Source organism: Streptomyces sp. NPDC051921, assembly GCF_040680975.1.
Classification (GTDB): Bacteria; Actinomycetota; Actinomycetes; order Streptomycetales; family Streptomycetaceae; genus Streptomyces.
Window position 1 is genome coordinate 1 of record NZ_JBFAXU010000012.1, and the last position, 56,056, is coordinate 56,056.

At 71.9% G+C, this 56,056-nt stretch carries 49 protein-coding genes, 1 tRNA gene, 4 pseudogenes and 2 riboswitches (1 of these 56 cut by a window edge); of the genes and pseudogenes, 28 read left to right on the forward strand and 26 right to left on the reverse strand.

All coding sequences use genetic code 11. The features are described 5' to 3' along the window. Positions 1–1,096: Hsp70 family protein (locus tag AB0M16_RS17350; protein WP_365343643.1), on the reverse strand; the 1,096-nt coding region annotated here is incomplete at its 3' end. A gap of 215 nt (positions 1,097–1,311) precedes the next feature. On the opposite strand from AB0M16_RS17350, the gene AB0M16_RS17355 reads away from it, so the two are divergent. The 3 genes from AB0M16_RS17355 (at position 1,312) to AB0M16_RS17365 (ending at position 5,586) form a co-directional block, all read left to right on the forward strand. Next, positions 1,312–1,833, forward strand: coding sequence for a sugar transferase (locus AB0M16_RS17355; protein WP_365343645.1), 522 nt, complete (start codon positions 1,312–1,314; stop codon positions 1,831–1,833). Between the two features lie 162 nt (positions 1,834–1,995). Further along, complete coding sequence (locus AB0M16_RS17360) at positions 1,996–4,251, forward strand: (Fe-S)-binding protein (protein ID WP_365343647.1); 2,256 nt, start codon at positions 1,996–1,998, stop codon at positions 4,249–4,251. A gap of 465 nt (positions 4,252–4,716) precedes the next feature. Then, entirely contained in the window at positions 4,717–5,586 is an 870-nt protein-coding gene (locus AB0M16_RS17365; RefSeq protein ID WP_365343649.1) for a Yip1 family protein, read from the forward strand. 66 nt (positions 5,587–5,652) lie between these two features. Here AB0M16_RS17365 and AB0M16_RS17370 read toward each other — a convergent pair whose 3' ends face one another. Then, positions 5,653–6,150, reverse strand: a complete 498-nt coding sequence (locus AB0M16_RS17370; protein WP_365343651.1) for a phosphoribosyltransferase — start codon at positions 6,148–6,150, stop codon at positions 5,653–5,655. Positions 6,151–6,163: 13 nt separating this feature from the next. Continuing rightward, a complete protein-coding gene (gene dcd, locus AB0M16_RS17375; protein ID WP_137988410.1) occupies positions 6,164–6,739 on the reverse strand; it encodes a dCTP deaminase in 576 nt (191 codons plus the stop codon). Between the two features lie 405 nt (positions 6,740–7,144). Between dcd and AB0M16_RS17380 the strand changes: the two genes are divergently transcribed. Then, positions 7,145–7,218: transfer RNA gene (locus tag AB0M16_RS17380), tRNA-Gly, on the forward strand. Positions 7,219–7,389: 171 nt separating this feature from the next. Here the strand turns inward: AB0M16_RS17380 and AB0M16_RS17385 are convergent. After that, on the reverse strand, positions 7,390–7,803 hold the full coding sequence (locus AB0M16_RS17385) for a pyridoxamine 5'-phosphate oxidase family protein (protein ID WP_365343653.1): 414 nt from the start codon (positions 7,801–7,803) through the stop codon (positions 7,390–7,392). A 196-nt stretch (positions 7,804–7,999) separates the two neighbouring features. Beyond that, on the reverse strand, positions 8,000–8,458 hold the full coding sequence (locus tag AB0M16_RS17390; RefSeq protein ID WP_365343654.1) for a MarR family transcriptional regulator: 459 nt from the start codon (positions 8,456–8,458) through the stop codon (positions 8,000–8,002). A gap of 63 nt (positions 8,459–8,521) precedes the next feature. Here AB0M16_RS17390 and AB0M16_RS17395 point away from each other — a divergent pair, with 63 nt between their 5' ends. From AB0M16_RS17395 to AB0M16_RS17405, 3 genes are all read left to right on the forward strand, one after another. Continuing rightward, positions 8,522–8,890 carry a VOC family protein gene (locus AB0M16_RS17395; RefSeq protein ID WP_365343656.1) on the forward strand — a complete coding sequence of 123 codons (369 nt, stop codon included), beginning with the start codon at positions 8,522–8,524 and terminating at the stop codon, positions 8,888–8,890. Positions 8,891–9,093: 203 nt separating this feature from the next. Beyond that, positions 9,094–9,411, forward strand: a complete 318-nt coding sequence (locus AB0M16_RS17400) for a hypothetical protein (RefSeq protein WP_365343658.1) — start codon at positions 9,094–9,096, stop codon at positions 9,409–9,411. 692 nt (positions 9,412–10,103) lie between these two features. After that, entirely contained in the window at positions 10,104–10,451 is a 348-nt protein-coding gene (locus AB0M16_RS17405) for a transcriptional regulator (protein ID WP_365343660.1), read from the forward strand. 229 nt (positions 10,452–10,680) lie between these two features. On the opposite strand, the gene AB0M16_RS17410 is transcribed toward AB0M16_RS17405, so the two are convergent. Both AB0M16_RS17410 and AB0M16_RS17415 read right to left on the reverse strand, forming a co-directional pair. Continuing rightward, complete coding sequence (locus AB0M16_RS17410) at positions 10,681–11,115, reverse strand: hypothetical protein (RefSeq protein WP_365343662.1); 435 nt, start codon at positions 11,113–11,115, stop codon at positions 10,681–10,683. Continuing rightward, positions 11,112–13,259, reverse strand: a pseudogene (locus tag AB0M16_RS17415) (RHS repeat-associated core domain-containing protein); the annotation flags it as partial. The pseudogene AB0M16_RS17415 and the gene AB0M16_RS17410, both read right to left, overlap by 4 nt. Before the next feature lies 1 nt (position 13,260). Between AB0M16_RS17415 and AB0M16_RS17420 the strand changes: the two are divergent. After that, a pseudogene (locus AB0M16_RS17420) lies at positions 13,261–13,529 on the forward strand (hypothetical protein); the annotation flags it as partial. A gap of 299 nt (positions 13,530–13,828) precedes the next feature. On the opposite strand, the gene AB0M16_RS17425 reads toward AB0M16_RS17420, so the two are convergent. Beyond that, the gene (locus AB0M16_RS17425) at positions 13,829–14,554 is read right to left on the reverse strand and encodes a TetR/AcrR family transcriptional regulator C-terminal domain-containing protein (RefSeq protein WP_365343664.1); all 726 of its coding nucleotides are present in this window, start codon (positions 14,552–14,554) and stop codon (positions 13,829–13,831) included. 110 nt (positions 14,555–14,664) lie between these two features. Here AB0M16_RS17425 and AB0M16_RS17430 point away from each other — a divergent pair, with 110 nt between their 5' ends. Continuing rightward, positions 14,665–15,765, forward strand: a complete 1,101-nt coding sequence (locus AB0M16_RS17430; RefSeq protein ID WP_365343666.1) for an alpha/beta hydrolase — start codon at positions 14,665–14,667, stop codon at positions 15,763–15,765. 473 nt (positions 15,766–16,238) lie between these two features. Here AB0M16_RS17430 and AB0M16_RS17435 read toward each other — a convergent pair whose 3' ends face one another. Then, entirely contained in the window at positions 16,239–17,744 is a 1,506-nt protein-coding gene (locus tag AB0M16_RS17435; protein WP_365343668.1) for a pyridoxal-dependent decarboxylase, read from the reverse strand. 770 nt (positions 17,745–18,514) lie between these two features. Here AB0M16_RS17435 and AB0M16_RS17440 point away from each other — a divergent pair. The 3 genes from AB0M16_RS17440 to AB0M16_RS17450 all read left to right on the forward strand — a co-directional run bounded on the left by AB0M16_RS17440 (position 18,515) and on the right by AB0M16_RS17450 (position 20,158). Next, positions 18,515–18,718, forward strand: coding sequence for a cold-shock protein (locus AB0M16_RS17440; protein WP_226729086.1), 204 nt, complete (start codon positions 18,515–18,517; stop codon positions 18,716–18,718). A 207-nt stretch (positions 18,719–18,925) separates the two neighbouring features. Continuing rightward, positions 18,926–19,153, forward strand: coding sequence for an SCO5918 family protein (locus AB0M16_RS17445; protein ID WP_365343999.1), 228 nt, complete (start codon positions 18,926–18,928; stop codon positions 19,151–19,153). A gap of 663 nt (positions 19,154–19,816) precedes the next feature. Continuing rightward, the gene (locus AB0M16_RS17450; RefSeq protein ID WP_365343670.1) at positions 19,817–20,158 is read left to right on the forward strand and encodes a MerR family transcriptional regulator; all 342 of its coding nucleotides are present in this window, start codon (positions 19,817–19,819) and stop codon (positions 20,156–20,158) included. Positions 20,159–20,712: 554 nt separating this feature from the next. Here the strand turns inward: AB0M16_RS17450 and AB0M16_RS17455 are convergent. The 5 genes and pseudogenes from AB0M16_RS17455 to AB0M16_RS17475 form a co-directional block, all read right to left on the reverse strand. Beyond that, positions 20,713–21,324: pseudogene (locus tag AB0M16_RS17455) on the reverse strand (histidine phosphatase family protein); the annotation flags it as partial. Positions 21,325–21,335: 11 nt separating this feature from the next. Next, positions 21,336–21,818: an SRPBCC family protein gene (locus tag AB0M16_RS17460; protein WP_365343672.1), complete on the reverse strand. Its 483-nt coding sequence runs from the start codon at positions 21,816–21,818 to the stop codon at positions 21,336–21,338. Positions 21,819–21,880: 62 nt separating this feature from the next. Further along, entirely contained in the window at positions 21,881–23,674 is a 1,794-nt protein-coding gene (locus tag AB0M16_RS17465; RefSeq protein WP_365343674.1) for a carbamoyltransferase C-terminal domain-containing protein, read from the reverse strand. Positions 23,675–23,696: 22 nt separating this feature from the next. Further along, the gene (locus AB0M16_RS17470; protein ID WP_365343676.1) at positions 23,697–24,743 is read right to left on the reverse strand and encodes an FAD-dependent oxidoreductase; all 1,047 of its coding nucleotides are present in this window, start codon (positions 24,741–24,743) and stop codon (positions 23,697–23,699) included. Between the two features lie 171 nt (positions 24,744–24,914). Then, positions 24,915–25,874 carry a hypothetical protein gene (locus AB0M16_RS17475; RefSeq protein WP_365343678.1) on the reverse strand — a complete coding sequence of 320 codons (960 nt, stop codon included), beginning with the start codon at positions 25,872–25,874 and terminating at the stop codon, positions 24,915–24,917. Positions 25,875–26,131: 257 nt separating this feature from the next. Here AB0M16_RS17475 and AB0M16_RS17480 point away from each other — a divergent pair, with 257 nt between their 5' ends. Together AB0M16_RS17480 and AB0M16_RS17485 are read left to right on the forward strand one after the other, a co-directional pair. After that, complete coding sequence (locus tag AB0M16_RS17480) at positions 26,132–27,076, forward strand: RNA polymerase sigma-70 factor (RefSeq protein WP_365343680.1); 945 nt, start codon at positions 26,132–26,134, stop codon at positions 27,074–27,076. 124 nt (positions 27,077–27,200) lie between these two features. Then, positions 27,201–28,400 carry an FAD-dependent oxidoreductase gene (locus AB0M16_RS17485; RefSeq protein ID WP_365343682.1) on the forward strand — a complete coding sequence of 400 codons (1,200 nt, stop codon included), beginning with the start codon at positions 27,201–27,203 and terminating at the stop codon, positions 28,398–28,400. A gap of 368 nt (positions 28,401–28,768) precedes the next feature. On the opposite strand, the gene AB0M16_RS17490 is transcribed toward AB0M16_RS17485, so the two are convergent. Further along, positions 28,769–29,422: a methyltransferase domain-containing protein gene (locus AB0M16_RS17490; protein WP_365343684.1), complete on the reverse strand. Its 654-nt coding sequence runs from the start codon at positions 29,420–29,422 to the stop codon at positions 28,769–28,771. A 116-nt stretch (positions 29,423–29,538) separates the two neighbouring features. Here AB0M16_RS17490 and AB0M16_RS17495 point away from each other — a divergent pair, with 116 nt between their 5' ends. Beyond that, positions 29,539–31,194, forward strand: coding sequence for a glycosyltransferase (locus AB0M16_RS17495; RefSeq protein WP_365343686.1), 1,656 nt, complete (start codon positions 29,539–29,541; stop codon positions 31,192–31,194). 52 nt (positions 31,195–31,246) lie between these two features. Beyond that, a complete protein-coding gene (locus tag AB0M16_RS17500; RefSeq protein ID WP_365343688.1) occupies positions 31,247–32,206 on the forward strand; it encodes a D-2-hydroxyacid dehydrogenase family protein in 960 nt (319 codons plus the stop codon). A gap of 155 nt (positions 32,207–32,361) precedes the next feature. On the opposite strand, the gene AB0M16_RS17505 is transcribed toward AB0M16_RS17500, so the two are convergent. Beyond that, positions 32,362–33,207, reverse strand: a complete 846-nt coding sequence (locus AB0M16_RS17505) for a CbtA family protein (protein ID WP_365343690.1) — start codon at positions 33,205–33,207, stop codon at positions 32,362–32,364. A 15-nt stretch (positions 33,208–33,222) separates the two neighbouring features. After that, complete coding sequence (locus AB0M16_RS17510; RefSeq protein ID WP_365343692.1) at positions 33,223–33,441, reverse strand: CbtB-domain containing protein; 219 nt, start codon at positions 33,439–33,441, stop codon at positions 33,223–33,225. A 35-nt stretch (positions 33,442–33,476) separates the two neighbouring features. Then, positions 33,477–33,617, reverse strand: a riboswitch (cobalamin riboswitch). Between the two features lie 51 nt (positions 33,618–33,668). Between AB0M16_RS17510 and AB0M16_RS17515 the strand changes: the two genes are divergently transcribed. Continuing rightward, positions 33,669–34,262 (forward strand): histidine phosphatase family protein, encoded by a 594-nt coding sequence (locus tag AB0M16_RS17515; RefSeq protein ID WP_365343694.1) that lies wholly within the window; start codon positions 33,669–33,671, stop codon positions 34,260–34,262. Between the two features lie 291 nt (positions 34,263–34,553). Here the strand turns inward: AB0M16_RS17515 and AB0M16_RS17520 are convergent, their stop codons facing one another. After that, entirely contained in the window at positions 34,554–35,420 is an 867-nt protein-coding gene (locus tag AB0M16_RS17520; RefSeq protein ID WP_365343696.1) for an alpha/beta hydrolase, read from the reverse strand. A gap of 121 nt (positions 35,421–35,541) precedes the next feature. Beyond that, a complete protein-coding gene (locus tag AB0M16_RS17525; protein WP_365343698.1) occupies positions 35,542–35,985 on the reverse strand; it encodes a MarR family transcriptional regulator in 444 nt (147 codons plus the stop codon). 92 nt (positions 35,986–36,077) lie between these two features. On the opposite strand from AB0M16_RS17525, the gene AB0M16_RS17530 reads away from it, so the two are divergent. Continuing rightward, the gene (locus AB0M16_RS17530; protein WP_365343700.1) at positions 36,078–36,425 is read left to right on the forward strand and encodes a DoxX family protein; all 348 of its coding nucleotides are present in this window, start codon (positions 36,078–36,080) and stop codon (positions 36,423–36,425) included. Positions 36,426–36,582: 157 nt separating this feature from the next. Then, a complete protein-coding gene (locus AB0M16_RS17535; RefSeq protein WP_365343702.1) occupies positions 36,583–38,187 on the forward strand; it encodes an ABC-F family ATP-binding cassette domain-containing protein in 1,605 nt (534 codons plus the stop codon). Here AB0M16_RS17535 and cobN read toward each other — a convergent pair. Continuing rightward, positions 38,184–41,804 carry a cobaltochelatase subunit CobN gene (gene cobN / locus AB0M16_RS17540; protein ID WP_365343704.1) on the reverse strand — a complete coding sequence of 1,207 codons (3,621 nt, stop codon included), beginning with the start codon at positions 41,802–41,804 and terminating at the stop codon, positions 38,184–38,186. The two genes, AB0M16_RS17535 and cobN, sit on opposite strands and share 4 nt — an antisense overlap. 59 nt (positions 41,805–41,863) lie before the next feature. After that, positions 41,864–41,946, reverse strand: a riboswitch (cobalamin riboswitch). A gap of 139 nt (positions 41,947–42,085) precedes the next feature. Between cobN and AB0M16_RS17545 the strand changes: the two genes are divergently transcribed. Genes AB0M16_RS17545 through AB0M16_RS17555 form a run of 3 tightly spaced genes read left to right on the forward strand, consistent with a single transcriptional unit; the run spans position 42,086 to position 45,653 of the window. Then, positions 42,086–43,516, forward strand: a complete 1,431-nt coding sequence (locus AB0M16_RS17545; protein WP_365343706.1) for a cobalamin biosynthesis protein CobG — start codon at positions 42,086–42,088, stop codon at positions 43,514–43,516. Beyond that, entirely contained in the window at positions 43,513–44,166 is a 654-nt protein-coding gene (locus tag AB0M16_RS17550) for a precorrin-8X methylmutase (protein ID WP_365343708.1), read from the forward strand. Before AB0M16_RS17545 ends, AB0M16_RS17550 begins: the two co-directional genes overlap by 4 nt. Then, positions 44,163–45,653, forward strand: coding sequence for a precorrin-2 C(20)-methyltransferase (locus AB0M16_RS17555; protein ID WP_365343710.1), 1,491 nt, complete (start codon positions 44,163–44,165; stop codon positions 45,651–45,653). The genes AB0M16_RS17550 and AB0M16_RS17555 overlap by 4 nt, the downstream gene beginning before the upstream one ends. 160 nt (positions 45,654–45,813) lie before the next feature. On the opposite strand, the gene AB0M16_RS17560 is transcribed toward AB0M16_RS17555, so the two are convergent. After that, positions 45,814–46,554: a cobalt-precorrin-6A reductase gene (locus AB0M16_RS17560; protein WP_365343712.1), complete on the reverse strand. Its 741-nt coding sequence runs from the start codon at positions 46,552–46,554 to the stop codon at positions 45,814–45,816. Positions 46,555–46,575: 21 nt separating this feature from the next. Here AB0M16_RS17560 and AB0M16_RS17565 point away from each other — a divergent pair, with 21 nt between their 5' ends. Next, a complete protein-coding gene (locus AB0M16_RS17565) occupies positions 46,576–47,718 on the forward strand; it encodes a cobalt-precorrin-5B (C(1))-methyltransferase (protein WP_365343714.1) in 1,143 nt (380 codons plus the stop codon). Positions 47,719–47,843: 125 nt separating this feature from the next. Continuing rightward, positions 47,844–48,296: pseudogene (locus tag AB0M16_RS17570) on the forward strand (GNAT family protein); the annotation flags it as partial. A gap of 440 nt (positions 48,297–48,736) precedes the next feature. Here the strand turns inward: AB0M16_RS17570 and cobM are convergent. From cobM to AB0M16_RS17585, 3 genes are read right to left on the reverse strand one after another with little or no spacing between them, the layout of a single operon-like run. After that, positions 48,737–49,486 carry a precorrin-4 C(11)-methyltransferase gene (gene cobM, locus AB0M16_RS17575; protein WP_365343716.1) on the reverse strand — a complete coding sequence of 250 codons (750 nt, stop codon included), beginning with the start codon at positions 49,484–49,486 and terminating at the stop codon, positions 48,737–48,739. 8 nt (positions 49,487–49,494) lie between these two features. Then, positions 49,495–50,709, reverse strand: a complete 1,215-nt coding sequence (cbiE, locus tag AB0M16_RS17580) for a precorrin-6y C5,15-methyltransferase (decarboxylating) subunit CbiE (protein WP_365343718.1) — start codon at positions 50,707–50,709, stop codon at positions 49,495–49,497. Between the two features lie 54 nt (positions 50,710–50,763). Beyond that, positions 50,764–50,892 (reverse strand): DUF6126 family protein, encoded by a 129-nt coding sequence (locus tag AB0M16_RS17585; protein WP_365343720.1) that lies wholly within the window; start codon positions 50,890–50,892, stop codon positions 50,764–50,766. Positions 50,893–50,988: 96 nt separating this feature from the next. Between AB0M16_RS17585 and AB0M16_RS17590 the strand changes: the two genes are divergently transcribed. From AB0M16_RS17590 to AB0M16_RS17600, 3 genes are all read left to right on the forward strand, one after another. Further along, complete coding sequence (locus AB0M16_RS17590) at positions 50,989–52,068, forward strand: LLM class flavin-dependent oxidoreductase (protein WP_365343722.1); 1,080 nt, start codon at positions 50,989–50,991, stop codon at positions 52,066–52,068. A gap of 5 nt (positions 52,069–52,073) precedes the next feature. Then, entirely contained in the window at positions 52,074–52,703 is a 630-nt protein-coding gene (locus AB0M16_RS17595) for an FMN reductase (protein WP_365343724.1), read from the forward strand. Between the two features lie 104 nt (positions 52,704–52,807). After that, positions 52,808–53,278 (forward strand): universal stress protein, encoded by a 471-nt coding sequence (locus AB0M16_RS17600; protein WP_365344002.1) that lies wholly within the window; start codon positions 52,808–52,810, stop codon positions 53,276–53,278. Between the two features lie 203 nt (positions 53,279–53,481). Here the strand turns inward: AB0M16_RS17600 and AB0M16_RS17605 are convergent, their stop codons facing one another. Further along, a complete protein-coding gene (locus AB0M16_RS17605; RefSeq protein ID WP_365343726.1) occupies positions 53,482–54,564 on the reverse strand; it encodes a MerR family transcriptional regulator in 1,083 nt (360 codons plus the stop codon). 353 nt (positions 54,565–54,917) lie between these two features. On the opposite strand from AB0M16_RS17605, the gene AB0M16_RS17610 reads away from it, so the two are divergent. Beyond that, positions 54,918–55,286 (forward strand): VOC family protein, encoded by a 369-nt coding sequence (locus AB0M16_RS17610; RefSeq protein WP_365343728.1) that lies wholly within the window; start codon positions 54,918–54,920, stop codon positions 55,284–55,286. Here AB0M16_RS17610 and AB0M16_RS17615 read toward each other — a convergent pair whose 3' ends face one another. Further along, a protein-coding gene (locus tag AB0M16_RS17615; protein WP_365343730.1) for an ABC transporter permease crosses the window boundary here: on the reverse strand, positions 55,287–56,056 show its 3' portion. The gene runs 100 nt beyond the window's last position; only the last 770 of its 870 coding nucleotides appear in the window; its start codon lies off the right edge, out of view — the gene reads right to left on this strand; the stop codon is at positions 55,287–55,289.

The window sequence follows — 56,056 nt, forward strand, 5'->3', positions numbered from 1 at the left end:
TCACGTCGAGGAGCAGGACGTCCTTGACCTCACCCTTGAGGACACCGGCCTGGAGCGTGGCGCCGATGGCGACGACCTCGTCCGGGTTCACACCCTTGTTGGCCTCCTTGCCGCCGGTCAGCTCCTTGACGAGCTCGGCGACGGCGGGCATACGGGTGGAGCCGCCGACCAGGACGACGTGGTCGATCTCGCTGAGGGAGATGCCGGCGTCCTTGATGACGTTGTGGAACGGGGTCTTGCAGCGCTCGAGCAGGTCGGCGGTGAGCTGCTGGAACTGGGCGCGGGTGAGCTTCTCGTCCAGGTGCAGCGGGCCCTCGGCGGAGGCCGTGATGTAGGGCAGGTTGATCGTGGTCTCCGTGGAGGAGGACAGCTCGATCTTGGCCTTCTCGGCGGCCTCGCGCAGACGCTGCAGCGCCATCTTGTCCTTGGACAGGTCGACGCCGTGGCCGTTGGCGAACTGCTTCACCAGGTAGTCGACGACGCGCTGGTCCCAGTCGTCACCACCGAGGTGGTTGTCACCGTTGGTGGCCTTCACCTCGACGACGCCGTCGCCGATCTCCAGGAGGGACACGTCGAAGGTGCCGCCACCGAGGTCGAAGACGAGGATGATCTGCTCGTCCTTGTCGAGGCCGTACGCGAGCGCGGCCGCGGTGGGCTCGTTGACGATGCGGAGGACGTTCAGACCGGCGATCTCGCCGGCCTCCTTCGTCGCCTGACGCTCGGAGTCGTTGAAGTAGGCCGGGACGGTGATGACCGCGTCGGTCACCTTCTCGCCCAGGTAGGCCTCGGCGTCGCGCTTCAGCTTCTGAAGGATGAAGGCGGACATCTGCTGCGGGTTGAAGGTCTTGCCGTCGAGCTCGATCTTCCAGTCGGTGCCCATGTGGCGCTTCACGGACCGGATGGTCCGGTCGACGTTGGTGACCGCCTGACGCTTGGCGACCTCGCCGACGAGCACCTCGCCGTTCTTCGCGAAGGCGACGACGGACGGCGTGGTCCTGGCGCCCTCGGCGTTGGTGATGACGGTGGGCTCGCCGCCTTCGAGAACGCTGACGACGGAGTTAGTCGTGCCCAGGTCGATGCCGACCGCACGTGCCATTTCAATTCCTCCAGCTGACTGACTTGAGTGGAACTGACTCAAGGATGCACGACGGCCGAACCAGAGTCAACAGACCTGAGTGGGGTCGACTCAACTCTTCACCGCCCCCGGCGCTCAATGAACGCCTCGACGGCGCGCGTCGTTCCCCGCTCCGGCACCCCCCGCGTGAGAGAGTCCGGACATATCCCATGATTCTCGCCGGAAGGTGTACGCGCATGACGGCGAAGCGCGCGTTCGACATCGCGGGCGGGCTCGCCCTCCTCGCCCTGCTGTCCCCGCTGATCACCGCGGTCGCGCTCTCCGTCGCACTCGGAACCGGCAGCACGCGCGCGGGGACCACGCACGGATTGCTGCGCCGCCGCCCCGTCGCCGGCCGGGACGACCGGACCTTCACGATGCTGACCTTCCGCACGAAGAGCCCGCTGGCGAACCTGCCGCTGCTGCTCCACGTCGTACGCGGCGAGATGTCGCTGGTGGGACCGTGCCCCCTGGCGCCCGGACACCGGGAGAACAGAGGGGACGGGCGGCGCCGGCTCTCCGTACGGCCGGGGATGACGGGCCCGTGGCAGATCAGCGGGCGGTCGGAGCTGCCGTGGGAGGAGCGCGAACTGCTCGATCTCCACTATGTGGACCATCACTGGCTGGGCATGGACCTGGTGATCCTGGCGCGTACCCTGCCTGCAGTCCGTAAACGTCGCCACGCGGCCCACGCACCCCACACGGCAAGGGTTGCCTGAGCGACACAGATCACCGTGAGCTCCGCTACAGTGCGCGGCCGCGACCCGGTAATCTCGGCACGGACTGAATAAGTTACCGCTTAGTAGTGCCACACTCGACAGTGCCGGAAGTGCTCGAGAGTGCCGGTGCTCCGCCTCGCAGGCCCGCCCGAGGAGCCCCTCATGCAACTCGCCGCGATCGTCGTGTCGATCGTCATCACGGTGGTAGCCGTCGCGCTGTTCGGCCGCGCCACCGCGCAGATCTACCGCTTCGTGCGGCTCGGTCAGCCGGTGCCCGCGGGTACGCGCACCGGCGACCCGAAGCAGCGCACCGTCACGCTGGTCAAGGAGTTCCTCGGCCACACCCGGATGAACCGCTGGGGCGTCGTCGGCGTGGCGCACTGGTTCGTCGCGGTGGGCTTCTTCTCCCTGCTGCTGACGATCGTCAACGCGTTCGGCCAGCTCTTCCAGGCGGACTGGCTCATCCCGATCATCGGCGACTGGCTGCCGTACGAGATCTTCACCGAGTTCCTCGGCCTGATGACCGTCCTCGGCATCGTGACGCTCATCGTGATCCGCCAGCTCAGCAAGCCGACCCGGGCGGGCCGCAAGTCCCGCTTCGCGGGCTCCAAGACGGGCCAGGCCTACTTCGTCGAGGCCGTCATCCTCATCGTCGGCGTCTGCATCATGACGCTGCGCGCGCTCGAGGGCGTCCAGCACCACGTGACGAGCTGGGAGCCGGGCTTCTTCGCCTCGTACCCGCTGATCGCGCTGCTCGACGGGCTGGACCTGAGCACGATCCAGAACCTCACCTACTTCTTCGCGGCGCTGAAGATCGTCACGTCCTTCACCTGGATGATCACGGTCTCGCTCAACACCAACATGGGTGTGGCCTGGCACCGCTTCCTCGGCTTCCCGAACATCTGGTTCAAGCGCAACGCCGACGGCTCCACCGCCCTCGGCCCGCTGCAGCCGATGACCTCCGCCGGCAAGCCGATCGACTTCGAGGACCCGGGCGAGGACGACGTCTACGGCGTCTCCCAGGTCGAGCAGTTCTCCTGGAAGGGCATCCTCGACTTCTCCACCTGCACCGAGTGCGGCCGCTGCCAGTCGCAGTGCCCCGCCTGGAACACGGGCAAGCCGCTCTCCCCGAAGCTCCTCATCATGTCGCTGCGCGACCACGCGCACGCCAAGGCGCCGTACCTGCTCGCGGGCGGCGGCAAGACGATGGAGGGCGAGGAGAAGGCGACCGAGGAGCAGCTCAAGGACGTCCCCGCGGCCGCCCTGGCCGAGGCCGAGCGCCCCCTGATCGGCACCGCCGAGGAGAACGGCGTCATCGACCCGGACGTGCTGTGGTCCTGCACCACCTGCGGCGCCTGCGTCGAGCAGTGCCCGGTCGACATCGAGCACATCGACCACATCGTCGACATGCGCCGCTACCAGGTCATGATCGAGTCCGCCTTCCCGTCCGAGGCCGGCACGATGCTGAAGAACCTGGAGAAGAAGGGCAACCCCTGGGGTCTCGCCAAGAAGCAGCGCGTCGAGTGGACCAAGGAGGTCGACTTCGAGGTCCCGATCGTCGGCAAGGACATCGAGGACCTCACCGAGGTCGACTACCTCTACTGGGTCGGCTGCGCCGGCGCCCTGGAGGACCGGGCCAAGAAGACCACGAAGGCCTTCGCCGAGCTGCTGCACATCGCGGGCGTCAAGTTCGCGATCATGGGCGGCGAGGAGAAGTGCACGGGCGACTCCCCGCGCCGCCTCGGCAACGAGCCGCTGTTCCAGCAGCTCGGCCAGGAGAACGTCGCGATGCTGAACATGGCGTTCGGTGAGGACGACGAGGACGAGTCGACGAAGAAGCCGAAGTCGGCGAAGAAGATCGTCTCGACCTGCCCGCACTGCTTCAACACCATCGCCAACGAGTACCCGCAGCTCGGCGGCGACTACGAGGTCATCCACCACACCCAGCTGCTCCAGCACCTGATCGACGAGGGCAAGCTGATCCCGGTGACCCCGGTCGAGGGCCTCATCACCTACCACGACCCGTGCTACCTGGGCCGCCACAACAAGGTCTACACGCCGCCGCGCGAGATCATGTCCGCCGTCCCCGGCCTGCGCCAGCAGGAGATGCACCGCCACAAGGAGCGCGGCTTCTGCTGCGGCGCCGGTGGTGCCCGGATGTGGATGGAGGAGCGCATCGGCAAGCGCATCAACACCGAGCGCGTGGACGAGGCGCTGTCCCTCAACCCGGACATCGTCTCCACCGCCTGCCCGTTCTGCCTCGTCATGCTGACGGACTCCGTCAACGGCAAGAAGAACGACGGCAAGGCCAAGGAGAGCCTCCAGGTCGTCGACGTGGCACAGCTGCTGCTCGACTCGGTGAAGACGCCGGCGGAGTCGGCGCCGGCCGAGGAGCCGGAGCCCGAGCCGGCCGCGTGAGCACCGCTCGTCCGTAGCGAACGTGCCGGAAGGGCCGCCCCGCGTCACGCGGGGCGGCCCTTCCGCGTACTCGCGGGCCTCAGTTCTGACGGTCTGCTCCTCGGGCGTGAGGGAGCCGAAGCGGAGCTCGACGCGGCGCTCCTTCTCGGAGAACCTCGCGACCTCGCCGTTGGGGAGGGTGACGCGCGCGTCGGCCTGGTGCGGCGCGGGCTTGGGCGTCGGGGTGGCGATGGCTGCGGTACGAAGGGTCCGACGGGCGATTCGCGGGGGAAAGTTTCTTTTGCGTGGCTTGTTCGGCGATACATGCGCGGCAGGAGCCCCATATGGGGGCATTCCATCGGATTCGTAACGACCCTCGCAGGGCTGGGACGCGGCTCCGTAACCCCCCGGACCCCCTAGGGGATGTCACAGCTCTGCCGCACTCTCCCGCCGTGGCGCGAGGGCACAGCGGGAGCGGGTACGTTCATGGACGTGGCTGGATTCAGGAACGGACGCGGCCGGGCCGGCGGCCCCCCGCAACAACGACCGCAGCAGGCGCCGTACGGGTACAACGCGCCCCCGCCGCCGTACCCGCAGCAGCACCAGCAGCCCCCTCGGCAGCAGTGGGCGCAGCAGCAGGGGTACGGGGACGGGGAGCCGGAGTACTTCGGCGACCCGCACGCGCCGCAGCAGCAGCACCCGCAGCAGCACTACGCCGCCAACAACCCGGGCCACACCCAGGTCTTCAGCGTCAACGACGACCCGTACGGTCAGGGCGCCGCCTACCAGGCCGGCGCCGCCCCCGTCCCCACGGGCCCGCGGCTGCCCTGGAAGGCCCTCCTGAGCGGCATCGTGCTGCGCCCGGCGGACACCTTCCTCCGGATGCGGGACCACGCGGTGTGGGGCCCGGCGCTGATCGTCACGTTCCTCTACGGACTCCTGGCGATCTTCGGCTTCGACAAGGCCCGCGAAGAGGCGATCAACGCGACCCTGTCGACGGCGATCCCCTACGTCCTGATGACCGCCGTGGGCTTCGTGGTCGGCGGACTGATCCTCGGCGCCGTCACGCACACGCTGGCCCGCCAGCTGGGCGGCGACGGCTCCTGGCAGCCCACGGTCGGGCTGTCCATGCTGATCATGTCCATCACGGACGCCCCGCGCCTGGTCTTCGCGCTCTTCCTCGGCGGCGAGAACGGCCTGGTCCAGGTCATCGGCTGGCTGACCTGGCTGGCGGCGGGCGCGCTGTTCACGGTGATGGTGAGCCGCTCCCACGACATGCCGTGGCCGAAGGCGCTGGGCGCGTCGGCGATCCAGCTGGTGGCCCTGCTGAGCCTGATCAAGCTGGGCACGCTCTAGGAACCCGTACCAACGGGAGAGGGCCCCACCGCGGAAGCGCGGTGGGGCCCTCTCCGTCTGCCTGGGTCAGGCATCGAGGACCTGGCCCTCGCGCTGGACGACGGGCGGCTCGACGGACCAGGGGAAGTTGATCCACTCGTCGGTCTTCTTCCAGACGTACTCGCACTTCACGAGGGAGTGCGACTTCTCGTAGATGACCGCGGAACGCACCTCGGCGACGTGGTCGACGCAGAAGTCGTGGACGAGCTTGAGGGTCTTGCCGGTGTCGGCGACGTCGTCGGCGATCAGGACCTTCTTGTCGGAGAAGTCGATCGCGTTCGGGACGGGCGCGAGCATGACGGGCATCTCCAGCGTCGTGCCGACCCCGGTGTAGAACTCCACGTTCACCAGGTGGATGTTCTTGCAGTCCAGGGCGTAGGCCAGACCGCCGGCGACGAAGACGCCGCCGCGGGCGATGGAGAGCACGATGTCGGGCTCGTAGCCGTCGTCGGCGATGGTCTGCGCGAGCTCGCGGATCGCGCGCCCGAAGCCCTCGTACGTCAGGTTCTCGCGTACTTCACTCATGCCGGCTACCGCCTCACACCTGGGTCCGATGGAAGTTCATGTACGACCGGGAGGCCGTCGGCCCCCGCTGCCCCTGGTACCGCGACCCGTAGCGCTCACTGCCGTACGGGTGCTCGGCGGGCGAGCTCAGCCGGAACATGCACAGCTGGCCGATCTTCATGCCAGGCCAGAGCTTGATCGGCAGGGTGGCGAGGTTCGACAGCTCCAGCGTCACGTGCCCGGAGAAGCCCGGGTCGATGAACCCGGCGGTCGAGTGGGTGACGAGCCCGAGCCGCCCCAGGGAGCTCTTCCCCTCCAGGCGGGAGGCGATGTCGTCCGGCAGGGTGATGACCTCGTAGGTCGAGGCGAGCACGAACTCGCCCGGGTGCAGGATGAACGCCTCGTCACCCTCCGGCTCGACCTCACGGGTGAGGTCCAGCTGCTCGACCGCGGGGTCGATGTGGGGGTAGCGGTGGTTCTCGAACACCCGGAAGAAGCGGTCAAGCCGCACGTCGATGCTCGAGGGCTGCACCATGGATTCGTCGTACGGGTCGATGCGCACCCGTCCGGCGTCGATCTCGGCCCGGATGTCCTTGTCTGAGAGAAGCACGGTCCCACGATACGCAGAGGGCGCTGAGCTCCCCCAATCGGGAGAACCCGCGCCCCTCCGTCGATCTCCGCAGACGATCAGCGCTGCTCGAGCTCCACCGGTACGGCGTGCCGCAACCGCGCGCACCGTGGGCACCGAACGAGCCGCCCGGGCCCGATCCGCCCGACCCCGAGCTGCTGCAACGGGAACGAAGCGGTGCTGAAAACGTGCCCCTCGGCACAGCGGACGACGGTGCGCTCCATCGAACCCATCAAGTCCCTTCCCCGACAAGTGGTGGACGAGACAGCCACATTAGGGGATCGGGGGCGACACCCCGCGGAGGGCACTCCGAGCGAACGCGCTTCGCCCCGGATGCGGGATGGGGTACAGTGTGCAACGATGCCGCATCGATCATCGGGCGGCTGCGCGGATGTAGTTTAATGGTAGAACATGAGCTTCCCAAGCTTATAGCGCGGGTTCGATTCCCGTCATCCGCTCCATAGCAAAGCCCCAGGTCAAAGACCTGGGGCTTGTTTGCCGTCTAGACCTCTTGCGGCCCAGGTGGGTCCTCAGTCCGTGTGTCGCGGGTGCCGGGCGCCTACTCGCTCCGTCAAGGGCCTCTCCGACGTCGCGCACGCGATGAGCCGTGCGGGCTGGGCCGACCTTCGAGGCTAGACGGTGAGCTCTACGATCCTCGGAGGGTCCTGGGTGTAGTCGCTGTACCGCACCCAGCGGGGCCGAACCCGTACATGGGTGATGCCGGGCCAGGCAAGGCGTTCACGCCCGTCCGGGTACGCGGTGAAGTAGCACTCCCGGACACGTTCGAGGTCCGAACCGACGGGGAAGTCCGCGACGCCCTCGATCTGTGCGGTGATCTCGTCCCAGCCGACAACGAGCGCGATACGGGGGTCGGCGCGCAGGTTCTGGTACTTGCGGGTCGTCTCGACTGTGTCGAATACGATCTCCATCTCCTCGCTGACCGCGATTCCGACGACGGCAGCCTGGGGCGCCCCGCCAGGAGTAACGGACGCCTGGACGGCGAGCTTGTGCCCGCGCAGAAACCGGATCAGCTCATCGTGCTGCACGGGCCTTCTGTACCACGGGTGTGCCCGGGTGGCCGGTATATCGGTCCCCGGTGACGCCGTCCCTCAGGCAGCTGCCGAGCCCGGGACCTGACCGGCTACGGAGGCCGGAGAACTGCGGAGCTGCTCCGCAAGGCGCGGTGACGACGCGGCTGCATCCGGGATTCCCATACGAGGGGTCGTGGCGCCGCGGAACGAGCTATGCACCCTCGTTGTCACCGTGCAGGGAGTGGATCATGCCCTGCAGGATCCGGAACGCGTCTGACTGCTCGGTCTCGGTCAGGCCGGCCAGCATTCTGGCCTCGACGGACCGGACGGCTGCGCTCGCCTTCTCGAGGCTTCGTCGGCCGCGAGGCGTGAGCCGTGTGGGAAGCGCCTTCCCGACGGGTGCCTCCGCGGGCCTGGTCACGTAGCCGTCTCGTTCCAGGGCCTGGAGTAGCACGTTCATCGTCTGCCGTGTCACGAATGCGCCCCGCGCGAGCTCGGAGTTCGACAAGCCCGGCCGTTGCGCCAGCAGTTCGAGGCAGGAGTAGTGCGTCACGCTCATCCCGAGCGGCCGCAGCACTTCCTCCATGGCCACACGGAGGGCGCTCGACGCTTCCTTGAGCAGGTAGCCCAGTGACGTCTCCAGGTCGACCCCGACACCTTCTTGACTCATGTCAGCATTCTGACATAGGTTGCCACGTGTCAGAAAACTGACACGAAGAGAAGGAGCGTCATCATGCCCGCCACCGGCCCTGACTTCATCTCGCTCCAAGTGCGCGACCTCGACGCTTCGCAGGCGTTCTACGAGCAGTACCTGGGCCTCGTCCGCTCGCCGGCCGGACCTGCGCACGCCGTCGTCTTCGAGACGAAGCCGATCGCGTTCGCACTCCGCGACGTCGTTCCCGGCACCGACCTCGCATCCGTCGCTCAGCCCGGCATCGGTGCCGCGATCTGGATCCACGCCACCGACGTCCAGGCCATCCACGACGCGCTCGTCGCCGACGGTCACACCATCGTCTCCGCACCGATCGACGGTCCCTTCGGTCGGACCTTCACCTTCGCCGATCCCGACGGCTACCAGGTCACGCTCCACGACCGCGCTTGATCGACCAAACCGCAACGGGCCGGCGGCACGGCAAAAGCCGACCAACCAGGGCTCCGGCAGTCCCGTCAAGCCCGCTGCTGCCCATGCCGATCCCCAGGGGCACGGAACTCGCCACCCACGACCGCCTCGCTCGTCCTCGGCCCCGCCTCGGCACAGCCGCCCACACGGCCGCGCTATGCCTGCCCCCTCGGAGTCGGCCCACCATGACCTGGCAGTGGATCGGCCTCGCGTTCCTCTCCCTCACGGTGCTGCCTTTGGGCCTGGCCATGGCGACGAACCGGGTCCCCGAGCGGCTGCGCCACCGACTGGCTCCTGTACGACCACGCGACTGGGCACTCCTGCTGATCTATGCCACCGCCCCCGCCAACGCGCTCCCCCGCATAGCGGGCGCCTCCTCCGACATGGCACTCGGCTGCACGGCAGCCGGCGGTGTACTCGCCGTTGCCGGCTGCCTGGTCCTGGGCCTCACCACCCGCACGCGTCAGCGCCGCCCCGCGGTGGCCCCGCGCGAGGGCTCCTGACTCCGTGCCCGCAACAGCACCTCGGATCAGCCGCGCGCGACGTGAGGCCCTATCGCTCTCCGCCTGGTGGGCCGTGCTCACCCTGGCCCTCTGGCTCCTGGAACACGCGACGGGCCACCCGGCCGGCCTCGCGGCGAGCGCCGCGTCCGCCGCACTGATGGCTGCCATCGGCGAAACCGGCGACTGGGCCCGCCGACGTTGGAAGGCCCGACGTCACCCAGCGGAGAAGCACGACGCCTCCACTGCCCCTGAACGCAAGCCCGTGCCACAACGTGCCAGTAGGGGCGGTAAACAGCGGTCACCAGCGGCTTCGCCGAGTCGACCCACACGAGGCCGCCAATGGCAGTTATCACAGGTCAGAGGCCATACGTACGCTCAAGTACCGGGTGATTCCCAAGCTTATAGCGCGGGTTCGATTCCCGTCATCCGCTCGTGAACGAAGGCCCAGGTCAGCGACCTGGGCCTTCGTCGTTGGCAGGCCGGTCTCGCCGTTCGTACGCCCTTCAGCCCCGCGAGATGGGGCACGCGGAGGGCATGAACATTGCATTGTCTCGCCGGAGGCGCCACATGAGCACTCTGACCTGCCCTTACGGCAGCGTTACCACCACTGCGGCCAGGTAGAAGCTCTGAGCCGGGTGTCACCTGTACCGGAAACACGGGGCCGCCTCGCTCTCCTGCGGAATAATCAAGACATGGCAGCCACACCCAGCGTTCCCGAGCTCCGCCGAGCCAGATTTGCCAGGCGGCTTCCAGCCAAGCTCTCGGAGCTCGGTGGCCCCGCCCGCGGCCACGTCGACCTTCCGCTGCACCTCGCATGGTCCGGCCTGTCTCGGTTCGACCTCGACCAGCCCCGGTTGCGGATGGGCTGCTATCGGATCGTGCTGGCCGAAGGGCAGCACGATGACCTGGTCCATTACCTGAACCGAGAACTGCTCGTCGCCATGTGGCCCGTCCTGCGCACACTGATCAGCCGGGACATTCGCGATGTCTGGGAGGGCGCCTTCAACGAACTGACGCCCGACGCCCAGGCTGCTGCGTGAATCTCACGGAACTGCACCGGCGACTCCTCGCGGACCTTCGGGGCGGTGAACAGCGGTCAACACGGTATCGCCGAGAAGCGAGAAGCACCTCATGAGAACTGGTTTCCGCAGTCAGACCGTAGGTGGCCAGGCCGGGCGACGGTGATTCCCGAGCTTGTAGCGCGGGTTCGATTCCCGTCATCCGCTCTTGAACGAAGAAGGCCCAGGTCGCTGACCTGGGCCTTCTTCGTCACCGTTCCGGAGGAGCCGGAGTTCGCGGATCGTCAATATCGACTGCGATCTCGAACCCTGAGGTCGAGCTGAAAGTAGCGACGTTGCCGGACAGCTGAATTCGATCAAACGGATTGGATTCAGTGAAGAACATCGCCCAGATCAGCGCACGGTCGGCAGTCAGACGTGCAATGAATCCCTCCGAACCGTACGAACCTTCTCCGCCCCACAGAAGCCCCTTCCCCCCCAGGTCCACAGCGGCAAGCCCATCGACCGAGGACACCCAGGAAGGATCGTCTTCCAGCATCTCGTCGAGCTCGAACGGGGAGAGCACCAAGAAGCCACTCGGCGCGCCGGAGTCGAGGGCGAGATCGTAGGACCGCCCGTCGGCGTAGTGGAGTGCGTCCTTGATGGGAAGCTCAAAGTCTTCCCACAAGCGTTCGATCGTGGTCATTTCTTGTTCTTACACTTCCCGTTGCGCACGTGCTGTGGCCTCTCCTGGAGTCCGGCCGGGGGAACCGGCTCACCCAGTTCATTTCTATTCCGCGCGGAATTCATGCGCCTTTGGAATTGCTGTGCCCAGGTCCGTCCGGTCGTCGAATCAGGGTGAACCGCGTTCGGGTCGACACGTTCGATGATGACCGGCCTCCCCACTTCGCGTGCCGCATCAAGCCTTCGGTTGTCGTACGACACCAGCTGGCCATCTACTTCCATGACCTTCAACGCCGTACCGGGGCGTCGCCAGTCCCACTCCCCGGAGCGCATCTTCTCCACGTAGTCGTTCGGGGAAACCGTACGTTGGGAGAAGTTGATATCTTCCGGATTGACCCATTCCGGCTCACCGGCAAGCCCCAGCTGGTCAGCCCAGCTATGGGGGTTGCGAACATACGTCGTCGCGTTGGGCGCCGGAACCAACCCGAGCGGGTCCGGTGTGGTGTAGCGGGCGGTCTCCGGGTCGTAGTGCCGGAAGTAGTTGTAGTGGAGGCCGGTTTCCTCGTCCGCGTACTGGCCGGGGAAGCGAAGCGGGCAGTCCACCTCTCCTTCCGCGGCGGGAAGGGGGGTGCCCCAGAGAGTCGTCCGGGACTGCCAGGCAAGAGTGCCGTCGGACGTGACCAGTTCGACGGGCGTTCCGACCAGGTCCGTGACGATCGCGAGGAAGCGGGCGTCGAACTCGGACTGGGAGGTGGTGCCCGCGAGGCCGAGGAGGGAGTGGCCGGCCTCGGGTTCGACCTCGGTCGCCCGGCATGTGGACTGGGATATCGGGCGGTGGGTGCCAGGCGCGTAGTCCCATGTCGTCGCCGTGCCGTCCACGTCGACCTGCTCGGCCAGGCAGGTGCCGTCCCAGGTGAAGGTGAGCGCGGTTCCGTCCGGAGCCGTCTTGGAGATGCGGCGGCCCAGGGGGTCGTAGGCGTAGGTCCATTCCCCGCCGTCGGGGGTGGTGGCCCTGGTGAGACGATTCTCCGCGCTCCACGTGTACGTCCAGGTACGGGTCTGGCCGTTGAGGAGCTTGCGGGTCTTGCGGATCAGCCGACCGGCCGCGTCGTGCTCGTAGGTGGTGCGGCCCGCCCGGCGGATGACGGCGCCCTCATAGCTCCGGTCTCCCGCTGCGGGGTGGTGCGGCGCTTCGGCGTGGGTCTGGTTGCCCGTCCGGTCGTACGTGTACTTCTCGCTCCAGCCGTGTGCCTGGACGCCCGTCACCCGACCCATCGGGTCCAGGCTGAACCGCCGTGTCCCGGTGGTCAGTTCGCGGATTTCGGTGAGGTAGCCGTCGGGGCGGTACGCGTAGAGGCGCTGCTGGAGGATCCGGGCGGCTTCGGTCTCGTCGCGGGTGGCGAGGGTCTGGTTGGTGAGGCGGTCGCCCGTGTCCCAGGCGTGCGTGAGGGTGGTGTCGGCGCCGATGCGGCGTTCGGTCTCGCGGCCCACGGCGTCGTAGGCGAAGGCAAGGGTCGCGTCGCCTCTCCTCAGTCCGGTGGGACGGCCCGCGGGGTCGTACGTCCACTCCGAACGCGCGCCGGAGGGGGTGGTGCGCCGGGTACGGCGGCCCATGGCGTCATACCTGTAGGCGCTGATGCCGCCGTTGACCGTCTCCGAGACGACGCGCCCGGCCGCGTCGTGCTCCCGGCTCAGTACCGCGTCCGCGTTCGCGGCGTGAAGCAGGGCGCCACTCGCGTCGTAGGCGTAGGTCGTGACGTCACCGGTCGACTCGTCGCGCTGGGCGATCATGCGCCCGACCGCATCGAGAGTGAAGCGCAGTGTCTGGCCCAGTGCGTTCGTCTGTGCCGTGAGACGGCCGGCCGGATCGCGTTCGTACGTGCGCGTAGCGCCGTCGAAGTCGGTTTCCGCGACCAGGTGGCCTGCCGCATCGTAGGTGTAGTGCCACTCCTTGCCCTGCGGGTTGGTGACTCTGATCAGGCGCAGCTCGGTGTCGTAGGCGAAGGCGTAGTGCGCGCCGTCGGGGTCGGTCCTCGTGGCGGGCTGGTCGTAGTGGGTGTACGTGTAGGTGGTGGTGTGCCCGGCCTCGTCGGTGTGGAGGACGAGATTCCCCTCGGTGTCCCACTGCCACTCCTCGCGGCCGCCGTCCGGCCCCTCGCGCCAGGCCCTGGCGCGTGACCTGATCGACGTCCGGGCGGCAGCCGATCGCTGGAGTCACATCGAGCTCGAAGAGCTCGGCCGCCGCCACGCTCGTGACAGCTTCGACCTCTCCGACCTTCAGCCCGGCTCGCCGGCGCGGACTGGATCGACGACACCGAATTCGCGGCCTACGGACTCGACGACCAGCAGACCATCGAGCTGCGCCGGTGGGCTCAGGAGTGGGCCGACGACATCGCCGAGAGGCTCCGGGAAGCGGAAGGCCCGCCCGACGACTGATCACCGGGCATCGGACACGCGGAGGCAGCGCCGCATCGCCGAGGAAGCTGGTCGTGCCCCATCCGTGCCCCTCGAGGCGGTGAACAGCGGTCACCACGGGTATCGTCGAGCCAGCGAGAAGCGCCGCGAAAGGACCTGTTTTCGCAGGTCAGACAGCGAGTGGCCAAGCCGGGCCGCGGGGGTTCCCAAGCTTGTAGGGCGGGTTCGATTCCCGTCATCCGCTGTTGAACGGACGAAGCCCCAGGTCAGCGACCTGGGGCTTCGTCGTTGCCCAGGCTTCCAGCCCGGAAAGCGGCGACTCACCGGGATACCAGCGCCGCCACCCCGTCGAAGATCCGCTCCAGGCCGAAGTCCAGTGAACTCGCCTCCCGTGATGCAAAGGCGCCCGCCGCGATCGCCTCGGTCAGGGCGGGAAAGCGCCCCTCGTGCCGCTCCAGGGCTTGGGCCGTCAGACGGGCCCACTCCTCGCTCGCCGCATCGTCGTGGTCGATGTACTGCTGGGCGACGGTGCGGACGTGGCCCGCGAGCAGCAGGAACGTGTCGTGTTGCTGGGGGGCCGACAGTCCCGTTCCGGCCAGTGCGGCCAAGGCCGCTTCAAGCCAGCCGAGTTGATGGGGACCCATGATCTGACGGCGCGTTCCGGTCGCGGCCAGGATCCACGGGTGGCGGCGGTACATCGCCAGACAGCGCCGGGCCCACTCGGTCAGCTGCGGGCGCCAGCCGCCCGGGATGTCGCCTATCGCGGCCGGGGGGCCGATCGCGAGGTCGACCATCAGATCGAGGAGCTCCGTCTTGCCGGGGACGTACCGGTAGAGCGCCATCGCGGTGACGCCGAATTCCTTGGCGACCCGCGCCAGCGAGACCGTGTCCAGCCCTTCCCTGTCGGCGATCCCGACGGCCGCCTCCGCGATCCGGCTCGCGGTGAGCGAGGGTTTCGGGCCCCTGCTCGGCGGCTCCTGCTCGCCCCAGAGCAACGCGAAGCTCGCCTTCACGCCGCCCTGCCCCTTGGCCTTCCTCGCAGCCACCCGCGCCTCCTCCGCCGATCCCGTTGACACCTCAGCCTAACTGTTTATACCGTATATCCAACAGCTTACGGCGTATACAGTTTCTCGGAACAGGACCTCAGGGAGCCGTCGTGATCGCCACCATCGCCGCCACCGTCGCCGCCACCTCCGCAGCCGCCCTTGCCGCATCTGCGGTCGCCTTGCTCGGCCACCGCGCCCTCGAGCGTTCGCGCAACGCCTCGCTGATGAAGATCACCTCCCCGAACGGCATCGACGAGCAGGGCTTCGTCCGCATCGGCGGCATCGAGCAGTGGATCTCGATCCGTGGCGAGGATCCGGCCAACCCGGTCATCCTGGAACTGCACGGCGGCCCCGGAGCCTCGACCGCGATCTTCGGGCCCCGCACACGGTCCTGGGAGAAGCACTTCACGATCGTCCGCTGGGACATGCGCGGCACCCTCAAGACCCTGGGGCGCAACGGCGCGGAAGGCTCTGGCGAGATGACCTTCGACCGGGTCTACGCGGACGCGATCGAGATCACCGACCACATCCGGGCCCGCCTGGCCGTCGACAAGGTCGTCCTGCTCGGCCACTCCTACGGGAGTGTCTTCGGTCTGCGGCTCGCCCGCGCGTTCCCCGATCGCTACTCCGCGTACGTCGGCACCGACCAGAACATCCACGACGCCGGCCGCGACGACTCCGTACACCGGGCCCTGCTCACCCGCCTGCGCGCGGGAGGAAAGCGCAGGGAAGTGGCAGCGGTCGAGGCGCTCCACCCCGACGAGCGACGGTGGACGGCCCGCGAACGCGCGATGCACGCCAAGCTGCTGGCCACCAGCGACCCGCTGACCCTCGACACCATGAAGAAGACCGTGATGGGGTCGCTGTGGTTCTCACCGCTGCACTCGCTGCGCGAGATGAGACTGTTCCTCAAGGGCATGCCCCTCTCGGAGCAGATCGCCCAGGCCACCGCCGGGTGCGACGACTGGGCGGACGGGACCGAGTTCGAGCTCCCCTTCTTCGTCTTCCAGGGCGAGAAGGACGTCCTCACGTCGCCGGCGCTCGCCCGCCGCTTCTTCGACGACGTCCAGGCGCCGGTGAAGGGGTTCGCGCTGATCGAGGGCGGCAGCCACTTCGCGGCGTTCCGACGGCCGGAACGGTTCCTGGAGCTGCTGCTGGCCCACGTACGCCCGCTGGTCGCCCGTGAGACGGTCGGCACAACTGGCGCCTGAAGAACCTGGCGAGCCGAAGCTGCCGCCGACGCTTCCCTGGCGCCCGCGGGCGGGGCCGTGCCACAACGTGCCGGTAGAGGCGGTGAACAGCGGTGAACAGCGGTCAACAGGGGCCGACCCGGAGCCGACCAGGGGCGATCGAAACCACCTCTTCGGCACTCTTTCAGCAGATCAGAGGCCACATGTAGGCGCAAGTGCCGGGTAATTCCCAAGCTTGTAGCGCGGGTTCGATTCCCGTCATCCGCTCCACGACAAAGCCCCAGGCCAGAGACCTGGGTCTTCGTTGTCGTCCAGAGCTCTCAAGGGTGAGGCCGCGTGGACCTTCCGCAGTCGGGCCGGTGACTCGCTGCGGAAGCCGGCTCTGCGACGAGGCGTCCGGTCAGCGGTGTTCGGCCCCTCCTGCCCGTGCCGCCGCAGTGGCCGGCATCGTGCGGCGGCGGGGCATGTTCGTGGAGTGGCGGCGTCGTGGGTGGTCACCGAGGGCGTGGCGGCTCGTCGACGTCGGCGGCATGGAGAACCTCACTGATGAGCAGGTCGAGGTCGTCCGCGGTGGTGCGGTAGTTGCACAGGCAGGCGCGCAGGACGGTGCGTTCGTGTACGGCGACGGTGGCGAGGAAGGCCCGTCCGCGGGCCTGGACGCGCTGGGCAATACGGGCATGGAACTCGTCCGGGCCCTCGGGGGCCGGGTGGCTGATGCGAAAGCAGACGACCGGCCAGGGGCCGCTGGGCAGCAGTTCCATGCGGGGTTGTGCGGCGATCCGCCGGCGTAGCTGGTCGGCGAGGGCGAGGTAGTGCTCGATCAGGGCGGTGACACCGTCCCGGCCCAGGTGGTCGAGGGTGGCCCACAGGGCCAGCGCTCTGGTACCGGGGCGGGTGAGCTCGATCGTGGCATGGGAAAGCCAGGGCAGTGCATCGCCTTCGTCGGCGGTGAGGTAGGAGGCGCGATGGGCGAAGGCCGTGTGCAGGTGTTCCGGATCGGGGACGAGCAGGGCTCCGCAGCCGACCGGCACGCTGAGGGTCTTGTGCGGGTCCACGGTCAGCGAGTCGACGGCCCCGACGCCCCGGTACAAGGGCGCCAGTGCGGGGACGGCGGCTCCGAGACCACCCCAGGCGCCATCGGCGTGGTGCCACATCCCGGTACTCCGGCACAGGGCCGTGACCGGTTCGAGCGGGTCGACGGCGCCGGTGGCGGTGGTGCCCAGCGTGGTGACGGTGCAGAAGGGCAGCAGGCCCGCGTCCAGGTCAGCGGTGACCGCGGCACGCAGCGCCGCCGGGTCCAGGCGGTCGTGCGCGTCGGCGGGGACGGGGCGCAGCCGGTGGGCGGGCAGCCCGATGCAGGCGGCCGCCTTGGCGACGGACATGTGCGCCTGGGCGCTGTAGTAAAGGGTGAGGCGGGCGTGGTCGCGGTCATAGGCGGGCCCGTCGCCGCTGCCGCGGCGGGTGAGGAACCAGGTGCGGGCGGTGGCCAGGGCGAGCAGGTTGGCCATGGACCCGCCGCTGGTCAGCACCCCGCCGGTGGTGTCGGGCAGCGCGGCCAGTCCGGCGAGCATGCGTACCGTTCCGCGCTCCAGGTCCATCAGGGCGTTGTCGCCCATGCCGCAGGTCGCGTTGACGGCACAGGCCAGGAGTTCGGCGATGATCCCTGCGGGGGCGGGCGGCGAGTTGACCCAGGCGAAGAACGCGGGGTGGCCGTTCCCGGTCGGGAACGGCGCGATCTCATCCCGTACGAAGTCCAACACCCGGCCCAGCTCCCCACCGTCGCGGCCGAGCGGTGCCTCGCGCAGCCGGTCCCGGTGCGTCGCGGGCATCGGACGGCTCACCGGTTCCCCGGTCAGCTCGCTCAGGTACTGCGACACCCACTCCGCTGCGGCGGCGAGTTCGTCCCGCAGCACCTTCGGGCTCACCCCAGGCGGCAGCTGGTCCATGGGCGAGAGGTGGTCGCCGCGCCCACCCGGAGCGAGGTCTGGCGAACGGGTCATAGCTGCGTCTCGGGCCTTTCGTCATCACAAAGGCCCTCAGGTCGGAGCATCGAGGGCCGTGATCGTAACGAGCGACCCCACCTGCCGACACGCCACCGCCGGCCCCCGAAATGATCCGGCGGCGGGCCGGCCCGCCACGAGACCGACACAGTGCGGCATGTACGTGCTGCCCCGCTGGGTGCGGGCACGAGAAAGGCCAAGCCCCCGCGGCGCACGGCCGCTTCCCGTCATCCGCTCCAAGGCAAATCCCCAGGTCAGTGACCTGGGGCTGGTTCGTTGGGAGGCGAGCTCGCTGCCCGCTCGCCCTTCAGTCCCGCAGGACGGGGCACGCGGAGGGCATGGCCCCCCATGGTCTCGCCGGAGGTCCCGCGGCCTCCGCGAGCCGTAGGGGGACTTCTCCGGCGCCGACCACTGTCGCGGGCCCCCGGTGGCCGCAGAGGTCCCGGCCGGTCGGCCACCGTCTTCAGGAACGCTTCGCCCGAAGGCAATGAATACCTGCATTCGCGACCTGAGAATTTAGCCGTCCTCGCTCGGAGAGTTTTTGTCGGCAACACGCAGGGGAAAACATCGGTCGCGCACAGGCCGTAGTGACGTGCTACCGTCGAAATCAGTTGCAGTTTTGGTACCCGAATACTCCAGGCGCCTCCTGCCGGCCGCGTGCCGCACGGAAGCGCTTTGCATTTCCGGTCGTTTTCCGGGCAGGGCATCATCGCGGCGACTCGGCGTCCGTACGGTACGGATCCCGTCGTAATGCCCCAAGGAGACATGACATGACTACCGGCACCGTGAAGTGGTTCAACGCGGAAAAGGGTTTCGGCTTCATCGAGCAGGACGGCGGCGGCCCCGACGTGTTCGCCCACTACTCCAACATCGCCTCCCAGGGCTTCCGTGAGCTGCGGGAGGGCCAGAAGGTCTCCTTCGACATCGCGCAGGGCCAGAAGGGCCCCACGGCCGAGAACATCGTTTCCGCCTGACGCCGACGCGTAACACGTAGCCGGGGCCCTCATCCTTCGGGGTGCGGGCCCCGGCTGCATGCGTTCCGAGGGGTTCTCACACCTTTGCGCCTCTCGCATTTCCTCACTCGCCCAGGTGCACCGAAAATTCCCTGACCTGGGCCACGCCGCCTGCCGGCCTCATTCAATTCGGCGCCCGTGCCCGTGGTTCCCGGCGCCGCCCATCCGCTGCCGGAATTCCTCGATACGCACCGCATCAAGGAAGGCCCCGTCAAGCAGGTCGGCGAGGTCATCACCCGCCAGGACCGCCGCGACTTCACCGCCGGTGAGGCCCTCCGGGCCATGACCAAGCTCGGCTTCACCTGCCGTGGCCTTCCCCGGCCGCCCGCGCCGCTCCGCGCCTCCGACGCCCTCCAGCACGCCTCCGCGCTGCTCGGGGCCCCGACGGGGACCTGACCCCGCATACGGACGAACGTGAGGCCGGCATCCGAGCAGCCAGGAGAACCCGGCCGAGGCCGTCGACGCACCACTCCGGGCCTCGCCTTCGCCCCGCCGGTCACCCGGCGGGGCGAAGTGCTGTCCGGCGGGCCTTCCGCACGCGGAGTGCGGGCGGCGAGTCGTAGGACGACCGGGCCACGGGCGGTGAGGTGTGCCGTCATACCCGCCGCACCGCCGACCGGAATCGATGACCTCACTGCCGGACACCCGAAAATCTATCGCGGCCGAGGTAGACATCAGGCGTTGGCGTGGGTATGTTTCTTCACGTAACCCACAGAGACAATGAGGCCTGGCAGAGATGAACTGCCGGTCGGCAACACACGTGGTCGCAGTACCGAGACCCCGTGGCAAGTGATCGGTCGCCGAGGAGGAACGGAGGAACCCGCGCCATCAGGATCCCCCGGGAGGAGCACTTGAGCCCGGGTACCGCAGGACATCGATAGTGAGGTGGTCTCCGGTCAGGCAACCGCGATCCCCGCGCTCCCGACAGCAGCCAGGTCGGGGCGACGGACACAGGAGGCCGGCGCGATATCAGGGCCGGCAGATGGTGTAGTAGTTCCTTCGGGGCCCTGGTGCCGTACGGCACCAGGGCCCCTCGACGCGTTCCGCAGAGAGGTGCAAATGACAGCAGACGACTCGTACGACCGTCTCGACGACGACGACTACCCCGCCTACACGATGGGCCGGGCCGCCGAAATGATCGGCACCACCCAGGGCTTCCTCCGTGCCATCGGGGAAGCACGCCTGATCACCCCGCTGCGCTCCGAGGGCGGCCACCGCCGCTACTCCCGCTACCAGCTGCGCATCGCCGCCCGCGCCCGGGAACTCGTCGACCAGGGAACCCCGATCGAGGCCGCCTGCCGCATCATCGTCCTGGAAGACCAGCTCGAAGAAGCCCAGCGCATCAACGCCGAGTACCGCCGCGCAGCGGCTCAGCAGTCCGATCACCCCACTGCCGGCTGAAGCGGTTCCAGGCGGTCGACAGGCACGGCGCGCACGAGACGCCACGCGATCAGCACCGGGCCGCGAGCGGACGGGCCCTTCGCTTCTCCCTCGGCGTCGGTGGAATCCGCTCCGCTCGGAGAGGCTCGGCGCCCGACCGGAGACGTACAGCTCTTCCCGGTCATGTCGGCCGGCCACGGCCAGGCCCGCGCCGGCGGGCTCAGGCACGGAAGTCCGCGCGACTGCTGATCGCCGGGCACCGGGCACAACGGGAAGGTGCCGCGCCCGAGAAAGCCGTCGTGCCCCGAGCGTGCCCTTCAGAGCGGACGACAGGGGTCGACCAGGGCACCTACGCCGCCAGCACCGCCGCAGCCCGGTGCGCGCTCCGACCGGCCTGCCCACCTTCGTGCCCCGCATCAGGCCTTCGGTAGTCGTACGACACCGACTGGCCGTTCACTGACAGCAGTCGATGTCTTCCGGATCGGTTTGCGGCGCGGGTTCGGTTCCCCTCTCCGCTCCATGGCGAAGCCCCAGGTCGGAGACCTGGGGCTCGGGCGCTTCCTCGCGGGCGCCGCTCAGTTCAGGTGGTGGGTGTCGTTGAGGGCCCGCACCGTGGCGGTGCCGTCCTCGGCGTAGGTGAGCGTCGACAGGGAGCCCGCGGCGACGTCGATACGGAACAGGGTGGGGGGCGGGGCCTGGAGGGCGAGGCGGATCAGGGTTCTGACCGGTACGACGTGGGAGACCACCAGGACCGTGGCGCCGGCGTACCGGGCCGTGAGGCCGTCGCGTACGGCCGCGACGCGGCGGGTGACCTGCTGCATGGTCTCGCCGCCGCCCGAGGGTGGGTGCTCGGGAGAGGCGAACCAGGCCTCCAGGTCGGCCGGGTGACGTTCGCGGACCTCGGCGAAGGTCAGGCCCTCCCAGGCGCCGAAGTCCGCTTCCCGCAGGTCCCCGTCGACCTGGACGCTCAGGCCCAGGCGCGCGGCCACGGCCCGAGCGGTCTCCCGGCAGCGCCGCATCGGTGACGTGACGACCGCCTCGATGCCGCCGCGGTGGGCGAGGGCCTCCGCCGCCGCCTCGGCCTGGCGGCGTCCCACCGGTGAGAGTCCGGGGTTGGCTCCGCCGCTGCCGGAGAGCCGCCGTTGCGGGGTCAGCAGGGTCTCGCCGTGCCGCAGCAGCACGAGCGTCGTCACGTCGCTCACTTCGCGGTCGCCGCGAAGTGGTCGCGTACGGCGTCGGTCTGCTTCTCCATCACGTCGATGATGGCCTCGACCACGTTCAGGTCGGCGTCCTCGGCGATCTCGAGGGTCCGCGACCAGTCGAAGAAGCTGCGGGCCGGGTCGTTGGTGACGGGGAACACCCGGATGGTGGCCTCGTACCTGGCGACTCCGCTCGTGGGGGCGACGGCCCGGTAGGACTGGGTCCTGTTGATCTCGTCCCGGGCGGCGATCTCCTGTTGGACGAGACGGCCGTTGAGCGTGAGCCTGAAGTCGTACCGGGCCGGGACGGTGTCGACCGAGCCGCCCTCCACCCAGCTGACGTCCCGGTGGATGTCCAGGTCGCCGGGGGACACGATCTCCAGGATCTGCATGGCGTCACGCACGGTCGCCCACACGGTGTCCGGGTCCGCCTCCAGGATGGTGGAGTGGTACATGGTGTGCTTGCGCTGGATCGTCGGCATGGGTGCTCCTTGTTCTTGATCCGGGTTCTTCTCGGTCCCGGTTCTTCTCGGTCCCGGTTCTTCTAGTTCTTGGCGACGAGGTGGTTGCCGAGGACCAGGTAGTCGATCTCCGTGCCCATGAAGCAGTTCAGGGCGTCGGTGGGCGTGCAGACGATGGGTTCGCCGGCGACGTTGAACGAGGTGTTGATCAGGCACGGGGTGTCGGTGAGGTCGGTGAACTTCCGCAGCAGCGCCGTGAGCCGGGGGGTCCCCTCGTCCGTCAGGGTCTGGATGCGCGAGGTGCCGTCCACGTGCACGGCGCCGGGAATGCGGTCCCTGTACGCGTCGCGGACCGGGAAGACGAACGTCATGTACGGGGAACTGGTCTTGCGCCCCATCTCGAAGACCGTCGGCGCCTGCTCCTCCAGGACGAGGGGAGCGAACGGGCGGAACGGTTCGCGGTGCTTGACCCGGGTGTTGATGATGTCCTTGATGTCGCTGAAGCCGGGGTTGGCGAGGATGCTGCGGTGCCCGAGTGCGCGCGGCCCGTGCTCGACGCGGCCTTCGAACCAGCCGATGACGACCTTCTCCGTCAGCAGCTTCGCCACGTGGTCGACGATCTCGTCCTCGTCCAGGCGCGTGACGACGACGCGGTCGGCGAACTCCCGCAGGGCCTCCTCGATCGCGGCCTCGTCGTACGCCGGTCCCAGATAGGGGGTGACGGGCGCGTCGGCGGCGCGGATGTCCTCGGGGGTGGTGCCGGGGTCGTCGAGCCAGGCGCGGGCCGCGGCGCCGATGGTGATGCCGGTGTCGGAGGCGCCGAAGCTGACCTGCATGTCCGCGAAGCGCGAGCCCTCGAACAGCGGGGTGTTGTTGAGGCAGTTCAGGGCGACTCCGCCCTCGAACAGCAGCCGGTCGAGATCCGTCCTCTTCTCCAGGTGGCGGACCTGGTGGGCGGTGGCCACGTTCAGCATCTGCTGCGCGGCGGCGGCGACGCGGGAGGTGTAGGCGAGGGTGTCCTCGAAGGGCCCGAAGTACGCCTCGAACAGGGCGTCGTGACTGTGCAGGTCGTCGGTCCGAAGGGGCTCGGTGAAGCTGTAGCGGCCGTCGTCGTGCAGCCTCAGGAGCTTGTCGACGAACGGGTTCGGAACCGGGGGTTCGGCGTATCCGGCCAGGCCCATCACCTTGTACTCGTCGTTGTTGGGGACGAAGCCCAGGAAGCGGGTGATGGCGGAGAACAGGGTGCCCATGGAGTACTGGGCGCCGACGACCGTGTCGTCGAAGACGGTGATCCGGCCGTCGCGGATCTCGCCCGTCAAGGTCGAGAAGCGTTCGGCGCGCCCGTCGCTGACGAGGAACGCGGCGTCCTTCATGCCGGCGAGGTAGTAGCCGGTCGTGGCGTGGGCGAGGTGGTGCGGGACGAAGCGGACCTTCGCCGGGTCGGGGCGGTGTCCGGTGCGGGCCTCGAAGTCGGCGAGGATCGCACCGGGGCTGACGACCTGCTCGAACAGGTCGGCCATGTTGTCGATGAGCCCGGTCTTCACGGTCTCCGGCGCCGACGAGCCGCGGATGCCGTCGAGGATCTCGCCGAGAACCTGCGCGGACCAGTTCCAGGGGAAGGCGAACACGTCGACGTCGTCGAGCGTGATCCCGGCCTCCTTCAGGCACCAGTCGATCGCGTGCGCGGGGAAGTCGGTGGTCTTCTTCTCCCGGTTGAGGCGCTCCTCCTCCACCGCGGCGACCAGGCGGCCGTCGATCAGGAGTGCGGCGGCGGCGTCGTGGCCCAAGAGGTAGTGCTTGTTGATGCCGGTCGCGCCGAAGCGCTCGGAGAAGAACTCCGACACCCGGCTGAATCCATTACATCCGAGAACAATCACGGCTTTCTTTCCTGTTATGGGGCTACTTGGCGATCAGCAGGTCGCGGAGCTTCTCCCCGGCCGCGGGGGCCTGGCACAGGCCCGCCCCGGTGAATCCGGCCGCGTACAGGAAGCGGCGGGTGGGGTGTTCGCCGATGAAGGCGGTGTTGTCGGGGCTGGCGTCGAAGTCGCCGGACCACGCGCGCCGCAGGCCGATGCCGTCCAGGGCGGGGAACAGGGCGCCGAGGTGGCCGGAGATGCGGCCGAGCCAGGCTTCGCGTGTCTCGCCACCCTTGGGTGCGCCCATGGCGAGGAGGATGCGGTCCTTCCACGAGCGGATCCGCAGGCCGGACGCGGCGTGCATCGTCATGGGCAGCTCGGGGTGCGGGGACGGCGGGACGTCGGTGAACAGCATCTCGATCGCGTGGGGGGTCATCGGCAGGTCGACCGACGCCAGGGACGCCACCTCGCCGGACCAGGGCCCGGCCGCGCACACGATGCTGTCCGCCGTGATGCGGCCCTGCGGGGTGTGGACGGTGTTGTCGTCGTCGATACGGGTGACCGGTGTGTGGGTGAACAGGCGGGCGCCGTGATCGCGGGCGGCGGCGGCGTAGCCGCGGACGATGTCGAGGCCGTCCACGTGGTACGCCTCGGGGGCCCAGGCCGCGGCCAGGACGGCGCGCTCGGAGACCAGCGGGTTGAGCTCGGCCGCCTCGCGGGCGCCGATCAGGTCGACCTGGACGCCGGCCGCCAGCTGCGCCTGGTGGCCCGCCCCGAAGGCGGCGATCTCCTGTTCGTCCGTGAACAGCGCCATGAACCCGAGCTTCTTCAGGCCGAGCGGGGTCCCGGTCCGACGGGCGAAGTCGTGGTAGGCGTTCAGGCTGCGCACGGCCATCCCCCCGGTGTGGGGGTCGCCCGGGAAGTACGTGCGGACCATGCCCGCCGTGTGCGCGGATGCCCCGCCACCGAGGCTTCCGCGTTCCAGCAGCACGGTGTCCACTCCGGCCTCGGCGAGGTGGTAGGCGGCGGAGGTTCCGATCACTCCACCGCCGATGACGACGGCGTCGGCGCGGGCAGGCAGGGCGCTCAAGGTCTTCCTTCTCCTGGGGTGTGGGATTCGGGCGGCGGAGCCGGGTACCGGTGGCGTCGGCCCCGCGGGCGGTACCGGTGCCGTCGGCCCCGCGGGGCGGTACCGATGGCGTCGGCCTCGCGGGCGGTACCGGTGGCGTCGGCTCCGCGACGGACTCCGCTCCGGGCTGGGTTACGCGACGGCCTCGGCGCCCTGCTGGCGCAGGTGGTCCCCGGTCTCCCACGGGTACAGCTGGAGGTTCCAGCCGCCGAGGCAGTTGATGTAGAGGGCCATCTGGCTGGTGACGGCGTAGAAGTCGTCGCGGTCGAGGTCGTCCAGGACGTCGAGGAAGCGCTGGGTGAACGCCCACAGCCGCTCCAGGCCGCAGTAGCCCAGGAACTCGGCGGGGACGCCGACCAGGAGGCGGGTCATGTGGACGAGCGAGTCCATGGGCATGCCCTGGACGGCGGCGCGGACGAGTCCGCCGTAGGAGGCGTAACCCAGGGGCCGGGTCTCGCCGTTGACGAACAGCAGGGTGGGGAGGACCGTGCCGAAGTTGCCCGCCCGCGAGGGGATGACGCCCCGGTGGAGCTCGTCCAGCTCGACCGGGGGTGCGAGCCAGATCTTCTCGGTCTCGGCGAAGATGTCCGCGATCAGGCAGTCGGCGGCCGTGTCGGTGGCGTGCAGCATCGGGATGCGGTGGCCGCCCGGTCCGCCCGCGCGGCGGACCTCGGCGAGGATCTGCTTCTTCGTGGAGTAGACGGCGTCCCAGATGGCGGCCCCGGCCTCCCGCAGGGCGCCCATGTCCGCCGCGCGGATGCGGCCGACGGGCGTGGCCGGCATCGGCTCGGTGAGGGTGCCGTACTTGATGCCGAGGTGCTGCAGGCCGGAGAGGAACACGGTGCCGTCGGGGGCCTCGCGGCGGTCGGGGATGCGCGTGTCGTGGGGCGTGTGCAGCAGGGCGGGTACCGGTGCCACGTGGTAGAGGTGCTCCCCCGCGATGAGGGCGTGCCCCTGGAGGCTCTGGTAGGGCAGGGACTCCCACAGGGCGTCGGCGAGTGCCGGGTTGCGGCCGTCAAGGTCGGCGGTGACGGTGATGCCGAGGTCGGGCCAGGAGATCTCGATCTGACGGCCAGGCAGCTTCTCGGACAAGGCTCTTCCCGTTCGTTAGTTCGGCTTGTCCGGCGAGTACATCCTCAACTGCTTTGTCGCAGGCAGGCGTTGAAAGCATGAAACCTGAGCGGCAGGAATGATCCGTAGTTCGTGCGTTTCTACGGAACCGCAGCTCAACGGGGTTTGTGCGCAGTGAACAGCGGGGGGGCGCCGGGCCGGGCGGACCGGTGGGGGCCCCGGGACGGAGGGGCCGCGTCGACTGCCGCTCCGGCGCCGGGGCGCCTAGGATCACGGTCATGGCCCTGCTCATGAGTGACGTCGACCGGTTCGAGGCCGCCAGGCCCCGGCTGGAGGCCATCGCCTACCGGCTGCTCGGCTCGTCGAGCGAGGCGGAGGACGCCGTGCAGGAGACCTTCCTGCGCTGGCAGGCGGCCGACGTCGAGCGCATCGAGGTCCCCGAGGCCTGGCTGACCAAGGTCCTCACCAACGTGTGCCTCAACCAGCTGACGTCGGCACGCGCGCGGCGTGAGACGTACGTGGGCCGGTGGCTTCCCGAACCGCTGCTCGTCGGGGACCCGATGCTCGGCCCGGCCGACACCGCCGAGCAGCGCGAGTCCGTGTCGTACGCCGTCCTCGTCCTCCTCGAGCGCCTGTCCCCCAAGGAGCGGGCGGTGTACGTGCTCAGGGAGGCCTTCGACTACCCGCACCGGGAGATCGCCGAGATCCTGGACATCACCGAGGCGGCCGGCCAGCAGATCTACCACCGGGCCAAGAAGCACGTGGCGGACGGCAAGGTGCGCACCGAGGTCGACGAGGCCACGGCCCGGCGGATCGTCGAGGAGTTCCTGGCCGCGGCGACCAGCGGCCGCACCGAACCCCTCGTCCGCCTGCTCACCGAGGACGCGGTCTCGGTCGGGGACGGCGGTGGCAAGGTCCCGGCCCGCGCCAAGGCCTTCGAGGGCGCGAAGGCGGTCGCCACCTTCCTGCGCGGCCTGTTCAAGCCCGCCCCGTCGAAGCGGGCCATCGTCGGCGGCGTGCCCGAGATCTACGCCACGACCGCCAACGGCGGGCCCGCCGTCCTCGCCGTCGTGGACGGCCGGGTCGTCGGCATCACCTGCCTGGAGGTCACCCCCGAGGGCATCGTGGCGGTCCGCAGCCAGGTCAACCCGGACAAGCTCGTCCGCGCGACCGAGCAGTGGGCCGCCGCGGACCACGGGGAGGGCCCGCTCCACACCCTCTGACACCCACCCCATGGGATGTGACGCAGGTCACATCCGGATCCTGTCAGGAAACGTCGGGCTGCCCGGTTCAAGGGGCGACACCACGCCGGACAACGGCGGACCCCGCCCAGACAGGAGCACGGACATGCAGCACCGCATCGTCGTCCTCGGAGCCGGCTACACCGGAGCCGTCGCCGCCGGCCGCCTCGCCAAGAGGCTGCACCGCGAGGACGTCACCATCACCCTCGTGAACCCCGAAGCCGACTTCGTGGAGCGCGTCCGGCTGCACCAGCTCGCCACCGGCCAGGAGCTCAAGCCCCGCCCGTTCGGCGAGATGTTCGCCGGCACGGGCGTCGAGCTGAGGCTCGCGAGCGTCACCGCCGTGGACGTGGAGCGCAAGACGGTCTCCGTCAGCGGCGCCGACGGCGGCCCGGCGGAGCTCACGTACGACACGCTTGTCTACGCCCTCGGCAGCGGCTGGAACGACGGCGACGTCCCCGGCACGGCCGCACACGCCGACGAGGTGTCCAGCCGACCGGGCGCCCGCCGCCTGCGCGACCGCCTCGCCGCCCTCGGGGCGGGCCGGCCCGTGGTCGTGGTCGGCGGAGGCCTGACCGGCCTGGAGGCGGCGACCGAGATCGCCGAGTCCCGCCCGGACCTCGCCGTGTCCCTGGCCGTCCGCGGCACCCTCGGCGACTGGCTCTCGGCGAAGGGCCGCGCCCACCTGCGGAAGGTGACGGACCGGCTCGGCATCGAGGTCCACGAGCACGCCGCGGTCGACGCCGTGGCGGCGGACCGCGTGACGACCGCCGACGGCCGGACCGTCCCCGCCGACGTCACCGTCTGGACCACCGGCTTCGCCGTCCACCCGATCGCCCGGGCCACCACCCTGGAGGTCACCGAGCGCGGTCAGATCGTGGTCGACGAAACGATGCGCTCGGTCTCCCACCCCGACGTGTACGCCGTGGGTGACGCGGCGATGGCGATCGGTCCGAACGACAGGCCGCTCCGCATGTCCTGCGCCTCGGGCGTCCCCATGGCCTGGCAGGCCGCCGACGCCATCGCCGCCCGACTCGCCGGCACCAAGGTTCCCCACGTCTCCATCCGCTACTTCCAGCAGTGCGTCTCGCTCGGGCGCCGGGAGGGCCTGATCCAGTTCGTCACCGCGGACGACCGCGCGGTCGACAAGGCCCTGACGGGCCGCGTGGCCGCCCTCTACAAGGAGCTGATCTGCAAGGGCGCGGCCTGGGGCGTCGCCAACCCGACGGCGGGCCTGCCGTCCCGGCGCCGCCGGGTCGTACGGCAGGAGACCCAGCGCCGCACCCCGTCGCGGGCGACGGCCTGACCCCCGAGCCCACCGCCTCCGCCGCACCGCCGCCGCGACCGGAGCCCCGGGTCGCAGACCCGGGGCGGCGGGTCCGGGGCACGGACACAGGGCAGCGGGTCGGAGTCGCAGCACCGGGCCGGCAGGTCCGGGGCGCGGCACCGGACCAGCAGGCGGGTCCGGGGCGCGGCACCGGGCCGGCAGCAGGTCCGGGCCGGCAGCACCCGGCCAGCAAGACCGGGGCGCGGCACCGGGCCAGCAGGTCCGGGTCCGCGCGCGGTTCCCGCGTCGGCGTTCGGCCGACCGCGGCTTCCGCTCCCCACCCCCGGGCCCGCCCGTGGCGCGGTCGCGACCGCCACCGGGCGTCGGCGCGGGACAGGGCCTCGGTGTCAGCCGGCCCGTCCGCCCTCGCCGCCGGGCGTCTCGGCCCGGACCAGGAGTACGGCGCGGGTGCCGACCTGGAACGTCCGCGCGGCCACAGCCGTGAAGCCCGCCGCTTCGGTCAGGCGGACCGCGTCCTCGGCGGTCTCGGGCAACGGCAGATCGGCCGCGACCAATTCGGCGAACACACCGCGTGGCCGGAACGTCGACGCCACCGGCAGGCTGAAGCCGACCCGGCCGCCCGGCCGTAGGGCACGCAGCCAGTCCGCGAGTGCGGCCCTGCCCAGGAAGTGCAGCGAGGACGCGCACAGCACCAGGTCCAGGGCACCGGCGCGGACGGGCAGCGGAACCGCCGGGCCGACGCGCCAGTCGACCGCGCCGGCCAGTCCCGCCCGCTCGGCCCGGGCCCGACCGGCCGCCACCATCCCGGCCGACAGGTCCACCGCGAGGACAGGCGACGCCGCCCCGGACCCCTTCCAGCGCCCGGCCACCGCGAGGGCCACCGCCCCGGTGCCGCACGCCGCGTCGGCCACCGCTCGGCCCGCCGACGGGTCGAGCCAGCGGGTCAGTTCCGCCGCGACGGCGTCATGGTGGGCGTCGTCGTAGTCACCTGACAGCTCGTCGAATGCCTGCGCCATCCGGGAAGTCGCCGTGGATGCCATGTCCGTCAGCCTAGGGTGACCGGGTCCGGACGGCGGCTGATCCGCCTTCCCCCAGCTGGCGATACGATGCGGCGTCGCGACCAGCTTCACAAGATCTGCACTGGGGGATCCGAAAGATGAACGTCCCGCGTACGCCCACGGTCTCTCTCGTCGTGCCCGTGTACAACGCGATGCCGTACCTGGAACTGACCCTCCAGTCGATCGAGCAGCAGACCATCGGTCTGGACGCCATCGAGGTCGTCGCCGTGAACGACGGCAGCACCGACGGCAGCGGTGAGGCGCTCGACGCGTGGGCCGAGCGGCACCCGGGCGTCATGAAGGTCGTGCACCAGGAGGCGTCCGGCGGGCCGAGCCGGCCGCGCAACGTGGGGCTCGACCACGCCACCGGCACCTACGTGTTCTTCGTCGACGGCGACGACTGTCTCGGGCCCGAGGCCCTGGAGCGGCTGGTCGCGATGGCCGAGAAGAACGGCTCGGACACGGTGCTCGCCAAGCTGATCGGCGTCGGACGCCGGGTGCCCAAGCAGGTCTTCGCGAAGAACGTCGACAAGGTCGACCTGTCCAAGGGCGACGTCTACTACACCCTCATGCCCTTCAAGCTGTTCCGGCGCGAGGTCATCGAGAAGCACGGGCTGCGCTTCCCCGAGCACATGCGCATCAGCGAGGACCAGCACTTCGTCGCGCGGGCCTATCTGCACAGCGGGGTCATCTCGATCGTCGGCGACTACGACTGCTACTACGTCGTCAAGCGCGGCGACGACGGCAACATCACCGCGAACGGCATCGACTTCACCGTCGCCGTGGAGCAGGCCGACGAGATGGTCGACCTCGTCACCGGCCTCACCGAGCCCGGCCCGCTGCGCGACCACCTCGTCGGACGGCACGTCAACGTCGAGATGATCCGCCGCTTCGACCAACGCTTCCTCGCCGCCGACGGCGACGAGCGCAAGCGCATGGTCGAACTGGCCCGCCCCTACGCGCGTAAGTGGATCAACCCCGAGATCCTGGCCAAGATGCCCGTCAACGAGAAGCTCATCGCGCACTGCCTGCGCGAGGGGCTGACGGACGAGCTCGTCTCCGTCGTGGAGTGGCACGTCGCCGGGCAGCCGGGCAAGGCCGTCGTCCGCGACGGCAAGCTGTACGCCACGCCGCCGTTCCCGGCCGTCGGCTCCGCCGCGCACGAGGAGCTGTGCGACATCACCCGCGCGGCGCTCGGCGTCAGCCCGCGTCGCCGGGTCGACCGGCTGGCCTGGCGAGGCACCGTCCTGGACCTCGCCGGCTACGCGTACCTCGACCAGGCCGACACCGACGACCTGGTGACGGAGGTCGTCCTCAAGCACGTCGGCACGGGACGGGAGATCGCCGTCCCGGCCGAGCAGGTCCCCTCCCCGCACCTGACCGTCACCCGCGGCAAGGAGACCTACGACTACGGGCGGGCCTGCTTCCGCGCCTCCGTCGACCTGGCCACCGCCGACGGCGGCGGCGCCCTGCCCAAGGGCGACTGGCACCTCTCGCTGCGCTGCACGGCTCAGGGCCTGACCGCCCGCGGCAACCTCGGCACGGCCCTCGGCGGCAAGGTCAGCAAGCGGGCCGACGAGCACGCCGTGTCGCTGCCCGGCGCCGGCAAGAAGCTGCACACGGTGCGGATCGGCCCGCGCGACGGACAGTTGGTGCTCCAGGTGAAGCCGGCGCCGTCGGCGGTCTCCGCGTACGCCGTCAGCTTCGGCTGGAAGGCGGCCCGCGCGGTCAAGGCCCGGATCAACTGGAAGTAGCCGCGCGCCCCCGACCGCCCGCGCACCGGTCCCGTACGCCATCATGCGCTGCATGACACTGCGTTGCGCGATCCTCGACGACTACCAGGGCGTCGCCCTCTCCTCCGCCGACTGGGGCCGGCTCGACGGGCGGGTCGAGGTGCGCGTCCTGCGCGAGCACCTCACCGACCGGGACGCGCTCGTCGGCGCCGTCGAGGACTGCGAGATCGTCGTGGTGATGCGGGAGCGGACCCCGGTGGACGCCGCGCTCCTCGCACGGCTGCCGCGGCTGCGGCTGCTGATCACCTCCGGGATGCGCAACGCGTCCGTGGACGTGGCCGCCGCACGCGAGCGGGGCGTCACCGTCTGCGGCACGGACAGCAGTTCCGTCCCGCCCACCGAGCTGACCTGGGCGCTGATCCTGGGGCTCGCCCGGCAGGTCCACACCGAGAGCCGGGCGATGCGGGAGGGCGGGCCCTGGCAGTCGACGGTCGGCACGGACCTGGCGGGCCGCACCCTCGGCCTCGTCGGACTCGGCAAGATCGGCGGCCGTGTGGCGCGGATCGGGCAGGCCTTCGGCATGGACGTGACCGCCTGGAGCCCGAACCTCACCGACGAGCGGGCGGCCGGGCACGGTGTGCGGCGGGCGGCCTCGCTGCACGAACTGCTCGGCGCCGCCCACGTCGTCTCCCTGCACCTGGTGCTCTCCGACCGCACCCGCGGCCTCCTCGGGGAGCAGGAACTGCGGGCGATGCGCCCCGGCGCCCACCTCGTCAACACCTCGCGGTCCGGACTCGTCGACGGCCCCGCACTGCTGCGGGCACTGCGCGAGGGCCGGATCGGCGGGGCCGGTCTGGACGTGTACGACACCGAGCCGCTGCCCGCCGACGACCCGTTGCGCGCCCTGCCGAACGTGCTCGCCCTGCCGCACCTCGGCTACGTCACCGAGGACAACTACGCCCGCTACTTCGGCCAGGCCGTCGAGGACATCGAGGCCTTCCTGGCCGGGGCGCCGGTGCGCGAGCTCGGCTAGGCCACGGCTGGGCCCCCTCGTCGCACTCCCGCCTCGCCCGGCAGGCGGAAGGTCGACGACCGGGCCCGGCGCCGCGGAACGGCGCGCGGAACGACGACCGGCCCCGTCCACCTCACCGGGTGGACGGGGCCGATCGCTGTCGTGCGTCGCGGGGTTCAGGCGGCGGGGGCCGCCGCCGTCACGCCCGGTGCCGCCTGCGCCCTGGGGGCGAGCAGGCGTTCCGCGAGCAGCCCGAAGGCGAGCCCGAAGGCCACCCACAGGGCCGCCTGGATGCCCAGGGTCGCGAGCCGGAACTCCCACAGCACGGCGGCCGGGAAGGTGGCCGCCACCGCGTCCTCGTTGCCGGGCAGGAACGCGCAGGCGATCCCGACCGCGGCGACGAAGCCGAGGCCCGCGACGACGGTCGCGTTCCAGTTGCCGAGGCGCGGCGCCAGCCGGCGGCCCGCGACGACCGCGGCGATGCCGAGCAGCACGCTCAGCAGGATCATCAGGAAGAAGAGCGTGGTGCGCTTCCCGATGGTGTCCGGGTTGCCGACGGCCGGAGGGGTCGCCGGGTACTTCAGGAACGGCACCAGGTAGACCGTGGTGAAGGCCGCCGCCGCGACGAGCGCCGCGGTGGCCTTCGGGGTGAACCGGCCGACCCGTCCCAGGACGAAGCAGAACGCCAGGGACGCGATGCCGCCGAGGGCGACGCCGTAGACGAGGACGCCGGTGGCGAGACCCGCCGTGGACTGCAGGTCCCGGCTGACGATCTCCTCCTCGGAGTCGGCCTGGGTGGCCGCCCCGTTGGCGCCGTGGTCGTGCGCCGGCGCCGCCGCGTGCTCCGCCTTGGCGGCGGCCTCCTCGACGGCGATCGACGCGTTGACGGACGGCTCACCGGCGACGTAGGCGACGGCGAAGGCGAACAGTCCGGCGATCAGGCCCGCGAGCATGCCGCGGACCAGGAGTCTCCCGACGAGCGAGCCCGTGGGCGCGGTGGGGACGTGAGCGGGGGAAGACATGTGCGCGGTGGCCCCTCAGTGGCAGGGGAAACCGAGCAGGTGGCGCCCGTCGTGCACCCACTCGTGCACGTCGCTGCCCGCGAACAGGGAGGTGGCCCCCTGCTCGGCACCGACGAAGTAGAGCGCGACGAGCATCAGGATGCCGGCGAAGGCCGCCCAGGGAAGCACGGCACGGACCGGGAGCGTGACGGCGGGGGTGGACGGAACGGCGGGCGACGCAATGGCCTCGGCCATGGTGGAACCTCCTCGGGAACTCGCGTCCCATACGGTGGTGCGCGACGACGGTCGTCGGGTCTGACTCACCGTCCACGGGCTGGGGGCGGCTCACAGTGGCGCGACCGTGCCGGATTCTCACCGGGCTTCCGTCTCGCCGTCGTCGTTCATATGGAAATGTCGACTGACGGTACCGCGCCGATCACATCACGCCAAGACCGCCTGAAACGCTGAGGGATGTATCACCCATGACCACGTCCACGCCCGCCGCCGGGACCGGCACCGGGACCGTGCACCTCGCCCTGGTCGCGCCCGCCATGAACAAGGCGCTGCGCGAGGCGCGGTTCGACGACGACGGGCCGCTGGAGCCGCTGCGGAACCGGAGCGTCAGCCCGCTGTGCCCGGCGCGCCGGATGCGCCTGCTCCGCTCGCCGTCCGTCCGCTGCGAGGGGACGGCCGGGCTCCTCGGCCACCCGGACGTGCCCGCCGAACCGGCGCTCGCGGGCTGCGCGATGGGCCGGTGGCGGGGCCGGAGCCTGGACGAACTCGCCGCCGAGGAGCCGGAGTCGGTGGCCGCCTGGCTGTCCGACCCGGCCGCCGCCCCGCACGGCGGCGAGTCGCTGCGGGAGCTGAGGGTCCGGGTCGCGGACTGGATGGACGCCCTGGAGCCGGGCACCGTGCTCGCCTTCGCCGAGCCGGACGTGATCCGCGCGGCCGTCGCCCACGCCCTCGGCGCGCCGGAGGCCGTCTTCTGGCGGCTCGACGTGCGCCCGCTGGAGCGGATCGAGCTGTCGGGACGGTCGGGCCGCTGGAACGTGCGCCTGGGGACGCCGGTCGACTGAGCCGCGGCGGTACGGCGCCGAGCGGGTGCCCCGCGAGCAGGGCGGAGGTACGACGCTGGCCGGGTGCGCCGCGGGCCGGGCCGCGGCGGTACGGCGCCGAGCGGGATGCGCCGCGAGCCGGGCCGCGGCGGTACGGCGCCGAGCGGGTGCCCCGCGGGCCGGGGGAGGCGGCCGGGAGGGGGCGTCGGCGATCGCGAGCCGCTCCCGGCGTCGGGCCACGGGCGTCGGGTCACGGCCTCGGCGCTGCGGAGTCCGGTCGCGAGCCCCGGGTCCCGGGACCTGGACGGGGCGTCAGGCTTCGAGCGCGGCGCGCAGCGCCTTGGCGAAGGCCTCCGGGGCGCCGTGCTGGCCGAACTCGCCGCCCAGAAAGCCGCCGTGGTTGCTCGGGAAGACGGCGAGCGGGGTTCCGAGCCCCTGGGCGACGGCCGCCGCCGCGCGCGCAGCGAGCTCCCCCTCGGACTCCTCGCCGGCGGCGACGACGATCCGGGTCGGCGCGGCCCGCAGCGCGGGGAAGTCGGGGGCGTAGGAGGTGCAGCCGCGCATGTTCTGCCCGAGCAGCGGGTCGTCCCGCTTTCCGTCGTCCTCGGTCGGCAGGCCGAAGGTGTCGGGGGCGGGGAACGGCCGCGCCGCCCAGTCCGCCGGGAACGGACCCTTGTGGGAGACGACCGCGAAGAACCTGACCATGCCCGCGCCCCAGCCGTCGCGCAGGTAGGTCGTGCGGACGTCGGAGCAGACCGCGAGCGCCGCCTCCCGGTCGGGGAGGACCTGGGCGCTCGGCGGCTCGTGGGCGACGAGCGTGTGCACCAGGTCGCCGCGCGCGGCGACCAGCGCGAGGGAGTTGACGGCGCCGCCGCTGCTGGCGAAGACGTCCACGGGACCGGTGCCGAGGTCCTCGATCAGCCGGGCCAGGTCGTCCGCGTGCTCCTCGGGCCGCGTCTCGGCCGCGCCGTCGGTGCGGACGCTCCGGCCGACGCCGCGCGGGTCGTAGGTGACGACGGTCCGGTCGGCGAAGTGGGAGGCGAGGGTGGTGAAGCCGGTCGCGTCCATCGGGGAGCCGATGAGCAGCAGGGGGCGCGGGTGGCTTCCCGTGCCGGCGCGCACGTCGTAGCGGAGGGTCGCTCCGGCGGTCTCCAGGGTGCGGGTGTCGGTCTCGGCCATGGTTCTCTCCTCCGCGGTGGATCGGTCAGGGGGTGGACCCCGGCCACCGCCGGAACTCATCGGCCGTGCGCGGACTCCCTCGGGCGCGGTCCGTCCGTCCCCGCCCCCGGGGGCCGGTCGGCTACTCGCCGCACTCGTGTCCGGCCGGGTCCACGACGACCCGGTCGAGCAGGCCGCGCAGCAGGGTCTGCTCGGCCTCGGTGAGATCGCCGAAGAGCTCGCGTTCGGCCGCGCTCACCGCGGCGTCCACGCGATCCAGGGCCTCGACTCCCGCCGGGGTGATCTCCACGATGTGGCGGCGCCGGTCGGCCGGGTCACGGCGCCGCTCGCACAGCCCGTCCGACTCCAACTCGTTGAGGATCGCGACCAGTTGGCTGGGGTCGACCTCCATCACGGCAGCGAGCTCGCGCTGACTGGTGGCGCCGGGGGCCAGGCGCATGAGGGTCATCGCGTTGCGCGGGTGCAGCCCGGCGACGGCCAGGGCGGCCCGGATGCGCGCGCCGGTGAGCTCCCCGCGGAAGGAGAGGAGGAAGCCGAGGCGGTCGTTCGGGTCAGCTGCTGCCATGCCGTCCACCGTAACAGCGGCTCCATTGTGGAGCTCGATAAATCGTTGTTACTCTTCAACGGTTTCCGTCCCCAGATCATTGGAGCACCTCCATGTTCATCGGCTACGCCGTCGTCGCCGCACTGCTCGCGCTCGCGACCTCCGCCTCCGCCTTCCTGACCTTCACCCGGAATCCGCAGGTCACGGGCAGCATGACCAAGCTGGGCATCCCCGACTCCTGGCTGCCCTGGCTGGCGACCGCGAAGGCGGCGGGCGCGCTCGGCCTGCTCGCGGGGCTCGCCGTCCCGGCCCTCGGCGAGGCCGCGGCCGTGGGCCTGGTGCTCTACTTCCTCGGCGCGATCGTCAGCCACGTCCGCGCGAAGGACTACGCGGTGGCACCGGCCGTCGTCCTCACCCTGCTGTCGGGCGTCGCACTGGTCCTGCGCGCCGCCTCCGCCTGAGCGACCTCGCGACGCGTCGCGAGACGAAACGTCTTGCGCCGCGGGGGTCGGAGGCGTACGGTGGCGCGAGACCGAGACGAGACGTGCCGTCTCGCTTGCATCACCCATGGATCCCCGCCGCGGATCCCGCCCTGTCCCCGAGCCCGGGAGGTCGCCCTTGTTCCGTGTCCATCTCACCGACGTCACCAAGCGCTACGACGACCGGCACGTCCACGACCGGCTCGTCCTCGACCGGGTCTCGCTCACCGTCCAGGCCGGCGAACGCGTCGGCGTCGTCGGCGACAACGGCTCCGGCAAGTCCACGCTCCTGCGGCTCCTGGCCGGCCTGGAGAGCCCCGACCACGGCACCGTCACCGTCGACTCCCCCGGCGGCGTCGGGTACCTCGCCCAGACCCTGGACCTGCCCGGCAGCGCCACCGTCGGCGACGCGATCGACCGCGCGCTCGCCGACGTACGGGACCTGGAACGGCGCATCCGGCAGGCCGAGGCCGTGCTCGCCGCGACCGGCGACCTCGACGGGTACGCCGCACTGCTCGCCGCCTACGAGGCCCGCGGCGGAGAGGGCGCCGACCGGCGGGTGGAGACCGTGCTCCGGCGGCTCGGCGAGCGCGCCCCGCTCGACCGGGACCGCCCGCTCGGCACCCTCACCGGCGGCCGGCGCTCCCGGCTCGCGCTCGCCGCGACCCTCGCCTCCGACCCCGAGCTGCTCCTCCTCGACGAGCCCACCAACGACCTCGACGACGAGGCCGTCGGCTGGCTGGAGGAGCGGCTGCGCGGCCACCGGGGCACGGTCGTCGCCGTCACCCACGACCGGGCCTTCCTCGACCGGGTCGCCTCCGCCGTCCTGGAGGTCGACCACGAGACCCGGACGGTACGGCGCCACGGCAACGGCTACACCGGCTACCTGGCGGGCCGGGCCGCCGAACGGGCCCGCCGGGAGCGGGCGTACGAGGAGTGGCGGGCCGAGCGAACCCGGTACGCGGGCATCGCCGACAGCAACATCGACCGCTTCTCCCACATCCCGCGCAAGGCCCCGGCCGCGTTCAGCGGCGCCGGTGCCTTCCGGGCCCGGTCACGCGCGCACGGCGCGGCGAGCCGTATCCGTGCCGCCCGCACCCGGCTCCGGGAGCTCGCCGAGCACCCGGTGCCCAGGCCACCGGACCCCCTGCGGTTCGCGGCCCGGATCGAGGGCGAGCCCGCCCCGGTCGACCTCGCGGACGTGCGCGTCGACGGGCGGCTCCGGCTCGACGCCCTGCACCTGGAGCCCGGCGAACGGCTCCTGGTCACCGGCCCGAACGGGGCCGGGAAGACGACGCTGTTGCGGGTCCTGGCGGGCGAACTCGCCCCGGACGGCGGCACGGTGGGTGCCCCGGCCCGGGTCGGTCTGCTCCGCCAGGACACCGCGCCGCCCACCGACCCCCGTACGGTGGCGGCGGCCTTCGGCGCGGACCGCGAGGAGGAGCTGCTCGCGCTCGGGCTCTTCACGGCCCGCGACCTGACCGTCCCGGTGCGGTACCTGTCCGCCGGGCAGCGCCGCAAGCTGGAGCTCGCCCGCCTGGTGACCCGGCCCGCCGACCTGCTCCTCCTCGACGAGCCCACGAACCACCTGTCCCCCGGCCTGGTGGAGGAACTGGAGGCGGCCCTGGCGACCTACCCGGGCACCCTGGTCGTGGTCAGCCACGACCGCCGGCTGCGGGCGGGCTTCCGGGGCCGGCGGCTCGAACTTGCCCCGGCCCCGACGACGGCTCCCGCGGAGATCTAGTCCTCGTCGCCCGCGGCGCCTTCGAGGTCCCCCTCGGTCTCCAGGAACACCTGGCGCAGCGCCGCGAGCGTCTCCGGGTCCGGCTTCTCCCACATGCCGCGGGACTCGGCCTCCAGGAGGCGCTCGGCGATGCCGTGCAGGGCCCAGGGGTTGGCCTGCTTGAGGAAGGCCTGGTTCTCCGGGTCGAGGACGTAGGCCTCGGTGAGCTTGTCGTACATCCAGTCGGCGACGACGCCCGTCGTGGCGTCGTAGCCGAAGAGGTAGTCGACGGTCGCCGCCAGCTCGAAGGCGCCCTTGTAGCCGTGGCGGCGCATCGCCTCGATCCAGCGCGGGTTGACCACGCGGGCGCGGAAGACGCGCGAGGTCTCCTCGACGAGGGTGCGGGTGCGGACGGTCTCCGGGCGGGTGGAGTCGCCGATGTACGCCTCGGGGGCCGTGCCGCGCAGCGCGCGGACGGTGGCCACCATGCCGCCGTGGTACTGGAAGTAGTCGTCCGAGTCGGCGATGTCGTGCTCGCGGGTGTCGGTGTTCTTCGCCGCGACCGCGATCCGCTTGTACGCCGTCTCCATCTCGGCGCGCGCCGGGCGCCCTTCGAGCCCGCGCCCGTACGCGTAGCCGCCCCACACCGTGTACACCTCGGCCAGGTCGGCGTCGGTGCGCCAGTCGCGCGAGTCGATCAGCTGCAGCAGGCCCGCGCCGTAGGTTCCCGGGCGGGAGCCGAAGATGCGGGTGGTGGCGCGGCGCTCGTCGCCGTGCTCGGCCAGATCGGCCTGCGCGTGGGCGCGGACGTAGTTGTCCTCGGCCGGCTCGTCGAGGCCCGCGACCAGCCGTACGGCGTCGTCGAGCAGCCCGATGACGTGCGGGAAGGCGTCCCGGAAGAAGCCGGAGATGCGCAGCGTCACATCGATGCGCGGACGGCCCAGTTCGGCCGTCGGGATCGGCTCCAGGCCGTTCACGCGGCGCGAGGCGTCGTCCCACAGCGGGCGGACGCCGAGCAGCGCGAGGGCCTCGGCGACGTCGTCACCCGCGGTGCGCATCGCGCTCGTGCCCCACAGGGAGAGGCCGACCGAGGTGGGCCACTCGCCGTTGTCGTCGCGGTAGCGGGTGAGCAGCGAGTCGGCGAGCGCCTGCCCGGTCTCCCACGCCAGGCGGGACGGGACGGCCTTCGGGTCGACGGAGTAGAAGTTGCGGCCCGTGGGCAGCACGTTGACCAGACCGCGCAGCGGCGAGCCGGACGGGCCGGCCGGCACGAAGCCGCCGTTCAGCGCGTGCACGGCGTGGTCGAGCTCGTCGGTGGTCGCGGCGAGCCGCGGCACGACCTGCTCGCAGGCGAAGCGCAGCACGTCCGCGACCTCGGGGCCGTACGGCTCGGCGAGCGCCGGGACCGCGTCGACCGCCCAGTCGGCGGCCTCCATCGCCTCGACCAGCTCGCGCGCCTTCGCCTCCGCCTCGTCGGCGGTCGTGCGGGTCGCGGCCGACTCGTCCAGGCCGAGGGCCTCGCGCAGGCCGGGCAGTGCCTGCGTGCCGCCCCAGATCTGGCGGGCGCGCAGGATCGACAGGACCAGGTTGACCCGCTCGGGGCCGGTCGGGGCGCCGCCGAGGACGTGCAGACCGTCGCGGATCTGGGCGTCCTTGACCTCGCAGAGCCAGCCGTCGACGTGCAGCAGGAAGTCGTCGAAGCCGTCGTCGTCCGGACGGTCGTCCATGCCCAGGTCGTGGTCCAGCTTCGCGGCCTGGATCAGCGTCCAGATCTGGGCGCGGATCGCCGGCAGCTTCGCCGGGTCCATGCTGCTGATCTGCGCGTACTCGTCGAGCAGCTGCTCCAGGCGGGCGATGTCGCCGTACGAGTCGGCGCGGGCCATCGGCGGCACCAGGTGGTCGACGAGCGTCGCGTGGACGCGTCGCTTGGCCTGGGTGCCCTCGCCCGGGTCGTTGACCAGGAACGGGTAGACCAGCGGCAGGTCGCCGAGGGCCGCGTCCGGACCGCACGCGGCGGACAGGCCCGCGTTCTTGCCGGGCAGCCACTCCAGGTTGCCGTGCTTGCCCAGGTGCACCATCGCGTCCGCGCCGAACCCGCCGTCCTCTTCACGGGCGGCGATCCAGCGGTAGGCCGCCAGGTAGTGGTGGGACGGCGGCAGGTCGGGGTCGTGGTAGATCGCGATCGGGTTCTCGCCGAAGCCGCGCGGCGGCTGGATGAGGACCAGCAGGTTCCCGCGGCGCAGCGCGCCGAGCACGATGTCGCCCTCGGGATTCCGGGAGCGGTCGAGGAACATCTCGCCGGGCGCCGGGCCCCAGTGCTCCTCCACCTGCTCGCGCAGCTCGGCCGGGAGCTCGGCGTACCAGCGCTTGTAGTCGGCGGCCGGGATGCGGACGGGGTTGCGGGCCAGCTGCTCCTCGGTGAGCCAGTCCTGGTCGTGGCCGCCGGCCTCGATGAGGGCGTAGATCAGCTCGTCGCCGTCGCCGGACACGAGGCCCGGGATGTCCTCGACCGGGCCGAAGTCGTAGCCCTCCGCGCGCAGCCGGCGCAGCAGCGCGACGGCGGATGCGGGGGTGTCGAGGCCGACCGCGTTGCCGATCCGGGAGTGCTTCGTCGGGTACGCGGAGAGGACGAGCGCCAGCTTCTTCTCGGCGTTCGGGATGTGCCGCAGGCGGGCGTGCCGGACGGCGATGCCGGCCACGCGGGCGGCGCGCTCGGTGTCGGCGACGTAGGCCGGGAGGCCGTCCTCGTCGATCTCCTTGAAGGAGAACGGGACGGTGATCAGGCGCCCGTCGAACTCGGGGACGGCGACCTGGCTGGCGGCGTCCAGCGGCGACAGGCCCTCGTCGTTCTCCTCCCACGCGGCGCGCGAGCCGGTCAGGCACAGCGCCTGCAGGATCGGTACGTCGAGCGCGGCGAGCGCGCCCGCGTCCCAGGCCTCCTCGTCGCCGCCGGCCTGTGCCTCGGCGGGCTTGGTGCCGCCGGCGGCGAGGACGGTGGTGACGATCGCGTCGGCGCCGCGCAGCTCGTCGAGGAGCTCCGCCTCGGGGGCGCGCAGGGACGCCACGTACAGCGCCTTGGCGCGGCCGCCGGCCTCCTCGACGGCGTCGCACAGGGCGCCGACGAAGGCGGTGTTGCCGCTCATGTGGTGGGCGCGGTAGTAGAGCACCGCGACCGTGGGGCCGGTCTCGTTCCTCGCGGTCCGCTCCAGCGGGCCCCAGGTGGGGGCGGGCGCCGGGGCCTCGAAGCCGTGGCCGGTGAGCAGGACCGTGTCGGACAGGAAGCGGGCCAGCTGCTCCAGGTTGTCCGGGCCGCCGTGCGCCAGGTAGGCGTGGGCCTCGGTGGCGACGCCGACCGGGACGGTGGAGGCGCCCATCAGCTGGGCGTCGGGGGCCTGTTCGCCGCTGAGCACGACCACCGGCTTCCCGGCGGCGAGGACCGTGTCCAGGCCCTCCTGCCAGGAGCGCATGCCGCCCAGGAGGCGGACGACGACGAGCTGGGCGTCGTCGAGGAGCGCGGGGAGGTCGGCGAGGGGCAGCCGCGCCGGGTTGGCGAAGCGGTACGCGACCGGGCCGTCGGCGGTGTTCGCCGCACGGGCGCTGAGCAGGTCGGTGTCGGAGTGCGACAGCAGCAGGAGCATGGCGAGCTCAGGCCCTTCCTCGGGGTTGTCCGCGCCCCGGGTGGTCGTATGGACGGCGGGAGTTCCTGACTCACCGGGCACCCGGGTGCCCGGGGCCGGCTCACAGTGGCGGGACCGCGCCGGATTCTCACCGGGCTTCCTCCCCGGGGTCCTGGGACCCCATGCCGGTCTGCATCCTAGATCGTGCGGGTCGGGGGGTGGGGCGGCGCGGGCGAGTAGGCCTGATCACACCGTCGCACGAGCCCTCGGACGGCCGGGGGCCCGTGGGTATGCTCGCCGCCATGCCGCCCACCCCTCACAGCTCGCCCGAACGGGGCGAACCACTCATACGGGACCGTGGTGACGCATGCCCGGGGGCGCTGCGTCTGCACGCCGCCGACGACGGCTTCCTGGCCCGACTGCGCCTGCCCGGCGGCATGCTGACGGCACATCAGGTCGGCGTGCTGGCCTCGGCGGCCGAGGTCCTCGGCGACGGCGGCGTCAGTGTCACCTCGCGCGGCAACGCGGAGCTGCGCGGTCTGCGTGACGGCTGCGGGGCCGAGCTCGCCGCCCTCCTCGACGCCGCGGGCCTGCTGCCCTCCCCCACCCACGAGCGGGTGCGCAACATCGTGGCCTCGCCGGCCGCCGGTCTCGACGGACTCGGCCACGCGGACGTGCAGTTGTGGGTCCGCGAGCTGGACGCGCTGCTGTGCGCGGAACCGCGGGCCGCGTCCCTTTCGGGCCGTTTCCTCTTCGTCCTCGACGACGGGCGCGGCGACGTCGCGGGACTCGGCGGGGATGTGACCTTGATCGCAGAGCCGGGTGGGACCGCGCTGCTGGGTCCGTCGGCGACGGGCGGGGGTCCGCGGCCCGTCCCCGGCCCGGGGCGGGGTCCGGCCCCGGACCCCGGCGCGGGAGGGGGTCCGGCCCCGGACCCCGGCACCACCCGCCCTGGCACCACCCGCCCCGGCACCGTCCGCCGCGGCACCACCCACCGCGTCGCCGCCCACCGCGTCGCCGCCGCCGACGCGCCGCGCGCGGCGCTCACGGCCGCCCTCGCGTTCCTCGACGCGGCCGCCCAGGCCGGCAACGGGGCCTGGCGGGCACGGGAGCTGCCCGAGGGCCACGCCCCCGACCTGGCCGGGGCCCTCGCGCGGGCCGGGATCACGGCGGAGCCCGTACCGGACCCCCCGCTCCCGCACGGCGCGCCGCCCGTGCCGGGCAAGCTCGGTCCTGAGGCGGTGTACGTCCTCGCCCCCCTCGGCCGGCTGACCGTCGCCCAGCTGCGGGCGTTGTCGCCCGCGGACGGGATCCGGCTGACGCCCTGGCGCGGAGTGGTCGTCCGCACCGACCCCGCCCGGCTGCCGGAACTCGCCGCGCTCGGCCTCGTCGCACGCCCCGACGCGCCCGGCGCCGGTGTCACCGCCTGCACCGGGCGGCCCGGCTGCGCCAAGGCCCTCGACGACGTGCGCGCCGAGGCCCGCCACGCGCCCGCGGGCCTCCTGCCCGTGCACTTCTCCGGCTGCGAACGCCGTTGCGGCCACCCGCACGGCAGCTGGGTCGACGTCCTCGCCACCGGCGACGGCGGCTATCTGGTGGCCGGCGTCCCCACCCCCCGCGCCTCCTTGCCCGCAGCGGTCGCCTCGGCCCGCACCATGCCCCCGGCCCGCACCATGCCCCCGGCAGGCACCACGCCCACGCCCACGCCCACGCCCACGCCCACGACGAGATGAGCGAGACCAAGAGGATGTTCGAGTACGAGAAGGACGGGGCGGAGATCTACCGCCGCTCCTTTGCCACGATCCGCGCCGAGGCGGACCTCGCGGGCCTGCCCGCCGACGTCGCCACCGTCGCGGTGCGGATGATCCACGCCTGCGGCATGACCGACCTCGTCCAGGACGTCGCGTACTCCCCCGGTGTCGTGGCCTCGGCCCGCGCCGCCCTCCGCGCGGGCGCGCCCATCCTGTGCGACGCGCAGATGGTCGCCAGCGGTGTCACCCGCAAGCGGCTGCCCGCCGACAACGACGTGGTCTGCACCCTGTCCGACCCGGCCGTGCCCGCGCTCGCCGCCGAGCTCGGCACCACCCGCTCCGCCGCGGCCATGGAGCTGTGGCGGGACCGCCTGGAGGGCTCCGTCGTCGCCATCGGCAACGCGCCCACCGCCCTCTTCCACCTCCTGGAGATGATCGCGAAGGGCGCCGGGAAGCCCGCCGCCGTCCTCGGCATCCCGGTCGGCTTCATCGGCGCCGCCGAGTCCAAGGACGCCCTCGCCGCCAACACCCTCGGCCTGGAGTACCTCGTCGTCCGCGGCCGGCGGGGCGGCAGCGCCATGACCGCGGCGGCCCTCAACGCCCTCGCGCACGAAGCGGAGATCCAGAAGTGACCGGCAAGCTCTACGGCGTGGGCCTCGGCCCCGGCGACCCGAACCTGATGACCGTGGCCGCCGTGAAGGCCATCGCCGAGGCCGACGTCGTCGCCTACCACTCGGCGCGCCACGGCCGGTCCATCGCGCGCGCCATCGCGGCCGAACACCTCCGCGAGGACCACATCGAGGAGCGGCTGATGTACCCGCTCACGGTGGAGACCACCGACCACCCCGGCGGCTACCGCGGCGCGCTCGACGACTTCTACGAGGAGGCCTCGGCCCGCCTGGCCGCCCACCTCGACGCCGGCCGCACGGTCGCCGTCCTCGCCGAGGGCGATCCGCTCTTCTACGGCTCGTACCAGCACATGCACAAGCGGCTCGCGCACCGCTACGAGACGACCGTCATCCCCGGCGTCACCTCCGTCAGCGCCGCCGCCGCCCGTCTGGGCGAGCCGCTGTGCGAGGCGGAGGAGGTGCTGACGATCATCCCCGGCACCCTGCCGGAGGACGAGCTGACCGCCCGCCTCGCGGGCACCGACTCGGCCGTCGTGATGAAGCTCGGCCGCACCTTCCCGACCGTGCGACGCGCCCTGGAACGGGCGGGCCGCCTGGAGGACGCGCGCTACGTGGAGCGCGCGTTCATGGCGGGCGAGCGCACGGACGCCCTGGCCGACGTCGACCCGACCACCGTCCCGTACTTCTCGGTGGCGGTCCTCCCCTCCCGCATCGACGCCGTGGCCCCCGAGTCCCGCGAGACCGGCGGCGAGGTCGTGGTCGTCGGCACGGGCCCGGCCGGCGCCCCCTGGCTGACCCCCGAGTCCCGCGGCGCGCTCGTCAACGCCGACGACCTCGTCGGCTACACCACCTACCTCGACCGCGTCCCGGTCCTGCGCGCGAGCCAGCGCCGCCACGGCTCCGACAACAAGGTCGAGTCGGAGCGCGCCGAGTTCGCCCTCGACCTGGCCCGACGCGGGCGCCGCGTCGCCGTCGTGTCGGGTGGCGACCCGGGCGTCTTCGCGATGGCCACGGCGGTCCTGGAGGTCGCCGCGGAGGAGCAGTACGCCGACATCCCGGTACGCGTCCTGCCGGGTGTGACCGCCGCCAACGCGGCGGCCGCCGCCGCGGGCGCCCCGCTCGGCCACGACTACGCCACGATCTCCCTCTCCGACCGCCTCAAGCCCTGGGACGTCATCGCCCGCCGCGTCCGCGCCGCCGCCGAGGCCGACCTGGTCCTGGCCATCTACAACCCGGGCTCCAGGAGCCGCACCCACCAGGTGGCCGCCGCCCGCGACCTCCTCCTGGAACTCCGCTCCCCCGACACCCCGGTCGTCGTCGCCCGCGACGTGGGCGGCCCGGAGCAGTCCGTCCGCGTCCTGACCCTCAAGACCCTGGACCCGGCCGAGGTCGACATGCGCACGCTCCTCCTGATCGGTTCGTCGCAGACCCGGGTCACGGAACGGGCCGACGGCCGCAGGATCGCGTGGACGCCGCGGCGTTACGGCTGAGAGGCCGTACGACCGCACACCGCGCCGTACGACCGCACACCGGGTGACCGCTCCGCGGAGGGCGGCCGCCCGGCCCGCGCCGCCGGCTACTGCTGCCCGCCGGTACGGGTGAACGTGCCCAGCCCCTCGGTGTAAAGACCGGCACCCGTGTCTGTCGCGCTCAGCGCCCGTCGTGCTCCCGAGCCGCCACCCACGCCGCCGCCCCCTCCGCGGTCGGCGTCGTCGGGACGCCGGTCGGGACGGGTGGGCGGCGGACGACGACGACCGGGATGCCGGCCTCGCGGGCGGCCGTGAGTTTCGGGGCGGTCGCGGCGGCGCCGCTGTCCTTGGTGACGAGGACGTCGATGCGGTGGGCGGCGAGCAGGGCGCGTTCGCCGTCGAGGGTGAACGGGCCGCGGTCCAGGAGGACTTCGGTGCGGGCCGGCATCGGGGACTCCGGGGCGTCGACGGAGCGGACCAGGAACCACTCGGGGCGGTCGGCGAAGGCGGCGAGGCCCATGCGGCCGGTGGTCAGGAAGACGCGGTCGCCGAGGCCTTCGAGGGCGGCGGCGGCGCCGTCCAGGGACGCCACGTCGTGCCATCGGTCGCCGTCCACCGGGACCCAGCCGGGACGCCGCAGGGCCAGCAGGGGAACATGGGCGGTGGCGGCCGCCGCGGCCGCGTTGAAACTGATCCGCTCGGCGAAGGGATGGGTGGCGTCGATGACCGCGTCCACGGTGTGCTCCCGCAGCCACGCGGCGAGTCCCTCGGGCCCGCCGAAGCCGCCGATCCTGACCTCCCCGGCCGGCAGCCGGGGTGCCGCGACCCGCCCGGCGAGGGAGCTCGTGACGCGGACCCGCGGGTGCAGCAGCCCGGCCAGGGCGCGGGCCTCGGTCGTCCCGCCGAGGATGAGTACGTGCATGGGAATCCTGGGAGTCCGTTCATGAGTTCCGGCGGGCGTGCGGCCCAACTCAAGCACACCGGTCTTCGGCCCGGCTGGACGACCGGTGCGTGCGCGACGGCCGCGACGACCGCCGCGTACACGGCGTTGCTCACCGGGGACTTCCCGGACCCGGTGACGATCACCCTGCCGAAGGGCCAGACGCCGTCGTTCGCTCTGGCCGTCGAGTCGACGGGGCCGGACTCCGCGACGGCCGGGGTGGTGAAGGACGCCGGCGACGACCCGGACGTCACGCACGGTGCGCTGATCCGCTCGACCGTACGGCTGCTGCCGGCCGGCTCCGGGGTCGTCTTCAAGGCCGGTGAGGGCGTCGGCACCGTGACCCTGCCGGGGCTGCCCCTCGACGTCGGCGAACCGGCGGTCAACCCGGTCCCCCGCCAGATGATGCGCGAGCACGTGGCCGAGGTCGCGGCGGCCCACGGCGGCACCGGCGACGTCGAGATCACCCTCTCCGTCGACAACGGCGCCGAGATCGCCCGGTCCACCTGGAACCCGCGCATCGGCATCCTCGGCGGCCTCTCCATCCTCGGCACCACCGGCGTCGTCGTCCCCTACTCCTGCTCGGCCTGGATCGACTCCATCCGCCGCGGCGTCGACGTGGCCCGCGCCGGCGGCCTCACGCACGTGGCCGGCTGCACGGGCTCCACGTCCGAGAGGACCGTGACCGGCCTCTACGACCTGCCGGAGATCGCCCTGCTCGACATGGGCGACTTCGCGGGCGCCGTCCTCAAGTACGTCCGCCGCCACCCGGTGGACCGGCTCACCATCTGCGGCGGCTTCGCGAAGCTCTCCAAGCTGGCCGCCGGCCATCTGGACCTGCACTCGGCCCGCTCCCAGGTCGACAAGGGCTTCCTCGCCGACCTGGCCCGCACGGGCGGCGCCACCGAGGCCCTGGCCGCCGAGATCGCCTCCGCCAACACCGGCCTCGCCGCGCTCCGCCTCTGCGAGGCCGTCGGCGTCCCGCTGGGCGACCTGGTCGCCGTCCGCGCCCGCGACGAGGCGCTCGCCGTCCTGCGCGGCGCGCCGGTCGCCGTCGACGTGGTGTGCATCGACCGCGCGGGGGTGGTCGTGGGCCGCTCCGCTGCGGCCGGGCCGGGCGGGGCGGCCGGGCCGGCGGGGGCGTAAATCGCGCGACGTGGTCGCCGGGCGGGCCGCAGAATGCCCCGGTGACCGACTTCTCGTACAAGCCCACCCTCACCGGCGGACTCGTCACCCTCCGCCCTGTCACCGAGGCCGACGTCCCGGCGCTGCTGCCGATGTTCGACGACCCCGAGATCTCCCGGCTGACCGGGAACCACACCCACTTCGACGAGCCCGCACTGCGCCGGTGGTACGGCTCCCGCGGCGCCCAGGACGACCGGCTCGACCTGGCCGTGGTGGAGCGGGCGACGGGCCGGGTCGTCGGCGAGGCGGTCCTCAACGAGTGGGACGCCGACAACGAGAGCTGCGCCTTCCGGATCTGCTTCACCCCGGACGGTGTCGGCCGCGGACTCGGCACCGAGGCCACCCGCCTCCTCGTCGGTCACGCCTTCGACGCCCTCGGCCTCTACCGCGTCTGGCTGGAGGTCTACGCCTTCAACCCCCGCGCCCGCCGCGCCTACGAGAAGGCCGGCTTCCGCCCGGAGGGCGTGCTGCGCGGGGCCCTGCTGTGGGAGGGCGAGCGGGTGGACGCGACGCTGATGGCGGTCGTCGCACCGGAGTGGGCCGCGGAACGGGGGGCGGCCGAGGGCACGGCGACCGCCCGTCAGGCGGTCTCCGCGACGGCTGCAGGTCCCGGGGCAGGAGCCGGACCGACGGGTGTCCCGTCGGCGGACGGATCACGCGGGAACGGCGTTCCGAGGTGAAGACGACCCCGGTGCCGTAGGTCGCGGCCGGGGCGGCGTTCATGGCGATCGGTCGCACCGACGCCCTTCGCGCCGTCCGCGTGCCGGGCACCGCCGTCCGCGTGCGCAAGGCCCGGGCGGCCCGCCCGACGTGCGGCACCCCTCCCCCGAACCTAGGCTTACCAGCGCAAAGCCCCCACCCCGTGTCCTGGAGGGAGAACCCCATGGCGAAGCGCGGCAACAAGAAGCGGGCCCGCAAGAAGAAGAAGGCGAACCACGGCAAGCGGCCGAACGCCTGAGTCGTCCGGCCGCGGGGACCGTCAGCAGGTGTGGCGGTCCCGGGCCGGGTCGTAGAGGTGACTGTCGCGGAACTCCGAGGCCGCCAGGGTGCGGCCCACGATGATCACGGCGGTCTTGGTGATGCCCGAGGTCTTCAGCTGGTCCGCGATGTCCTCCAGGGTGCCGCGCAGCACGACCTCGTCCGGGCGGCTGGCCATCGCGACGACGGCGGCGGGGCAGTCCGCGCCGTAGTGCGGGACGAGCTCGGCGACGATGCGGTCCGCGTAGCGGGCGGCCAGGTGGAGCACCAGGAGCGCTCCGCTGCGGCCGAGGGTGGCCAGGTCCTCGCCCTCCGGCATGGGCGTGGCCTGCTGGGCGATGCGGGTGAGGATGACGGTCTGCCCGACGGTCGGGACCGTCAGCTCGCGCTTGAGCGCCGCCGCGGCCGCCGCGAAGGCCGGGACGCCCGGCACGACCTCGTACGGGATGCCGGCCGCGTCCAGGCGGCGCATCTGCTCGGCCATGGCGCTGAACACGGACGGGTCGCCGGAGTGCAGCCGTGCCACGTCCTGGCCGGCCGCGTGGGCGGCGGCGATCTCGGCGACGATCTGGTCGAGGTCCATGTTCGCCGTGTCCACGAGCTTCGCGTCCGGGGGGCACTCGGCGAGCAGCTCGGTCGGCACGAGGGAGCCGGCGTACAGGCAGACCCCGCACTTCGCCAGGGTCCGCGCGCCGCGCACGGTGATCAGGTCGGCCGCGCCGGGGCCCGCGCCGATGAAGTAGACGGTCATCTCTCTGTTCAACCCTTCGTTACGGACCACTGGGTGACCGGCATGGCCTGACGCCAGCCGGTGAAGCCGCCCACGGGCACGGCGGCGGCGACCGCGAGCCGGATCAGCTCGCCGCCGTGCCGCCGGTGGCGGTCGGCGAGCAGCGCCTCGGACTCCAGGGTCACGGTGTTGGCGACGAGCCGGCCGCCGGCCGGGAGCGCGTCCCAGCAGGCGTCGAGCAGGCCGGGCGCGGTCAGACCGCCGCCGATGAAGATCGCGTCGGGGGTGGGGAGCGCGGCGAGGCCTGCGGGTGCGGCGGCCGTGACGACCCGCAGCGCGGGGACGCCGAGGGCCGCGGCGTTCCGCTCGATGCGCGCCGCCCGCTCGGGCTGCTTCTCCACCGCGACGGCCCGGCAGCCGCGGTGGGCCCGCATCCATTCGATGCCGATGGATCCGGAGCCGCCGCCGATGTCCCAGAGCAGTTCGCCGGGGGCGGGGGCGAGCGCGGCGAGGGTGGCGGCGCGGACGTACCGCTTGGTGAGCTGCCCGTCGTGCTCGTACGCCTCGTCGGGCAGGCCCGGCGTGGTGCCGAGCCGGAGGGTGTCCGGGTCGCGTACGCAGTCGAGGGCCAGGACGTGGAGGGCGTCGGTGCGCTCGTACGGCCAGTCGGCGGCGGTGCCGTCGAGGACCCGCTCGCCGGGGCCGCCGAGCTGTTCCAGGACCCGGATCCGGGTGCCGCCCCAGCCGCGCTCGCGCAGCAGTGCCGCGACCCGGGCCGGGCTCTCGGGGCCCTCTCCGAGCAGGAGGAGCCGGCGCCCGTCGTGGAGGGCGGCGGTGAGCGCGTCGACCGGCCGGGCGACCAGGGAGATCGTCTCGGTGGCCTCCAGGGGCCAGCCGAGCCGGGCGCAGGCGTACGAGACGGAGGACGGGTGCGGCCGGACGTCGAGGCGGTCCGGGCCGACGAGCTCGGCGAGGGTGCGGCCGATCCCGTAGAAGAGGGGGTCGCCGCTGGCGAGGACGGCGACGCGGCGCCCCTCGTGGGCGGCGAGCAGGCCGGGGACGGCCGGGCGCAGCGGGCTCGGCCAGGCGACCCGGGTGCCGGCGCAGTCGGCGGCGGGCAGCAGGTCGAGCTGGCGGGGGCCGCCGATCAGCACCTCGGCGGCGCGCAGGGTGCGGCGGGAGGCCTCGGGGAGCCCGTCCCAGCCGTCCGCGCCGATTCCCACGACCGATATCGCAGCGTTCACGTCGGGGACTTTACGGGAGGCCCTCCCGGTGGGCGGGAACCGGCCGCCCAGGGGCTACTTCTGGGCGTTCTGGCCCACGTAGAAGAGCAGCCAGACGAATCCGGCGAAGGCGTGCGTCGCGAAGACGTACACGAAGACACGGAGCATCACGCCCCGCTCCTTCCAGCGCTCCAGATCCGTCATGCCTCCAGCGTACGGGCTCGGAATACGACGGAGGGTGGCACCGTTGGACGCAATGATTTAAGATTCAACCAAACCTGGAAGCGAGAGGTGAGCACGATGCAGTTCGGGATCTTCACCGTCGGCGACGTGACGGCCGACCCCACCACCGGCCGGACCCCCACCGAGCACGAGCGGATCAAGAACACCGTCGCCATCGCGCTCAAGGCCGAGGAGGTCGGCCTGGACGTCTTCGCGACCGGCGAGCACCACAACCCGCCCTTCGTGCCGTCCTCCCCCACGACCCTCCTCGGGCACATAGCGGCCCGCACGGAGAACCTGGTCCTGTCCACCTCCACGACCCTCATCACCACCAACGACCCGGTGAAGATCGCCGAGGACTACGCGACCCTCCAGCACCTCGCCGACGGCCGCGTCGACCTGATGATGGGCCGCGGCAACACCGGACCGGTCTACCCGTGGTTCGGCCAGGACATCCGCCAGGGCATCCCGCTCGCCATCGAGAACTACGCGCTCCTCCACAAGCTGTGGAGGGAGGACGTCGTCGACTGGGAGGGCAAGTTCCGCACCGCGCTCCAGGGCTTCACGTCCACCCCGCGCCCGCTGGACGGCGTCCCGCCGTTCGTCTGGCACGGCTCCATCCGCTCGCCCGAGATCGCCGAGCAGGCGGCGTACTACGGCGACGGCTTCTTCGCCAACCACATCTTCTGGCCCAAGCAGCACACCGAGAAGATGGTCCGCCTCTACCGGCAGCGGTACGCGCACTACGGCCACGGCACCCCCGAGCAGGCGATCGTCGGCCTCGGCGGCCAGGTCTTCATGCGGAAGAACTCGCAGGACGCGGTACGGGAGTTCCGCCCGTACTTCGACAACGCCCCGGTCTACGGCCACGGCCCGTCCCTGGAGGAGTTCAGCCGCGAGACCCCGCTGACCGTGGGCTCCCCGCAGGAGGTCATCGAACGCACCCTGTCCTTCCGCGAGTACGTCGGCGACTACCAGCGCCAGCTCTTCCTGGTCGACCACGCGGGGCTGCCCCTGAAGACGGTCCTGGAGCAGCTCGACATCCTCGGCGAGGAGGTCGTCCCCGTCCTGCGCAAGGAGTTCGCGAACCTGCGCCCCGCGGACGTCCCGGCGACCGCCCCGCTGCACCCGGCCGTGACGGCCCGGAAGGAGGCCTGACCCCGATGCGCACACTCAAGCTGATCGCCGTCTCGGCCGGCCTGAGCAGCCCCTCCTCCACCCGGCTGCTCGCCGACCGCCTCCTCCAGGCCGCCCGCTACCGGCTGGCCGAGCAGGAGTACGCCGTCGACGTCGAGGTGGTCGAACTGCGGGACCTGGCCGTCGACATCGCGAAGAACTTCGTCACCGGGTTCCCGTCGGAGCAGCTCCAGGAGACGATCGACAAGGTCACCGGGGCGGACGGGGTCATCGCCGTGACCCCGGTCTTCACGGCCTCGTACAGCGGCCTGTTCAAGTCCTTCTTCGACCTGATCGACCCGGCCGCGCTGACCGGGACCCCGGTGCTCATCGGCGCGACCGGCGGCACCGCCCGCCACTCCCTCGTCCTCGACCACGCCCTCCGCCCGCTCTTCGCCTACCTGCGGGCCGTCGTCGCCCCGACCGCCGTCTACGCGGCCTCGGAGGACTGGGGCTCGGGCGGCGACGAGTACACGGAAGGCCTGCCGACCCGTATCACCCGCGCCGGCAGCGAGTTCGCGGAGCTGGTCGGGGCGCGGCCGGCACGGGAGGAGGCCGAGGCCGAGGTGGACATCGTCCCGTTCGAGAAGCAATTGGCCGACCTGCGGCTGGATTGATCCGTTTGTCGCGTCGTTGTCGGGTGAGGCTTTCCGACGAGAACAACGAGAGCAACAAGAAGAACGAGAACAACGACGACAACGACGACGAACGGAGGTCGGCGATGACCGGCGGCAGGATCGTGGTGGGCGTGGACGGATCGGCGTCGTCCCTGAAGGCGCTGACGTGGGCGGCCCGGCAGGCCGCCCTCACCGGGGACTCCCTCCACGCGGTGATCGGTTGGGAGTACCCGGCGTCCTGGTCGACGCTCATGCCGGGCGTGCCGCCGGAGTTCGACCCCGAACGGCTCGCCAAGCAGATCCTCGACGAGTCCCTGGAGCAGGCCCTGAGCCCCCGGGAGGCCGCCGCGACGACCCGCACGGTCGTGTGCGGCAACCCTTCCCAGGCCCTCGTCGACCAGGCCACGGGCGCGTCCCTGCTGGTGGTGGGCGACCGCGGCCACAGCGGCTTCAAGGCGGCGGTCCTGGGCTCCGTCTCCGCCAACGTGACGCGGCACGCGCCGTGTCCGGTGGTGGTGGTGCGGGGGGATGCCGGGGAGTCCGGGAAGGCCGGGCAGGCCGGGCAGGCCGGATAGGCCGGGCAGGCCGGGCAGGCCGGATAGGCCGGGCAGGCCGGGGAGGCCGGAGCCGCCAGGGCAGCCCACCAGGCCCTGATCGGTCAGGCATGGATGGGGGGGCCGGCCCCGCCGGGCTGGCTCCTCCAGGAGGCCTGGCCTACCGGGCAGGCGCCAGAGGCCGGCCCGGCCCCACCGGACGGGCTCCAGGAGCTTTCAGGGCCTCAGGAGGCGTCGTGGCCGCCGAGGCCGGCGCCCTGGCGTCCCGGCACGACGTCCGCGACGACGCACGCCACGTTGTCCGGGCCGCCCAGGCCGCGCGCCAGGGCGGCCAGGGCGTGGGCGACGGCCTCCGGGGTGCCGCCGGAGGCCAGCGCGATCCGGAGCTCCTCGGCGGGCACCACCGCCGAGAGCCCGTCCGTGCACAGCATCAACCGGTCCCCCGGCCGCACCTCGCGCACTCCGAGCTCCGGCTCCGGCGGCACGTCCCCGCCGTCGAGAGCCTTCAGGAGCAGCGCGCGGTCCGGCCTGTTCGGCGCCTCCGCGGGGTCGAGCTCCCCGGCGTCGACGAGCGCCTGCACGACGGTGTGGTCACGGGTGAGCCGGACCAGGGCGCCGTCGCGCAGCAGATACGCCCGCGAGTCGCCCACATGGGCGAGCGCGAGCCGGGTGCCGACGAGCAGGACCGCGGTCAGGGTCGTCCCGGACTCCCGGAGCCCGGCGACGGCGTCGTTCGCGCCGCGCAGCCCGTCCTCCAGCGCGTTCAGGACATCACCGGGACGCAGGGCGTCCGGTACGGACCCCAGCGCGGCGACCGCCGCCCCCGCGGCCCGCGCGCCCTCGGGACCGTAGCCGTCCGCGACGGCCAGCAGCCGCGGGCCGGCGTGGGCCGCGTCCTGCTGGGACGGGCGGACCGATCCGCGGTCGAGCAGCACGGCCGCGTCCAGGGCACAGGAAGTCGTGGGCATGGTGGTTCCTCTCATCCGGTCCACCAGGGAGGCCGCCAGGTCCCGTCGCGCCGCCGTCTCCGACTCGACCCCGGCCCAGTACGCGCGGATCGCCCGGGCCGCGCCCGCCGCGTCCGTCTCGTACCGGGCGCAGACCCGCCCGACCTCGGCGAGCGGCATCCCGATCCGGCGCAGCCAGCCCACCAGACGCGCCCGGTCCACCTGCTCCTCGGCGTAGTACCGGTAGCCGGAGTAGGGGTCGACGCGGGCGGGCGGCAGCAGGCCCAGCTCGTCGTATCGGCGCAGCGACTTGGCCGAGAGCCCCGTGGCGCGGGCGAAGTCCCCGATCGTCAGCAGCATGACCCCAGCCTTTCAGCCCCTCTGGACCGGGCTTCCTGCCCGGCACGACCGAGGCTGCGCCTTCCCGGCGGGGGAAGGTCAACGGGCGGCCGACCCGCGCCGGGCGATGGCCGACGGGCGGCCGGCCCCGCCGGGCGGGAAGGCCGACGGGCGGCCCGCACCCGCCCGGCGAGAAAGTCGACGGGCGGCCCGCGCGCGCCCGGCGGGACGGTCGACGGGCGGCCCGCACGCGCCCGACGGGAAGGCCGACGGGCGGCCCGCACCCGCCCGACGGGAAGGCCGACGGGCGGCCCGCGCGCGCCCGGCGGGACGGTCGACGGGCGGCCCGCACGCGCCCGGCGCAAGATGCCTTCATGGACATCAAGCTCGAACTGATCGGGGTCCCCGTCACCGACGTCGACCGGGCCAAGGCCTTCTACGAGCAGGTCGGGTTCCATCCCGATCACGACGTGACCGTCAGCGAGGCGATCCGCTTCGTCCAGATGACCCCGCCCGGCTCGGCGTGTTCGATCGCCTTCGGAAAGGGGATCACCGAGATGTCCCCGGGGTCCCTGGACAACATGCAGGTCGTCGTCGCCGACATCGAGGAGGCGCACGCCGACCTCACGGCCCGCGGCATCGAGGTCAGCCCGATCGACGACCAGCCGTGGGGGTCGTTCGTCTACTTCGCCGACCCCGACGGCAACCGCTGGGCCGTGCAGCAGACCACGCCGCGCAAGTGATCACTTGCGGTTGTAGAGCCGCATCGTCACCGCGCCGAAGACCGCCACCAGCAGTACCGACCACCCCAGCGTCCAGGCGATGTCCGCCGCCGGCCAGTTCCCGGCCATCAACTCCCGGACGGCGGTCGCCAGATGGGTCACCGGGCTGTTGTTGACGAAGGCCTGGAGCCAGCCGGGCATGGTCCTCGGGTCGACGAAGACGTTGGAGAGGAAGGTCAGCGGGAAGATCACCATCATGCTGACGCCCATGACCGACTTCTCGCTGCGCAGGAGCAGCCCGAACATGGTCCAGATCCACGAGAAGGCGAACGAGAAGACCAGCAGCAGCACGACGCCGAGGAGCACGCCCGCCACCCCGCCGGCCGGGCGGTAGCCGATCACGACGCCCACCGTGAGCATCACGGCCGAGGCGATCAGATAGCGCACGACGTCGCCCAGGAGATAGCCGACCATCGGCGCCGGACGCCAGATCGGCAGCGTACGGAAGCGGTCGAAGACGCCCTTCTCGATGTCCGTGTTCACCGAGATGCCGGTGTACATCGTGATCATCACGACCGACATGACCAGGATGCCCGGCAGCAGGAACTGGATGTACGCCGACACGGAACCGGCCAGCGCACCCCCGAAGAGGTACGTGTACATCAGCACCATCATGATCGGGAACGCCGTCACGTCGAACAGCTGCTCCGGCACGTGCTTGATCTTGAGCATGGCCCGCCAGCCGAAGGTCAGCGAGGCGGACAGCGCGCTGGGCCGCGGCGGCCGGGTCC

Excerpts from the sequence above, each read along its gene's own strand:
- AB0M16_RS17355 (WP_365343645.1), top strand. The coding sequence starts at position 1,312 with ATGACGGCGAAGCGCGCGTTCGACATCGCGGGCGGGCTCGCCCTCCTC.
- AB0M16_RS17360 (WP_365343647.1), top strand. The coding sequence starts at position 1,996 with ATGCAACTCGCCGCGATCGTCGTGTCGATCGTCATCACGGTGGTAGCC.
- AB0M16_RS17365 (WP_365343649.1), top strand. The coding sequence starts at position 4,717 with ATGGACGTGGCTGGATTCAGGAACGGACGCGGCCGGGCCGGCGGCCCC.
- AB0M16_RS17370 (WP_365343651.1), bottom strand. The coding sequence starts at position 6,150 with ATGAGTGAAGTACGCGAGAACCTGACGTACGAGGGCTTCGGGCGCGCG.
- AB0M16_RS17390 (WP_365343654.1), bottom strand. The coding sequence starts at position 8,458 with ATGAGTCAAGAAGGTGTCGGGGTCGACCTGGAGACGTCACTGGGCTAC.
- AB0M16_RS17395 (WP_365343656.1), top strand. The coding sequence starts at position 8,522 with ATGCCCGCCACCGGCCCTGACTTCATCTCGCTCCAAGTGCGCGACCTC.
- AB0M16_RS17400 (WP_365343658.1), top strand. The coding sequence starts at position 9,094 with ATGACCTGGCAGTGGATCGGCCTCGCGTTCCTCTCCCTCACGGTGCTG.
- AB0M16_RS17405 (WP_365343660.1), top strand. The coding sequence starts at position 10,104 with ATGGCAGCCACACCCAGCGTTCCCGAGCTCCGCCGAGCCAGATTTGCC.
- AB0M16_RS17410 (WP_365343662.1), bottom strand. The coding sequence starts at position 11,115 with ATGACCACGATCGAACGCTTGTGGGAAGACTTTGAGCTTCCCATCAAG.
- AB0M16_RS17435 (WP_365343668.1), bottom strand. The coding sequence starts at position 17,744 with ATGACCCGTTCGCCAGACCTCGCTCCGGGTGGGCGCGGCGACCACCTC.
- AB0M16_RS17440 (WP_226729086.1), top strand. The coding sequence starts at position 18,515 with ATGACTACCGGCACCGTGAAGTGGTTCAACGCGGAAAAGGGTTTCGGC.
- AB0M16_RS17450 (WP_365343670.1), top strand. The coding sequence starts at position 19,817 with ATGACAGCAGACGACTCGTACGACCGTCTCGACGACGACGACTACCCC.
- AB0M16_RS17460 (WP_365343672.1), bottom strand. The coding sequence starts at position 21,818 with ATGCCGACGATCCAGCGCAAGCACACCATGTACCACTCCACCATCCTG.
- AB0M16_RS17480 (WP_365343680.1), top strand. The coding sequence starts at position 26,132 with ATGGCCCTGCTCATGAGTGACGTCGACCGGTTCGAGGCCGCCAGGCCC.
- AB0M16_RS17485 (WP_365343682.1), top strand. The coding sequence starts at position 27,201 with ATGCAGCACCGCATCGTCGTCCTCGGAGCCGGCTACACCGGAGCCGTC.
- AB0M16_RS17490 (WP_365343684.1), bottom strand. The coding sequence starts at position 29,422 with ATGGCATCCACGGCGACTTCCCGGATGGCGCAGGCATTCGACGAGCTG.
- AB0M16_RS17495 (WP_365343686.1), top strand. The coding sequence starts at position 29,539 with ATGAACGTCCCGCGTACGCCCACGGTCTCTCTCGTCGTGCCCGTGTAC.
- AB0M16_RS17500 (WP_365343688.1), top strand. The coding sequence starts at position 31,247 with ATGACACTGCGTTGCGCGATCCTCGACGACTACCAGGGCGTCGCCCTC.
- AB0M16_RS17505 (WP_365343690.1), bottom strand. The coding sequence starts at position 33,207 with ATGTCTTCCCCCGCTCACGTCCCCACCGCGCCCACGGGCTCGCTCGTC.
- AB0M16_RS17510 (WP_365343692.1), bottom strand. The coding sequence starts at position 33,441 with ATGGCCGAGGCCATTGCGTCGCCCGCCGTTCCGTCCACCCCCGCCGTC.
- AB0M16_RS17515 (WP_365343694.1), top strand. The coding sequence starts at position 33,669 with ATGACCACGTCCACGCCCGCCGCCGGGACCGGCACCGGGACCGTGCAC.
- AB0M16_RS17520 (WP_365343696.1), bottom strand. The coding sequence starts at position 35,420 with ATGGCCGAGACCGACACCCGCACCCTGGAGACCGCCGGAGCGACCCTC.
- AB0M16_RS17525 (WP_365343698.1), bottom strand. The coding sequence starts at position 35,985 with ATGGCAGCAGCTGACCCGAACGACCGCCTCGGCTTCCTCCTCTCCTTC.
- AB0M16_RS17530 (WP_365343700.1), top strand. The coding sequence starts at position 36,078 with ATGTTCATCGGCTACGCCGTCGTCGCCGCACTGCTCGCGCTCGCGACC.
- cobN (WP_365343704.1), bottom strand. The coding sequence starts at position 41,804 with ATGCTCCTGCTGCTGTCGCACTCCGACACCGACCTGCTCAGCGCCCGT.
- AB0M16_RS17545 (WP_365343706.1), top strand. The coding sequence starts at position 42,086 with ATGCCGCCCACCCCTCACAGCTCGCCCGAACGGGGCGAACCACTCATA.
- AB0M16_RS17550 (WP_365343708.1), top strand. The coding sequence starts at position 43,513 with ATGAGCGAGACCAAGAGGATGTTCGAGTACGAGAAGGACGGGGCGGAG.
- AB0M16_RS17560 (WP_365343712.1), bottom strand. The coding sequence starts at position 46,554 with ATGCACGTACTCATCCTCGGCGGGACGACCGAGGCCCGCGCCCTGGCC.
- AB0M16_RS17565 (WP_365343714.1), top strand. The coding sequence starts at position 46,576 with ATGAGTTCCGGCGGGCGTGCGGCCCAACTCAAGCACACCGGTCTTCGG.
- cobM (WP_365343716.1), bottom strand. The coding sequence starts at position 49,486 with ATGACCGTCTACTTCATCGGCGCGGGCCCCGGCGCGGCCGACCTGATC.
- AB0M16_RS17585 (WP_365343720.1), bottom strand. The coding sequence starts at position 50,892 with ATGACGGATCTGGAGCGCTGGAAGGAGCGGGGCGTGATGCTCCGTGTC.
- AB0M16_RS17590 (WP_365343722.1), top strand. The coding sequence starts at position 50,989 with ATGCAGTTCGGGATCTTCACCGTCGGCGACGTGACGGCCGACCCCACC.
- AB0M16_RS17595 (WP_365343724.1), top strand. The coding sequence starts at position 52,074 with ATGCGCACACTCAAGCTGATCGCCGTCTCGGCCGGCCTGAGCAGCCCC.
- AB0M16_RS17600 (WP_365344002.1), top strand. The coding sequence starts at position 52,808 with ATGACCGGCGGCAGGATCGTGGTGGGCGTGGACGGATCGGCGTCGTCC.
- AB0M16_RS17605 (WP_365343726.1), bottom strand. The coding sequence starts at position 54,564 with ATGCTGCTGACGATCGGGGACTTCGCCCGCGCCACGGGGCTCTCGGCC.
- AB0M16_RS17610 (WP_365343728.1), top strand. The coding sequence starts at position 54,918 with ATGGACATCAAGCTCGAACTGATCGGGGTCCCCGTCACCGACGTCGAC.